53 protein-coding genes, 3 pseudogenes and 1 riboswitch (1 of these 57 running past the window's edge) are annotated in these 56,495 nt (G+C 67.2%); of the genes and pseudogenes, 31 read left to right on the top strand and 25 right to left on the bottom strand.

Features of this window, described 5'->3' with window-relative positions; genetic code table 11:
- The 7 genes from gyrA to dnaA all read right to left on the bottom strand — a co-directional run.
- Positions 1-387 carry the 5' end (the start) of a DNA gyrase subunit A gene (gyrA, locus tag AB8M85_RS14745; protein ID WP_372699585.1) on the bottom strand. 2,304 nt of this gene lie to the left of the window's left edge, so only the first 387 of its 2,691 coding nucleotides appear in the window; it begins with the start codon at positions 385-387; its stop codon lies off the left edge, out of view.
- 51 nt (positions 388-438) lie between these two features.
- A complete protein-coding gene (gene gyrB / locus AB8M85_RS14740) occupies positions 439-2,481 on the bottom strand; it encodes a DNA topoisomerase (ATP-hydrolyzing) subunit B (protein WP_372699668.1) in 2,043 nt (680 codons plus the stop codon).
- A 443-nt stretch (positions 2,482-2,924) separates the two neighbouring features.
- Positions 2,925-3,422: a DUF721 domain-containing protein gene (locus AB8M85_RS14735; RefSeq protein ID WP_372699667.1), complete on the bottom strand. Its 498-nt coding sequence runs from the start codon at positions 3,420-3,422 to the stop codon at positions 2,925-2,927.
- Between the two features lie 56 nt (positions 3,423-3,478).
- Positions 3,479-4,672: a DNA replication/repair protein RecF gene (gene recF, locus AB8M85_RS14730; RefSeq protein WP_372699666.1), complete on the bottom strand. Its 1,194-nt coding sequence runs from the start codon at positions 4,670-4,672 to the stop codon at positions 3,479-3,481.
- A 16-nt stretch (positions 4,673-4,688) separates the two neighbouring features.
- The gene (gene gnd / locus AB8M85_RS14725) at positions 4,689-5,576 is read right to left on the bottom strand and encodes a phosphogluconate dehydrogenase (NAD(+)-dependent, decarboxylating) (RefSeq protein WP_372699584.1); all 888 of its coding nucleotides are present in this window, start codon (positions 5,574-5,576) and stop codon (positions 4,689-4,691) included.
- A 44-nt stretch (positions 5,577-5,620) separates the two neighbouring features.
- A complete protein-coding gene (gene dnaN, locus AB8M85_RS14720) occupies positions 5,621-6,742 on the bottom strand; it encodes a DNA polymerase III subunit beta (protein ID WP_372699583.1) in 1,122 nt (373 codons plus the stop codon).
- Between the two features lie 408 nt (positions 6,743-7,150).
- Entirely contained in the window at positions 7,151-8,566 is a 1,416-nt protein-coding gene (gene dnaA, locus AB8M85_RS14715) for a chromosomal replication initiator protein DnaA (RefSeq protein WP_372699582.1), read from the bottom strand.
- Positions 8,567-9,082: 516 nt separating this feature from the next.
- Here dnaA and rpmH point away from each other — a divergent pair.
- The 8 genes from rpmH to AB8M85_RS14675 all read left to right on the top strand — a co-directional run bounded on the left by rpmH (position 9,083) and on the right by AB8M85_RS14675 (position 14,946).
- Positions 9,083-9,220, top strand: a complete 138-nt coding sequence (rpmH, locus tag AB8M85_RS14710) for a 50S ribosomal protein L34 (protein WP_372699581.1) — start codon at positions 9,083-9,085, stop codon at positions 9,218-9,220.
- 70 nt (positions 9,221-9,290) lie between these two features.
- Positions 9,291-9,686, top strand: a complete 396-nt coding sequence (rnpA, locus tag AB8M85_RS14705; protein WP_372699580.1) for a ribonuclease P protein component — start codon at positions 9,291-9,293, stop codon at positions 9,684-9,686.
- Positions 9,679-10,056: a membrane protein insertion efficiency factor YidD gene (gene yidD, locus AB8M85_RS14700; protein ID WP_372699579.1), complete on the top strand. Its 378-nt coding sequence runs from the start codon at positions 9,679-9,681 to the stop codon at positions 10,054-10,056. Before rnpA ends, yidD begins: the two co-directional genes overlap by 8 nt.
- A complete protein-coding gene (yidC, locus tag AB8M85_RS14695; RefSeq protein WP_372699578.1) occupies positions 10,056-11,015 on the top strand; it encodes a membrane protein insertase YidC in 960 nt (319 codons plus the stop codon). The genes yidD and yidC overlap by 1 nt, the downstream gene beginning before the upstream one ends.
- Positions 11,016-11,048: 33 nt before the next feature.
- A complete protein-coding gene (locus tag AB8M85_RS14690; RefSeq protein WP_372699665.1) occupies positions 11,049-11,591 on the top strand; it encodes a protein jag in 543 nt (180 codons plus the stop codon).
- A gap of 40 nt (positions 11,592-11,631) precedes the next feature.
- Positions 11,632-12,282 (top strand): 16S rRNA (guanine(527)-N(7))-methyltransferase RsmG, encoded by a 651-nt coding sequence (gene rsmG, locus AB8M85_RS14685; RefSeq protein ID WP_372699577.1) that lies wholly within the window; start codon positions 11,632-11,634, stop codon positions 12,280-12,282.
- A 261-nt stretch (positions 12,283-12,543) separates the two neighbouring features.
- On the top strand, positions 12,544-13,431 hold the full coding sequence (locus AB8M85_RS14680) for a ParA family protein (protein ID WP_372699664.1): 888 nt from the start codon (positions 12,544-12,546) through the stop codon (positions 13,429-13,431).
- A gap of 93 nt (positions 13,432-13,524) precedes the next feature.
- Entirely contained in the window at positions 13,525-14,946 is a 1,422-nt protein-coding gene (locus AB8M85_RS14675) for a ParB/RepB/Spo0J family partition protein (protein ID WP_372699576.1), read from the top strand.
- A gap of 1,815 nt (positions 14,947-16,761) precedes the next feature.
- Here AB8M85_RS14675 and trxA read toward each other — a convergent pair.
- The 5 genes from trxA to AB8M85_RS14650 form a co-directional block, all read right to left on the bottom strand.
- The gene (gene trxA, locus AB8M85_RS14670) at positions 16,762-17,085 is read right to left on the bottom strand and encodes a thioredoxin (RefSeq protein WP_372699575.1); all 324 of its coding nucleotides are present in this window, start codon (positions 17,083-17,085) and stop codon (positions 16,762-16,764) included.
- A gap of 24 nt (positions 17,086-17,109) precedes the next feature.
- Complete coding sequence (gene trxB, locus AB8M85_RS14665; RefSeq protein ID WP_372699574.1) at positions 17,110-18,090, bottom strand: thioredoxin-disulfide reductase; 981 nt, start codon at positions 18,088-18,090, stop codon at positions 17,110-17,112.
- A 113-nt stretch (positions 18,091-18,203) separates the two neighbouring features.
- Positions 18,204-19,853: an ABC transporter substrate-binding protein gene (locus AB8M85_RS14660; RefSeq protein ID WP_372699573.1), complete on the bottom strand. Its 1,650-nt coding sequence runs from the start codon at positions 19,851-19,853 to the stop codon at positions 18,204-18,206.
- A gap of 98 nt (positions 19,854-19,951) precedes the next feature.
- The gene (gene murJ / locus AB8M85_RS14655) at positions 19,952-21,673 is read right to left on the bottom strand and encodes a murein biosynthesis integral membrane protein MurJ (RefSeq protein ID WP_372699572.1); all 1,722 of its coding nucleotides are present in this window, start codon (positions 21,671-21,673) and stop codon (positions 19,952-19,954) included.
- The gene (locus tag AB8M85_RS14650) at positions 21,645-22,172 is read right to left on the bottom strand and encodes an NUDIX hydrolase (RefSeq protein WP_372699571.1); all 528 of its coding nucleotides are present in this window, start codon (positions 22,170-22,172) and stop codon (positions 21,645-21,647) included. Before AB8M85_RS14650 ends, murJ begins: the two co-directional genes overlap by 29 nt.
- 98 nt (positions 22,173-22,270) lie before the next feature.
- Between AB8M85_RS14650 and AB8M85_RS14645 the strand changes: the two genes are divergently transcribed.
- From AB8M85_RS14645 to AB8M85_RS14630, 4 genes are all read left to right on the top strand, one after another.
- On the top strand, positions 22,271-23,773 hold the full coding sequence (locus AB8M85_RS14645; RefSeq protein ID WP_372699570.1) for a CCA tRNA nucleotidyltransferase: 1,503 nt from the start codon (positions 22,271-22,273) through the stop codon (positions 23,771-23,773).
- Positions 23,766-24,356: a histidine phosphatase family protein gene (locus AB8M85_RS14640; RefSeq protein WP_372699569.1), complete on the top strand. Its 591-nt coding sequence runs from the start codon at positions 23,766-23,768 to the stop codon at positions 24,354-24,356. The genes AB8M85_RS14645 and AB8M85_RS14640 overlap by 8 nt, the downstream gene beginning before the upstream one ends.
- Positions 24,357-24,720: 364 nt before the next feature.
- On the top strand, positions 24,721-24,873 hold the full coding sequence (locus tag AB8M85_RS14635) for a hypothetical protein (RefSeq protein WP_372699568.1): 153 nt from the start codon (positions 24,721-24,723) through the stop codon (positions 24,871-24,873).
- A 401-nt stretch (positions 24,874-25,274) separates the two neighbouring features.
- A complete protein-coding gene (locus AB8M85_RS14630; RefSeq protein ID WP_372699663.1) occupies positions 25,275-26,936 on the top strand; it encodes a formate--tetrahydrofolate ligase in 1,662 nt (553 codons plus the stop codon).
- Positions 26,937-26,996: 60 nt separating this feature from the next.
- Here the strand turns inward: AB8M85_RS14630 and AB8M85_RS14625 are convergent, their stop codons facing one another.
- From AB8M85_RS14625 to AB8M85_RS14595, 7 genes are all read right to left on the bottom strand, one after another.
- The gene (locus AB8M85_RS14625; RefSeq protein ID WP_372699567.1) at positions 26,997-28,082 is read right to left on the bottom strand and encodes an inositol-3-phosphate synthase; all 1,086 of its coding nucleotides are present in this window, start codon (positions 28,080-28,082) and stop codon (positions 26,997-26,999) included.
- Between the two features lie 111 nt (positions 28,083-28,193).
- A complete protein-coding gene (locus AB8M85_RS14620) occupies positions 28,194-29,504 on the bottom strand; it encodes a DUF6716 putative glycosyltransferase (RefSeq protein WP_372699566.1) in 1,311 nt (436 codons plus the stop codon).
- Positions 29,501-30,547: a hypothetical protein gene (locus AB8M85_RS14615; protein WP_372699565.1), complete on the bottom strand. Its 1,047-nt coding sequence runs from the start codon at positions 30,545-30,547 to the stop codon at positions 29,501-29,503. Before AB8M85_RS14615 ends, AB8M85_RS14620 begins: the two co-directional genes overlap by 4 nt.
- Complete coding sequence (locus AB8M85_RS14610) at positions 30,544-31,971, bottom strand: polysialyltransferase family glycosyltransferase (RefSeq protein WP_372699564.1); 1,428 nt, start codon at positions 31,969-31,971, stop codon at positions 30,544-30,546. The genes AB8M85_RS14615 and AB8M85_RS14610 overlap by 4 nt, the downstream gene beginning before the upstream one ends.
- Positions 31,968-33,011: a glycosyltransferase family 2 protein gene (locus tag AB8M85_RS14605; protein ID WP_372699563.1), complete on the bottom strand. Its 1,044-nt coding sequence runs from the start codon at positions 33,009-33,011 to the stop codon at positions 31,968-31,970. The genes AB8M85_RS14610 and AB8M85_RS14605 overlap by 4 nt, the downstream gene beginning before the upstream one ends.
- A 15-nt stretch (positions 33,012-33,026) precedes the next feature.
- Positions 33,027-33,923, bottom strand: coding sequence for an N-acetylneuraminate synthase family protein (locus AB8M85_RS14600; RefSeq protein WP_372699562.1), 897 nt, complete (start codon positions 33,921-33,923; stop codon positions 33,027-33,029).
- A gap of 27 nt (positions 33,924-33,950) precedes the next feature.
- The gene (locus AB8M85_RS14595) at positions 33,951-35,162 is read right to left on the bottom strand and encodes a cytidylyltransferase domain-containing protein (RefSeq protein WP_372699561.1); all 1,212 of its coding nucleotides are present in this window, start codon (positions 35,160-35,162) and stop codon (positions 33,951-33,953) included.
- A gap of 119 nt (positions 35,163-35,281) precedes the next feature.
- Here AB8M85_RS14595 and AB8M85_RS14590 point away from each other — a divergent pair, with 119 nt between their 5' ends.
- The 17 genes and pseudogenes from AB8M85_RS14590 (at position 35,282) to AB8M85_RS14510 (ending at position 49,384) form a co-directional block, all read left to right on the top strand.
- Positions 35,282-36,802, top strand: coding sequence for a glycosyltransferase family 87 protein (locus AB8M85_RS14590; RefSeq protein ID WP_372699560.1), 1,521 nt, complete (start codon positions 35,282-35,284; stop codon positions 36,800-36,802).
- Positions 36,803-36,863: 61 nt separating this feature from the next.
- On the top strand, positions 36,864-38,123 hold the full coding sequence (locus AB8M85_RS14585; protein WP_372699662.1) for a sensor histidine kinase: 1,260 nt from the start codon (positions 36,864-36,866) through the stop codon (positions 38,121-38,123).
- A complete protein-coding gene (locus tag AB8M85_RS14580; RefSeq protein WP_372699559.1) occupies positions 38,116-38,751 on the top strand; it encodes a response regulator in 636 nt (211 codons plus the stop codon). Before AB8M85_RS14585 ends, AB8M85_RS14580 begins: the two co-directional genes overlap by 8 nt.
- A gap of 107 nt (positions 38,752-38,858) precedes the next feature.
- Complete coding sequence (locus tag AB8M85_RS14575; RefSeq protein ID WP_372699558.1) at positions 38,859-39,812, top strand: ABC transporter ATP-binding protein; 954 nt, start codon at positions 38,859-38,861, stop codon at positions 39,810-39,812.
- Complete coding sequence (locus AB8M85_RS14570) at positions 39,809-40,669, top strand: ABC transporter permease (protein WP_372699557.1); 861 nt, start codon at positions 39,809-39,811, stop codon at positions 40,667-40,669. The genes AB8M85_RS14575 and AB8M85_RS14570 overlap by 4 nt, the downstream gene beginning before the upstream one ends.
- A 122-nt stretch (positions 40,670-40,791) precedes the next feature.
- On the top strand, positions 40,792-42,096 hold the full coding sequence (locus tag AB8M85_RS14565; RefSeq protein ID WP_372699556.1) for a sensor histidine kinase: 1,305 nt from the start codon (positions 40,792-40,794) through the stop codon (positions 42,094-42,096).
- Complete coding sequence (locus AB8M85_RS14560; protein ID WP_372699555.1) at positions 42,093-42,887, top strand: response regulator; 795 nt, start codon at positions 42,093-42,095, stop codon at positions 42,885-42,887. The genes AB8M85_RS14565 and AB8M85_RS14560 overlap by 4 nt, the downstream gene beginning before the upstream one ends.
- An 8-nt stretch (positions 42,888-42,895) precedes the next feature.
- Complete coding sequence (locus AB8M85_RS14555) at positions 42,896-43,081, top strand: hypothetical protein (RefSeq protein WP_372699554.1); 186 nt, start codon at positions 42,896-42,898, stop codon at positions 43,079-43,081.
- 33 nt (positions 43,082-43,114) lie between these two features.
- Positions 43,115-44,404, top strand: a complete 1,290-nt coding sequence (locus tag AB8M85_RS14550; protein WP_372699553.1) for a M18 family aminopeptidase — start codon at positions 43,115-43,117, stop codon at positions 44,402-44,404.
- Positions 44,405-44,503: 99 nt separating this feature from the next.
- Positions 44,504-45,142: pseudogene (locus tag AB8M85_RS14545) on the top strand (acyltransferase family protein); the annotation flags it as partial.
- 194 nt (positions 45,143-45,336) lie between these two features.
- A pseudogene (locus AB8M85_RS14540) lies at positions 45,337-45,549 on the top strand (hypothetical protein); the annotation flags it as partial.
- 105 nt (positions 45,550-45,654) lie between these two features.
- Positions 45,655-46,641 carry an SGNH hydrolase domain-containing protein gene (locus AB8M85_RS14535; protein ID WP_372699661.1) on the top strand — a complete coding sequence of 329 codons (987 nt, stop codon included), beginning with the start codon at positions 45,655-45,657 and terminating at the stop codon, positions 46,639-46,641.
- Between the two features lie 214 nt (positions 46,642-46,855).
- Positions 46,856-47,161 (top strand): 30S ribosomal protein S6, encoded by a 306-nt coding sequence (rpsF, locus tag AB8M85_RS14530; RefSeq protein ID WP_343903020.1) that lies wholly within the window; start codon positions 46,856-46,858, stop codon positions 47,159-47,161.
- Positions 47,162-47,203: 42 nt separating this feature from the next.
- Positions 47,204-47,779, top strand: a complete 576-nt coding sequence (locus tag AB8M85_RS14525) for a single-stranded DNA-binding protein (protein ID WP_372699552.1) — start codon at positions 47,204-47,206, stop codon at positions 47,777-47,779.
- Positions 47,780-47,847: 68 nt separating this feature from the next.
- Positions 47,848-48,087, top strand: coding sequence for a 30S ribosomal protein S18 (gene rpsR / locus AB8M85_RS14520; protein ID WP_007269381.1), 240 nt, complete (start codon positions 47,848-47,850; stop codon positions 48,085-48,087).
- 15 nt (positions 48,088-48,102) lie between these two features.
- On the top strand, positions 48,103-48,558 hold the full coding sequence (gene rplI, locus AB8M85_RS14515) for a 50S ribosomal protein L9 (RefSeq protein ID WP_372699551.1): 456 nt from the start codon (positions 48,103-48,105) through the stop codon (positions 48,556-48,558).
- Positions 48,559-48,710: 152 nt separating this feature from the next.
- Positions 48,711-48,826, top strand: a riboswitch (SAM riboswitch).
- 51 nt (positions 48,827-48,877) lie between these two features.
- Complete coding sequence (locus tag AB8M85_RS14510; protein WP_372699550.1) at positions 48,878-49,384, top strand: flavin reductase family protein; 507 nt, start codon at positions 48,878-48,880, stop codon at positions 49,382-49,384.
- A gap of 13 nt (positions 49,385-49,397) precedes the next feature.
- Here AB8M85_RS14510 and AB8M85_RS14505 read toward each other — a convergent pair whose 3' ends face one another.
- Positions 49,398-49,841, bottom strand: a complete 444-nt coding sequence (locus AB8M85_RS14505) for a hypothetical protein (RefSeq protein WP_372699549.1) — start codon at positions 49,839-49,841, stop codon at positions 49,398-49,400.
- Between the two features lie 86 nt (positions 49,842-49,927).
- A complete protein-coding gene (locus tag AB8M85_RS14500) occupies positions 49,928-50,350 on the bottom strand; it encodes a DUF1801 domain-containing protein (RefSeq protein ID WP_372699548.1) in 423 nt (140 codons plus the stop codon).
- A gap of 570 nt (positions 50,351-50,920) precedes the next feature.
- On the opposite strand from AB8M85_RS14500, the gene dnaB reads away from it, so the two are divergent.
- Positions 50,921-52,252, top strand: coding sequence for a replicative DNA helicase (gene dnaB, locus AB8M85_RS14495; RefSeq protein ID WP_372699547.1), 1,332 nt, complete (start codon positions 50,921-50,923; stop codon positions 52,250-52,252).
- Positions 52,253-52,386: 134 nt separating this feature from the next.
- Here dnaB and AB8M85_RS14490 read toward each other — a convergent pair whose 3' ends face one another.
- The 4 genes from AB8M85_RS14490 to AB8M85_RS14475 form a co-directional block, all read right to left on the bottom strand.
- Positions 52,387-53,418, bottom strand: coding sequence for a pirin family protein (locus AB8M85_RS14490; RefSeq protein WP_372699546.1), 1,032 nt, complete (start codon positions 53,416-53,418; stop codon positions 52,387-52,389).
- A gap of 9 nt (positions 53,419-53,427) precedes the next feature.
- Entirely contained in the window at positions 53,428-54,504 is a 1,077-nt protein-coding gene (locus AB8M85_RS14485) for a tellurite resistance/C4-dicarboxylate transporter family protein (protein WP_372699545.1), read from the bottom strand.
- Positions 54,505-54,599: 95 nt separating this feature from the next.
- Positions 54,600-54,887 (bottom strand): MoaD/ThiS family protein, encoded by a 288-nt coding sequence (locus AB8M85_RS14480; protein ID WP_372699660.1) that lies wholly within the window; start codon positions 54,885-54,887, stop codon positions 54,600-54,602.
- A 5-nt stretch (positions 54,888-54,892) separates the two neighbouring features.
- Positions 54,893-55,984 carry a WD40/YVTN/BNR-like repeat-containing protein gene (locus tag AB8M85_RS14475; RefSeq protein WP_372699544.1) on the bottom strand — a complete coding sequence of 364 codons (1,092 nt, stop codon included), beginning with the start codon at positions 55,982-55,984 and terminating at the stop codon, positions 54,893-54,895.
- A 207-nt stretch (positions 55,985-56,191) separates the two neighbouring features.
- Between AB8M85_RS14475 and AB8M85_RS14470 the strand changes: the two are divergent.
- A pseudogene (locus tag AB8M85_RS14470) lies at positions 56,192-56,495 on the top strand (pyruvate dehydrogenase (acetyl-transferring), homodimeric type); the annotation flags it as partial.

Below are 56,495 nucleotides of genomic sequence, written 5' to 3'. Positions count from 1 at the left end.
CCCCAGGGCGAGCGGGTAGCGCATCGTCCAATCCTGGATCAAGCGCACGAGGGCATCGTAGATGGCCGAATCGCCATGCGGGTGGTACTGGCCCATCACCTCGCCGACAACGCGGGCGCACTTGTTGTAGGACCGGTCGGGCCGGTACCCGCCGTCAAACATGGCGTAGAGGACCCGACGGTGCACGGGTTTGAGTCCGTCGCGCACATCGGGCAGTGCGCGGCCGACGATCACGGCCATGGCGTAGTCCAGGTAGGACCGCTGCATTTCCGTCTGCAGGTCGATCGGTTCGATTCTGTCCAGCGTGGCTGCAGCCACCGGCTGCTCCGGCAGCAGGTCCTCGCCGTTCTCCGGTTCCTGCGGGTTTTCGGGCGTCTCGTCGCTCATCGGGTTCTTCCTCTACTCAAAAGCTGCTGTGGAACGAAAGGGTGCTGCGCCTCAGATGTCGAGGAAACGCACGTCCTTGGCGTTCTGCTGGATGAAGTTGCGGCGGGATTCGACGTCCTCACCCATCAGCACCGCGAAGATCTGGTCTGCTGCGGCGGCGTCCTCCATGGTGATCTGGCGCAGGGTTCGGCGGTCCGGGTCCATGGTCGTGTCCCAGAGTTCCGAGTAGTCCATCTCGCCCAGGCCCTTGTAGCGCTGGATGCCGTTGTCCTTCGGCAGGCGCTTGTTCGCTGCTGCCCCGGCCGTCAGGGCTGCGTCGCGCTCGGCATCCGAGAAGACGTAGTCGTGGGCGGAGTTCGACCACTTGATCCGGTACAGGGGCGGCTGCGCGAGGTAGACATAGCCGTTTTCGATCAGTGGGCGCATGTAACGGAACAGCAGCGTCAGCAACAGGGTCGTGATGTGCTGGCCGTCGACGTCAGCATCGGCCATCAGGACGATCTTGTGATAGCGGAGCTTGGCCATGTCGAACTCCTCGCCGATGCCCGTTCCGAAGGCGGTGATCATCGACTGGACCTCGGCATTTCCCAGTGCACGGTCCAAACGGGCACGTTCGACGTTGAGGATCTTTCCCCGCAGCGGAAGGATCGCCTGTGTCCGCGGGTCACGACCCCGCTTGGCCGAACCGCCGGCGGAATCTCCCTCCACGATGTAGACCTCACACTCGGCGGGGTTCTTCGAAGAACAGTCGGAGAGCTTGCCCGGCATGCCGAATGATTCCAGCGGCGACTTACGCCGGGCGTTATCCCGCGCCTTGCGCGCTGCCAACCGGGCCTGGGCAGCGAAGAGCGACTTGCGGATGATGTCCTTGGCTGTCACCGGATTGCGTTCCAACCAGTCGCCGAGTTCGTCGTGGACAACGCCTTGGACAAAGCCCTTCGCCATGGAGTTTCCGAGCTTGGTCTTGGTTTGCCCCTCGAATTGCGGCTCGCCCAGTTTGATCGAGATAACGGCGGTGAGACCCTCGCGGATGTCGTCACCGGTCAGGTTGTCGTCTTTTTCCTTGAGGATCCCCTTGTCCTTGGCGTAGCGGTTGATGAGCGAAGTCATCGCCGCTCGGAAGCCCTCTTCGTGCGTACCGCCTTCGTGCGTGTTGATCGTGTTCGCGTAGGTGTGGACGGACTCGGAATAGGCGGTGGTCCACTGCATGGCGATCTCGACGGAGATCATGCGCTCGGGGTCCTCGCTCTCGAAGGCGATGACATCCGGATGGACGAGGTCGACCTTCTTGGAGGCGTTGAGGTACTTGACGTAGTCGAGCAGGCCATCGCGGTAGCAGTAGTCGACGAAGCGGTGCTTGGGCTCCTGCGCCTCGTCCGCCCGCTCCTCTTCGGAGTCCTCCGCGATCTCGTCGGCCGAGTCGTCGACGGTACGTTCATCGGTCAGGGTGATGCGCAGGCCCTTGTTCAAGAACGCCATCTGCTGAAAACGTGCCCGGAGGGTCTCGAAGTCGAACTCGACGATGTCGAAGATCTCGGGATCCGGATAGAAGGTTTGGGTTGTTCCGGTCTCTTCCGTTTCCTCGCCCTTGACCAGATCTGTTTGGGGCTTGCCTCCGTCGGCGAACGACATGCGATAGACGTTCCCCTTCTGGCGTATTTCGGTGTCCACCCGCTTGGAGAGCGCGTTGACGACCGAGATGCCCACACCGTGCAAACCGCCGGAAACGGCATAGGCGCCGCCGCCGAACTTGCCACCCGCATGCAGGATCGTCATCACGACCTCAACGGTCGGCTTGCCTTCCGCCGGATGCATGTCGACAGGGATTCCCCGGCCATTGTCCTGAACCCGGACCCCGCCGTCTGCTTGCAAGGCAACGCTGATGGTGTCGCAGTATCCGGCTAGTGCCTCGTCGACGGAGTTGTCGACGACCTCGTAGACGAGGTGGTGCAGGCCGCGCGGCCCCGTGGAACCGATGTACATTCCCGGCCGCTTGCGGACGGCTTCGAGCCCTTCCAAGACGGTGATGTCATCGGCACCGTAAGCGTGCTCGACGCGGTGGGGGTTCTCTTGCGGGTGCTGTTCCACGACCATTTCCGGGTCCACCGGCGCCGGTTCCTGAGCAGTTTCAGGCTCCTGCGTCGCTGCGGAATTCTCTTCCTCGGGGGCAGTGTTATCAGTATCCACAGGCGGTGCAGACTCCTTGTGCATTCTCGGCGGACACCGACCCGGAGGGCCGGCAATCCATGAACCGGTGTCCTAGCTCAGGCTATGCGGGCACCGTGTCTTCAATTCTACCGCCTCCAGACGAATCAGTGGCGTACATCCAGCGTCAATTGCCTCTCATTGGCAAAATAACGGCCCTAGGACGCCCTCCGGAGGCACCGGCTGAGGCCCTATGTGGTTGCGGGTGCCCCGAGGCGTCTGCAGCCGCTTCCTTGGTGGTAACTTCCCGCTGTCCAGCTTGATGCCTTTTGGGGCCGGCCGTGGCAATCTGCGCACGGCATGCCCGGCTACGCCGTTATCGCTCCCTGGTTCTACCCGTACGTGTCACGGGGTCCGCGGCCGGAGACCCTGCGCATTCCCTTCTTCCAGCTGGGTGCTGAGGGGCCGAGCACCTGGATGACCGTCACGACGCCGGGGCCGAGTTTATCGTCGAAGGTCTTAAGCAGGTTGTGGCTGAGCAACCGCAGTTGGGTAGCCCAGGCGGTGGAATCACAACGCACGAGCACGGTGGTGTCCTCGAAGCTCTCGGGCGTGCAGTGGGCGCTGATCTGCGGCCCCACCAACTCTGCCCAGCGCGACATGACAGATCCAACGGCAACTGGCGACGTCCAGCCACGATCGCGGACCATGCGCCCGAACACCGTTCCAATGCCTTGTGGATCGCGTCCATCGTCGTAGGCAACCCCTGAGGGCCCGCGTCGTCGGAGCTCGCGTGCCTGCGCGCTACGTTCACCGGCCCGTCGCGCCTTCGCCGCATCGATCCGGACTTCTCCTCGGGCAACCGCCGACTCGCGCATCCGATTCAACATCGTCCGGGCCGCATCGAACTCCGGCGACCGCGGTGCCGGCTTTCTCGGCTCGGAATTCACGCGGAGACCGTTCCTGGTCCCACGGTGAGGATCCTTCCGTGGAGCTCCTCGGGGACGTCATCGACCACTGCCGCGGTGACGATGACTTGTTCGGCGTCGGCCACAACTTGTGCCAACTTGCGGCGTCGGGAGACATCCAACTCGGCGAAGACATCGTCCAGAATCAGAATCGGCTTCGCCCCGGGCCGCGAATCGTCCTGGCAGAGCGCCCGATAAACGGCCAACCGGAGCGACAAGGCAAGCGACCATGTTTCCCCGTGCGAGGCGTACCCCTTAGCCGGAGCCGAACCGAGCCCCAGAACGAGATCGTCACGATGCGGGCCGACCAGCGTCAGTCCTCGGTCGAGTTCCCTCCCCCGTTGGGCAGCCAGGGCCTCCAAGAACAGCTCGTGCAGTTCCCCCTCGTCCAGACCGGACAGCGGCCTGGCTTCGGGCGTCGGGGCCGCGTCCGCACCCTGCGCTGTACCATCGTCGAGCTCGGCTCCTCCTGCGATGCTCGAGGTATACGTCGCGATGGCTGCCTTCGATCCGTCGGTCAAGCCCGCGTAGGCATCAGAGAGGTGACCTTGCAGGGCATCCAGGACATCCAGGCGGCCCCGGAGCAACTTGCTTCCCGCCGCAGCAAGGTGCTGGTCCCAGACCGAGAGCGTCGCCTCATGGGAGGAGGAAAGCCTCCCGGCGGAACGAGCTGACTTGAGCAATGCATTGCGTTGTTTCAGGACCCGGTCGTAATCGGATCTGGTGGCCGCCTGATGGGGCTGGAGTGCTACGAGGACGTCGTCGAGATATCGACGCCGTTCAGACGGATCGCCCTTCACCAGGGCGAGATCCTCCGGAGCGAACAACACCGTGCGTACGATGCCCATGATCTCGCGTGCGCGCACCGGGTTGGCCCGATTGATGCGGGCCCGGTTCGCCTTGCCTGCGGTGATCTCCAATTCGAGGCCGACCGCTTGCTGTGCCCGATGGATCCGGGCCCGCACGAGTGCCTGGTCGGCGCCGAAATGAATCAGGGGAGCATCGTTCGAAACGCGATGGGAAGACAACGACGCCAGATACCCCAAGGCCTCGGCAATATTGGTCTTCCCCACGCCATTAGGCCCCGCGAATACGGTCGTTCCCGGGCCCAACTCGAGATCCACCTGCCGATATGAGCGGAAGTTGGTCAGGGATACATGCGATACGTACAACTGTCGTTTGCTTTGGCTACTCGCCTGGCTGACGCACAGCATGCCCGCCGAATTGGTTCCGCAAGGCGGCCACCATCTTCATGGCCGGCGCATCGTCTTGCCGCGAGGCAAACCGGGCAAAAACCGACGCGGTGATGGCCGGAGCCGGTACTGCGTTTGCGATAGCTTCCTCGACGGTCCAGCGGCCCTCGCCCGAGTCCTCAACATAGCCTGCGACCTTGCTCAGCTGGGGGTCTTCGTGCAGTGCCTTCACGAGCAGATCCAGGAGCCACGAGCGAATCACGGTGCCCTTCTGCCAGGCACCGAAGGTTCCGGGCACGTCCCTGATGATGTCTTTGGCGGCCAGCAGCTCGTAGCCTTCGGCGTAGGCCTGCATGATGCCGTATTCGATTCCGTTGTGGACCATCTTGGCGTAATGCCCCGCCCCGATGTCGCCCACGTGGACGAAGCTTTCGGACCGTTCGCCTTCGGGGCGAAGCGCGTCGAAGACAGGCAGGAGGTCCTCGATATCGGAATCGGCACCGCCTGCCATGAGCCCGTAGCCATTCTCCAGGCCCCATACGCCGCCGGAAACACCGCAGTCCACGAATCGGACACCGGACTTGGCTAGGTCGTTTCCGTGGCGGATGTCATCGCTGAAGCGGGTATTGCCTCCATCGACGACCAGGTCACCGCGCTGCAACTTACCCGCTAGTTCGGACACCACGGCGTCTGTCACGGGACCAGCCGGGACCATGATCCAGATGATCTTGCGTTCCGGCAGGGAGGCCAACAGGTCGTCGACCGAAGCGACGTCGGCAACTTCCGGGTTGCGGTCATACCCGGTCACTTCGATGCCGCCCTGGCGCAATCGGGCGCGCATGTTGAACCCCATCTTGCCCAGGCCGATCAATCCGATGTGCATGGATTCCTCCTACGGTAGTAGCGTCCGCTGGCCAAGGGGGTACGTCAGTTCGGCAGACGTACCGGCATCACCAGGTAGCGGTAATCGTCCTCGTCGTTGCCGTCGAGGGCCTTCTGTGCTGTCATCATCGCCGGTTTCGGGGCAGTGGTGAAGGAAAAGCGGACAAAGTCGCTCGTAAAGGCATTCAGGCCCTCGGCCAGGTACGCCGGGTTGAAAGCCACGGTGATTTCCTCCCCGTCGAGCTGTGCCTCAATGGCTTCTTCTGCTTGGGCATCCTCACCGGTCCCTGCATCCAGCGCCAACTGGGACTCGGTGAAGGCGAGCCTCACCGGGGTGTTGCGTTCTGCGACCACGGCCACGCGTCGGACCGCCTCGACCAATTCGTGCGTTCGGACGGTGGCGTGGATGGGGGTGTTCTCGGGGAAGAGCGAGCGGATTTTCGGGTAGTCCCCATCGACAAGGAGCGATGTGGTGCGTCGGCTTCCGCTCTCGAATCCGATGAGGTCGCTGTTCTCACCCAGCGCGATGCGCAGCTCGCCGGCCCCACCCAAGGTCTTGGCCACCTCGTTGAGTGTTTTGGCCTTGACCAGAGCAGAGGTGGCGATGCCCGGGGTATTCGGCTTCCACCGCACTTCGCGCATGGCCAGACGATAGCGATCGGTGGCAAGGAAAGTGATCAGGTCGTCTTCGATCTCCATTTTCACGCCGGTCAGGATGGGCAGGGTGTCGTCCTTCGAAGCAGCGACGATGACTTGTGCCACGGCCTCTGAGAATGCCGCGCCATCGACAACGCCGGCCAACGGCGGGAGGACCGGCAAATCCGGGTAGTCGGCGACCGGCATCGTGGCCAGGTGGAACCGGCTCCTTCCGCAGGTAACGGTTACCTTCGTCCCGTCCGTTTCGATGGTGACAACGGATTGGGGCAAGCTGCGGCAGATCTCGGCCAGGAGCTTGCCGGAGACCAGCACGGTGCCTTGATCCCCTACCTCCGCGGCAATTTCGAGGTGCGCTGATATCTCGTAATCGAAGCCCGCGAAGGAGACAACGGAATCCCCTGCATGGATCAGGATGCCAGAGAGGACTGGTGATGGCGGGCGCTGTGATAGCGAACGGGCGGTCCAGGACACGGCATCCGCCAGGACGTCCCTTTCGACACTGAACTTCACGTAGTGATCCGCCTTTCACAGCTTCGGGTGACAACTTTCCGGTGCAAGCTTAGCCCGTGGGGGGAATCGCGGCCTACCAGAGCAGGATCGTTGTTCAGACTTCGATCGGGCAAGGATGCGGGGAGGGAACTTGTTATCTGGATTCTTCTAGAAATTGGGATTCGTAGTGTTAATAACTGCTGTGGATACTGTGGATAACTCGCGTGGGCGATCTGTTCTCGGGGTTTATGGGTGTTTACAACCTGTGGGCATGGGCCAGTCGCTTCCGGGTCTGGCAGTGGACAAGATTTCTTGTCCTTACGGGCATCCACAAGGGCCCCCGGAGTTATCCGCAGATCTGCCGACTCGTCCACTTAACAATCCACAGACTTATCCACAAGCGTGCAAAACCCCCGGTTTTCGGGGTTTTCAGCCATCTCGTTGTTGTTGCTTGATGCGGTTCGTGAGCTCGGTCACCTGATTGAAGATCGCCCTTCGTTCCGCCATCAACTCCCGGATTTTGCGATCGGCGTGGATCACGGTGGTGTGATCGCGCCCGCCGAGTTCGGCGCCAATCTTCGGAAGCGACATGTCCGTAAGCTCCCGCAGCAGATACATGGCGATCTGCCGGGCCGTCACGAGGGTTCGGGTCCGAGACTTGCTATTGAGCTCCTCGATGCTGAGGTTGAAGTAGTCAGCTGTCTGGGCAATGATCGCCGCCGGCGTGATCTCCTGTGCACCCTCGTCGGTGATCAGGTCCTTAAGGACCTGTTCAGCCAGCGGCAGGTCGACCGACTGGTTGTTCAGCGAGGCAAATGCGGTGACGCGGATCAGGGCACCCTCGAGCTCGCGGATATTCGTTGAGATCTTTGAAGCGATGTATTCCATGACATCCCCTGGGGCCGAGAGGCCTTCGGCCGTGGCCTTTTTCCGCAGGATGGCGATCCGTGTTTCCAATTCGGGAGGCTGAATATCGGTCAGCAGACCCCATTCAAAGCGTGAGCGCATGCGGTCCTCGAACCCTGCCAGCTGCTTGGGCGGAAGGTCCGAAGTGATGACCACTTGCTTGTTGTGGTTGTGCAAGGCGTTGAAGGTGTGGAAGAACTCTTCCTGTGTTGCGTCCTTGTTCGCCAGGAACTGGATGTCGTCGATCAGGAGAATGTCCACGTTGCGGTAAGTCTGTTTGAAGCTTGCGCCTTCGTCATCTCGAATGGAGTTGATGAAATCGTTGGTGAACTCCTCGGAGTTCACGTAGCGAACCCGGATGCCGTTATACAGGTGACGCGCGTAGTGGCCGATGGCGTGCAGCAAATGCGTTTTTCCCAGACCTGAGTCCCCGTATATGAATAGCGGGTTATATGCCTTTGCGGGCGCCTCCGCGACGGCGACTGCAGCGGCATGGGCAAACCTGTTGGACGATCCGATGACGAACGTATCGAAGATATATTTCGGGTTGAGGCGTCCGAACTCCTGGGAGTTGGAGGGAGGTGAGGGTTGCGGTCGGTTGTCGCTGATCCGCTCCTTGACGACGGGGGTCGGCTCGGGCTGCGCCGGTTCGGGTTCCGCATCGGGAACCAAGTCGGCATCGATACTGAAGGCACACAGGATGTCGTCCTGGAATACCTGGCGCAAAGACGCGTCGAGGGACTGCTTGAGCTGCGTCTGGAGTACTTCCCGGGTCAGTTCATTCGGAACCGCGAGCAGCAACGTCGTGCCGATCAACCCGAGGGGCCGCGCCAGCACCACGAAGCCGCGCTGGCGTGGTGTCACGCGATCGTCCTGCTCGAGGAGGCGGACTACCTGCCGCCATGCGCTGCCGACGCTATTGGATTCGTCTGTGCTCATTGACAAAGCCCCCTTCGAGGTCCGACCGTCCGGCGACAAGGTTCCGCTGGCCGTGCCGCACGGAAAAGACCAACGAGTATCGATTCTAGCGTTCATCCACAATGTTATTCACAGTCCGTGGATAACTTGCGGCCAATCTACGGCAACGAGCCCTGCCCTGAAGATCCCGGGAAATCCCGTGGTGAGCGCGATCGGGGCGGGACACGGCACACGAGGAAAAGGTCGGTTCCTTGCACGTTGTCCACAGCCGTGGATTAATGTGCATGGAGTTGTACACATCCCGGCCGCGGGTCGCGTGGGGCCCTATGTGCCATGCCGGTTTGACCGAGCGTCCGCGCGTCGCCTATCGTTGTTTAGTCCTGTGTGTGTACTTTGGAGCGCGCCATGGGGAATCGCTAGTTCTGATTCCGCCTGCCGAATGCCCGAAGTGCCGCATGAAATACGAGCGTCAGCCTGTTCTTCCCCCTTGTAGCAACGGGTTAAGGCGCATCCTTTGATCGTCTTGGAGTTACTACTGTGAGCAAGCGGACTTTTCAGCCGAATAACCGCCGTCGTGCCAAGAAGCACGGCTTCCGTCTTCGTATGCGCACCCGTGCGGGTCGCGCCATCCTGTCAGCACGCCGGTCCAAGGGCCGCGTCGAGCTGTCTGCATAGCATCGAGCCATCCCCGTGGAACGCGCGCTGCTGACGTGAACATGACTTCCGGCCACGCCGGGCGCTAAGCATGTTGCCGAAGGAGCATCGACTGCGTTCCGCTGCGGAATTTTCCGCCACCGTACGTTCCGGCGCCCGCTCTGGGCGCCGGAACGTCGTGCTATATGCGCACCTGCGCTCGGGCCGCGGCCTGGACGAACCATCACGATTTGGCTTTATCGTCTCCAAGGCCGTCGGGAACGCCGTGACCCGCAATCTCGTTAAACGGAGACTGCGGGCCGTGACGGCCGGGTCGCTGGCGGACGTCGGTGCAGGATACGACGTCGTTATGCGGGCACTGCCGCAGTCGGCCCGCGCCTCCTGGTCCGAGTTGGCTGCCGATGCGCGAACCGCACTCGGAACGGCGACGCGGACCGCGGCCGGAGGGCCCTCCAACGACAAGCGAAAGGTGAACCGGAATGGATAACGCCGATTCACCTCGCCAGCAATCCCCGATTCGCGTCGTGCTGGATCTGCCGCGGAACCTGTTGATCGGACTGATCATTGGATACCGGAAGATCGTTTCGCCCTTGTACGGCGACGTGTGCCGGTACTTCCCCAGCTGCTCGGCCTACGCCCTGGAAGCGGTCACCGCACACGGTGCCCTCAAGGGCACTGCGCTGGCCGCCTGGAGGGTCGCCCGGTGCAATCCCTGGAGCCATGGAGGCATTGACCACGTGCCGGAAGGGCATCGGATTTGGCCAGAAGGCAAGACCCCCAAGATCATGGTGTTGAACCACCCGCCGATTCCCATCGACGATGATGCCGCGGCGCGGCACGAGGAGCATAACCGGTAATGAACTTCCTAGACACAATCCTGTGGCCATTCACGCAGGTCGTCTCGTGGATCCTGCGGGCTTTCCACGCGGTCTTCACCTTCATCGGCATGGACCCGGATTCAGGGTGGACGTGGACACTGTCCATCATCTTCCTGGTCTTGCTCATCCGTACTGCCTTGATTCCGGTCTTCGTCAAGCAGATCAAGGCCCAGCGGGCCATGCAAGTCTTGCAGCCAGACCTTCGAAAGCTGCAAGCCAAGTACAAGGGCAAGAAGGACCAGCTTTCGCAGCAGGCGATGATCGCCGAGCAGCGCGAGCTCTTCAAGAAGCACAAGACGAACCCGCTGGCCTCTTGCCTTCCGATACTGGTCCAGATGCCGTTCTTCTTCGCACTGTTCCGTGTCCTCAACAACGCCTCGCGTGCCAGCGCCGAGGGCCATCCCGTAGGGGCATTGTCTGTTGAGCATGTGCGGAGCTTCGATGCATCGACGATCTTTGGTGCAGGGCTCTCCGAGACGTTCCTGGGCACCATCAACTCCGGGTCGCCGAAAATTGCCGTCATCATCACCGCCATAGTGATGATCGTGGCCATGTCCGCCAGCCAGTTCATTACTCAGCGCCAGATCATGACGAAGAACATGACCAAGGAGGCCCTGGAGGGCCCCTTCATGCAACAGCAGAAGATGATGATGTACATCCTTCCGCTGGTCTTCGGTATCGGCGGCATCAACTTCCCCATCGGTGTTCTCATCTACTGGACGGCCACCAATGTGTGGACCTTGGGACAGCAGTTCTACGTCATCCGCAACAACCCCACTCCGGGCTCCCAGGCCGAACGTGAGCTCAATGCGCGCCGTGCGGCGCGGGGGCTTCCGCCGGTGGGGCACAAGAAGAGCGAGGAACCGGCGGAGCCAGAGGCGATCGAGCCCAAGGGGCAGCGCGAGCAGCCGCAACGCAAGAACAGAAAGAGGAAGTAGACGATGAGTAGCTCAGACGCGGATCCTGTTGAGATGCAAGAATCACCTGCCGTTTCCTCCGAGGATCCGCAAGAGTCCTCCATCCCCCATGCCGCGGCCGCCAGCAGGGTCGAAGAAGAGGGCGATATCGCCGCGGACTATCTCGAGGAACTGCTCGACATTGCCGATCTCGACGGGGACATTGATATTGAAATCCGAAGCGGTCGGACCTACATTTCGATCGTCAACGAGGCCGGGGCCGAAGGTGCACTCGCCGATCTCATCGGACGGGACGGCGAAGGGCTTGAAGCCCTCCAGGAACTGTCTCGTCTGGCTGTACTTTCGGCAACCGGAAACCGGTCGCGCCTCGTCCTGGATATTTCCGGGTACAGGGAGGGCCGCGCGGGTGAACTGAAGGGCATCGCGGAAGAGGCTGCGCGGAAGGTGCGCGAATCGGGCGAACCGGTGTCTTTGGACGCGATGAGCGCCTACGAGCGGAAGCTCGTCCACGATACGGTGTCGGATCTGGGACTCCACAGCGAGTCCGAGGGCGAGGGTACCCGGCGGCACATCGTCGTTTCGAGCCCCTCCGCTTAGACGCATCCCCTTACCGGTGGCAACGAGAATCGAGAGCAGTGTGAGCCAGGAAGTGCAGCCGACGGACGACGAGAGCCGTGCGGCACGGAAGGTCTTTGGCAACCGCTTATCGGTCGCCGAACGCTACGTGCAGCACCTGGCGACATCGGGTATGGAACGTGGCCTCCTCGGTCCCCGGGAAGTACCTCGCTTGTGGAGCAGGCACGTACTCAACTGCGCCGTGGTGGCGGAGCTTATTTCCTCGGAGGCGAATGTTGTAGATGTCGGTAGCGGCGCGGGCCTACCCGGATTGACGTTCGCCATCGCAAGGCCTGACCTTGAACTGACTCTTGTGGAGCCCTTGGAAAGACGCTGCATCTGGTTGAGTGAGGTCGTGGACGATCTCGAGCTGGCCAACGTGACGATCCTTCGTTTGCGCGCGGAGCAAGCAGTCGAACTGCTCAACGCGGATGTGGTAACGGCAAGAGCGGTCTCGGCGCTGGGTAACCTTGCCCGGTTGACCATGCCTCTCCTCCATGGAGAAGGAGAGGTCCTTGCTATTAAGGGGCGGAGCGCCGCAGAGGAAGTTGAGAAGGCAGCGAAGGTATTGCGCAAACTCGGTGCCCGCGATACCGAAGTCATCACTGCCGGCAGCTCTGTCCTCTCCGAGCCCACTACTGTGGTTCGAATCAGCGTGGGCCAGCCGTCCTAAACGGTAGGCTGTATGGAGGTCACGGCAATACCGAATGAGCCAGGCGGACGTGAAAGCCCGGGGAGAACGGTAGCAACCGGTTTGGTTTGCAAAGCCAGTTTCTTGCCAAGGGTACGACCAGGAGCATTTCCCCGTTGTTTCACGTGAAACCAAGGTTTGGCTCTTGGGCCGTCACCGTAGTGGTGTTTGGATAGCCGTGGCCGGCTAGGGAATAGCAAAGAGTTTTTTACGTCGGAAGCGAAGGCACGGGTTCGGGACATGATGGACAGCATCGACGAGAGCACGCCATTGGCCAGCCAGCTGGCCGATGAGAACAAGCGCCGTGAAAGGCTCAGTGGTAAGTCGCTGCCCAGGCCTGAGAACACGCGGTTCCTGACGGTGAGCAACCAGAAGGGCGGCGTCGGGAAAACCACGACGACCGTGAACATCGCCGCCGCACTGGCCAAGGCAGGAATGAATGTTGTGGTCGTCGACATTGACCCCCAGGGCAATGCCTCGACGGCGTTGGGCATTGAACACCATGCTGAGGTCGAAAGCATCTACGACGTTCTCATCAACGATGTACCACTGGCAGATGTGCTCGCCCCATGCCCGGAATTTGGCAATATGCTCGTCGCGCCGGCAACCATCCACTTGGCCGGGGCAGAGATCGAGCTGGTTTCCCTCGTCGCCCGGGAACAGCGGCTACGTCGGGCGCTCGACGAGTATGCGAAGAGCCGGGAGGAGAAGGGCCTGGAGAGGATCGACTACGTCTTTATCGACTGCCCTCCAAGCTTGGGGCTCCTCACCGTGAACGCCTTTGTTGCAGCTCGTGAGGTCCTGATTCCCATCCAATGTGAGTACTACGCTTTGGAAGGCCTCAGTCAGCTTCTCAGCAACATTGAACTCATCCAAAAGCATTTGAATTCCGATCTCGTCGTATCCACCATTCTCTTGACCATGTATGACGGACGGACGAATCTTGCTTCACAGGTCGCGTCGGAGGTCCGCGAGCACTTTCCGAAACAGGTGCTTGGCGCGATGATCCCGCGCAGCGTGCGTATTTCCGAGGCTCCGAGCTACCAGCAGACTGTAGTGACGTATGACCCCAGCTCCACCGGGGCGCTCTCATATCTGGAAGCAGCGGCTGAAATTGCCGACCGCGGCTAACTAGTCGAGATTTTGGACTCGACCACCGAGTAGACTCTTAGGAGAGCGAAAGTCGCCCCCTGGCGACTCTGAGGGATACTGGGAGGACTTAGAATGGTCGAGAAGCGGCGTGGCTTGGGACGTGGTCTGGGCGCCCTCATTTCTAGCGCTCCTGCAGCGGAGGAAGACGCCGCGCCGGAAGAGCCACTCGCGCAGTCCAAGGACGATGGGCCGAACACGAATAGTGCGGATTCCACATATTCTCCCGACCTGCCTTCACGGGAAGCGGTTTCACGTGAAACACCCCCCGCAGAGTTGAAGGTGAACCGTACGGGCCGGGCACGGACGGCGTCTGGCGATCAAGAACCCACGGCTGGCAAGAAGACGTCGCGGACCAGGAACCAGGGCAACAAGAAGCCACGGCCTGTTGATATGTTCTTCTCCCCTGGAGGGGCAGAGGGAAGCGGATTGTCAGAGGGTCCTGCTTCGGCGGGACGGGCATCGGGCACGATGCGTGGTAGTCGTGCTGCCATGCCGGACGTGCTGGGACAGGTCCGGCAACGTCGGGACGGCGAGTCTCTGGACCAAACCGAGAAGGCCCCAAACATCGAGGGACTGGACGCGTCGGTTCGCTCCGACGACCACAAGGAACCGGCAGACCACGACGGCGGCCGTGTCGCGTCTGGCGAGGGTTCAGTTCCACGTGAAACGTTGGTGCGGGTACCGGGTGCTGAATTTGCGGAGATCGAAGTCGGCTCAATCCATCCAAACCGTAAGCAACCTCGGACGGTCTTCGATGAGGAAGATATGGCCGAGCTCGTTCACTCCATCAAGGAAGTCGGACTGCTTCAACCGATTGTTGTCCGTCCCTCGGACGAAGAAGGAGCCCAGCTCTACGAACTTGTAATGGGCGAACGCCGTTGGCGAGCAGTACAGATGGCCGGTTTGGCGACGATTCCCGCTATAGTCCGCCAAACGTCGGATACGGATCTCCTGCGCGATGCCCTGCTCGAGAACCTACATCGCTCGCAACTCAACCCCTTGGAAGAGGCCGCTGCCTATCAACAGCTGATGCAGGAGTTTGAGTGCACGCAGGAGGAGCTTTCTGACCGAATCGGGAGGTCGCGGCCGCAGATTTCGAATACGATCCGCCTCATGAAGCTGCCGGCGCTGGTGCAGCGTCGCGTTGCTGCCGGAGTTCTCTCAGCAGGTCACGCCCGCGCGCTCTTGGGCCTTTCTGATGCGGGCGAAATGGAGCGGTTGGCTCAGCGCATCGTCAACGAAGGCCTTTCGGTTCGCGCAACGGAGGAAATCGTTTCCCTGAACGACGGCCTTCGACGACCTGCACGGGAAAAGTCTAATCGGACTGCAGCCCGCCACGAACGCTTGGACTACTTGGCCAATTCGTTGTCCGATCACTTGGAGACCACGGTCAAGATCACGCTGGGTGCGAAAAAGGGACGAGTGAGTATCGAGTTTGGGAGCGTGGATGACCTGAACCGCATTATGGGAGTGATCGCTCCCCCCTCAGAGTAGGTCCCACGTCCCGCAAGGTTTCACGTGAAACGGGCCTGCTGATCGCCTTGGTGACTCTTCTGTTGATTGAGGAGCTTGTCATATTGTGCCTGTTCCTCTGGCGCCACCCATGCTCTGAAAAGCCTATGCGTGCTCGCCGTGCTGTTGTTCAGGGCGCTACGTAGCTTCTCAGGCAAGCTTCGATCCGCGTCATGTTCAAACGCCCTTCGAGGCGAGGACGGGTGTTGTGCGGCACTGTTTCACGTGGAACGGGCGGTGTCGTCTCTGCGCGTCCAATACAGTCGGGGCTCGTCCAGTCACTGCATGCGAGCGGATCGGCGTCCGAAGGGGCAGACAATGGTTCCGGCGTCGGGGCGGCTTGCTCGCTCTAATCACATAACGTCAGTCGGTGGTGAGCGCATCGTGCCCCATTTGGTCCGATTCTTCGCTTCACGCGACGAGTCGGAGCAAGGGATTCGCAGCGGGTGAGCGATGTCCCGCTCAGGACCGGATCGCAGACGCGGCACCAGTTCCACGTGAAACATTGACCTAAGGCGTCGTTGTCCAGTTCCGTCAACGAGGCTCATGACGGCTGTTAGGCCCGAAACCGCCGACCGAGGGCCGAGGATGTCCAGATCGCGAGAATCGTTTCAGTACGGGGCAATCTCATGGGGCCCCGGGATGCAGAGCGAACCGTCGAATAGTGCGCTGGTCCACGGGGAAGAAGGTGCATGGCACCGAGCACTTCGATGGCCCGGACTCGGTGGTTCGATGCTTTGAGTAGGATCGTCGCTGGTCTCCACGAGTTGTCATTTGCATGTCTGGGGATGACGGTTGCTACGGAATGCCGGCGCTTGCAGGAATAGGCACGTCCGCCTTGGCCTGGCAGCTGCATCGTGTCTAGCTCGGACTGCCCGGGCTCAAGCGGTAGCCGGCTATTTGGCGAATGAGAGCGAGATAAAAGGTGACTCGCCTGGCCGCAGCTGTGGAGGGCTTTCGCCCTTCCTGCCGCGTTGGGTGTTTGATAGGTGGACACGTGGGATTCCGTCGACTCGCCGACGGGCGGAGAGCAAACACGTGTACTGCGCCGCTAAGGAACCAGCCGCTGCGTGGATCGTCCCTCGACTGAGGCCCCCTGAGATTGGCCTGCTGGGGGGGCGGCGCAGGTGAACCTGCATGGGAACGCGCATGAGATCGTGAGGGGGCGTGCGCGGTAAGTGCCTTGTTGCTACTGATAGATGCGGGGGAGCTCTGCGCGCCCCCCTCAGAAGGGTGAAAATCAGCTGCTGGGCTTCACGGGAGTGCGACGACGTTGGGCGAACATGGTCAACCCGGTAGCGAAGGGGCGATGGGCGACTGGCGGGACCGTTTTGAGTTTCGGGTCTCAAATGGATCGGAAGCAGCTTCATTTGCTATTGGCCGATCGTAGGGCGATGACGGACAAAGAGGGGGACGGCTAGATCACGCGTTGTCTGTCCGGCCAGGCCACAATGTACGCCATAAGGAAAGGGATTCCGTTTGTTTTCATGGCCCATGCAACAAACGGACGTCCCGCTGCACAGTGGTGCTCGGTCGACTTGGCAACGTGGTGGAAGCCCGCTGATCGGCGATGGCCAGGCAGCAGTGGCCGACGACGGCTGGCATTCCTGGACCAGTGGCCACCGTGCAGCCGAGCACGTCGTCCAGCGGTACCCCACCCGTGCACATCAGTCCGGTGGCGCCGTCGAAGAGGCGCGCCAGCCACGACCGCCACCCGGCGTCGGACCGAAAAGAGCGGTCCACGACAATCAGCCGTGGACCGCTCACATCTGCCTCATGACAGCACGTATCTACATATCAGAGGTAGGCCGCGAACTCCTGTTCGAGGGCCTGCTTGGGCTTGGCGCCGATGGAAGTGGCAACATGGTCGCCCTTGTCGAAGACATACACGGCAGGGATGCTCGTGATGCCGTACTTGGCCGCGATCCCCGGGTTCTCGTCAACATTTACCTTCACGACGTCGATCTTCTCGGCGTGTTCAGCGGCTATCTGATCGAGGATCGGGGACAGCATTCGGCACGGTCCGCACCATTCTGCCCAGAAATCTACGATGACAGGCTTTGAAGCCTCAAGCACGTCCGCTTGGAACGAGCTATCCGTTACTTCTTTTGCTTCGCTCATGGCGTTCTCCCTTTCTCGGTGGGACTAGTTGGGTAAGGACGCGCTCTGACCAGCAAGGACTGGGAGCGTCGAAAGGTAGTGCTCTACATCCAGGGCGGCAACGCAGCCTGATCCCGCGGCCGTGACCGCCTGACGGTAGGTCGGATCGATGACGTCGCCGGCCGCGAACACCCCGGCAAGGTTGGTCTTGGAACTGCGCCCTTCAACGGCGATCGTTCCCTCCGGCGTCAGGTGCAGCTGGTCCTTCACGAGTTCAGTTCGGGGGTCGTTTCCGATGGCTACGAATACGCCAGTGACCTCGAGTTCAGATTCGTGGCCTCCGATGAGATCGCGCAGCTTCAGCGAGGAGACCTTGTCTTCGCCGACGACGTCGACCACCGCGGTGTTCCACACGAACTCGATCTTTGGATGGTCGAGCGCACGGTCCGCCATGATCTTGGATGCACGAAGTTCGCCACGACGATGGATGACGGTCACTTTGGAGGCGAACTTCGTGAGGAAGAGCGCTTCCTCCATGGCGGAGTCACCGCCTCCGATCACGGCGATTTCCTGTTCACGGAAGAAGAACCCGTCGCAGGTCGCGCACCACGACACTCCGTGGCCGGAGAGCCGCTTCTCATTGGGCAGGCCAAGTTCCCGGTAGGCAGAGCCGGTCGAAACGATTACGGACCGTGCGCGATATACCGTCCCGTCTCCTAGGACAACCGTTTTGACGTCGCCTGCCAGATCGACCGACGCAACGTCTTCATACTGGATTTCCGCGCCGAAACGTTCTGCCTGGGCCTGCATGTTGTCCATGAGGTCCGGTCCCAAGATGCCTTCGCGGAATCCGGGAAAGTTCTCGACGTCGGTAGTATTCATCAGTTCGCCACCGGCGGTGACGGAACCGGCGACCACCAGGGGCTCGAGGTTCGCCCGGGCCGTGTACACGGCGGCGGTGTACCCGGCGGGACCGGAACCGATAATGATGACATTGCGGATGGCATCAGCTGTTTCTGTGGCCACGCGGTGTGTACCTCCCAGTTGGACCGTGCCGGCGGCTCAATGCCGGTCACGGGTTTCGATCTTGTATTGCCCTGCACAACGGGCTGGCGGGTTTCTCTATTCCCCGCCAGCGGCTAGGAGACCTTGATTTCGGCCACCTGCAACCCATAGGGGCGGGAGCTGTTCGAGGTGGAGGCCAGCCGGGGAAGCTCGGTGACGTTGATGAAGACGTACTTTCCCGTCACCGGTTCGCCGCCATCACCCGAGATCGGCACGGTGACCGTCGGCCCGGTGAAGGAGCCCGACGCCACCTCTTGGGCAGCACCCAGGTCATCAGTGCCGCCCACATTGACCTGGAAGGAACCCCCCTTGCCATTCAGGCCGGTCAATTCCAGCTCGCTGACCTTGGCCTCCTCCTTGAGCTCGACGACGAAGACCATGTTCGAGGCGAAGCCGCCGAATTCAGGCGTGGTGTACGTATAGGTGCGGTAAATGCTGCCCTGGCTACCGTCGATGGCGCGGGTGAGTTTCGCATCGGTCTCGGAATTCAGCTTCTGGTTTCCCGGAACCAAACGCTCAATTCCCGCGATTTCCGGCTTCACGGCAGGGGCCGATGTCGGCGGCTCGGAGCTGGCGGAATCATCGGCTCCGGCATCCGAGGACTGCGCCTGGCTCGATGCCCCGGCCACCGGAGAGGAGTTGTCCTTGCCCAAGGTGTTGAAGGCAATCACCACACCGACGATGAGGACCGCAACGAGAAGGACACCGACGAGCACGCGGGTGAAGCGACCTCCGCCGGCCCGGTCGTCCGTGTCGTCCTCTGCATACTCTTCTTCGGGGTGTTCGGCCGAGAAGTCCCGCGCGCCTGCGGGAAAGACAGCGGCCGGGCGCTCGTAGCCGTCTTGCCCGGCGCCGACGGGCCTCTCCGGGGAAGCAGGACGCGCAGTCGCAGCAGCGGCGGCAGTTCCGGGGCTGACGACGTCGCCATTGGCGGTGTCCACGTCCTCCGGTGACGGGACATCCTCCCGGGCCGCTTCGTCGGCCGCTCCCCAATGGGAGACCCGCTCGGACGAACCGTTCTGGTCGGGCTGCGGCGCGGCCACGGGATGGGCTGCCGTCCTCGGCGTGCGGGGCGCCTCCTGGGGCCGCTGCGGAACGGCCGGGGCCGCGGCTGTGGGAGCGGTCCCCTCGCCGTCGTCGCCCTCCTGTTCCGGGGTCGCGTCCTCCTCGCGGAGGGTATCCGACGGGGTCTGGCCAGCTGCGCCGTCGTCGCCATCCTTCTTGCCTCGACCCAGCCGGTTGGTGAGGCCCGTGAGGCGCTTGGCCACGCGGCCGCCGACATTGCGCTCCTCGTTGGCCTGCAGCTCCTCCCAGTACTCGTCCTCGTCTTCGTAAACCTCGGGCTCGGCACTGCGCGTGACGCCGAAGATCTCAGAACCGAGGGTGTCGGTGTAGAAGGGCTCGACGAACGGCGCGTCGCGTTGGATCACCAGATCGAGGAGGTCGGCCGGACTGGCAGTATTCGTTATCAGGTAGGTGCTGCCGTCGGAGATGCCCAGGTCCAGGACCTGCATGGTCCCGTATCGTTCCCCCGTGGCGATCTCGCGCGCACTGGTGGCGACCTGGCTGGCGTTTTCCGGTGCGGCCACGAGGATGCTCACCGGGCGGTTCAATACCTGGTCCATCCCGCCCAGCACGGCGTCGCCGTCGGCGGAGGTCAAAACCAGTTCGGTGACCTGGTAGCGGCCTCCGAGAACGGTTCCGACATCGATGGGCTGCGACACTATTGACTCCCGGGATTGATGGTGGGCACCTGGGCACCCTCGTGCTTTGCTGTGACCATGCTACCGGTGACCGTGCCCGCGCCGTACGTCATCGGAACCTAGCGGCGCAACCTTCGGCCCACATCCGGGATGCGCCGGGCCACAGGGCCCATGAAATTTTCCAGTTCCGGTACGCGAGTGGCCTTGAGCAGCAGCAGGAAGACGACGGACATGACGCTGCCGACGACGGCGATGGTGACCAGTGCCGTGAAGATCGACTGCCAGGCGAATCCGTCCGTGAAGCCGCCCATCACCCAGAGGACGACGGCGCCGACGGCCCCGGAGAGGACCGAAAGCCACCCGATGCGGATGTAGGTATCCAGGACCTCGCGCGTGCCGTAGTCGCCGTACCGCCGTACGACCAGGACGTGGGCGATGATGGCCGAGACGATGTTGGTGACACCGAAGAGCAGGGCAATGCCCAGGGCGATGCGGGTTGCCGGCAACAGGGCAGCCAGCCCGTAGGCGAGCACGACGCCGACGACGGCGATCACCGTCTGGATCACCATCGGGGTCTTCGTGTCCTCCTCCGCGAAGAAGACGCGGATGAGGAAGAAATGGATGCTCTTGAAGGGAAGGCCCAGGGCCGTCAGCAGCAGCAGCTGGCCAATGGCCGCACCGGCAATCGCGGCGTGCGGTCCCGCACCGGCGAAAAGGCGACCAAATTGACCGGCCAGGACAATGAAGGCCACGGTGGCGAACACGACCGGGATCGCCGTCGTGCGCAGTCCCAGCGACAGGGTGGGGGCAACCTTCTCGGGCTGCTTGTCGGCAAAGGCGCGGGAGAGCTCATTGAACAGCACCGTCGCCAAGGACAAGGCGAAGATCGAGTGGGGCAGGACGGTGACCAATTGCATGGCGTTCAGCGCCTGCTCGCCGGGAACTGCGGCCGCCTCCGCCGCTGGCAGGGAATTGCGGGCACCGACGGTGCTCGAGACCAGCCGCGCATAGACCAGCGAGGCCACATTGCCGACCGTCATCGACACCAGCGTCCATGCGGCCAGCTTCCCCACATGGCGCAGGCCCATGCCGCGCCAGTTGAACTTCGGGCGGATGCGCAGACCCGAACGGGCCAACGGGGCGAACAACACGAGCGCCTGGATCACGATGCCCAGGGTCGACCCGCCGGCCAGCCAAGCCGTCTGCCCCGACGTCCAGTTCTCCACTTGGTGTGGATTGTCCTTGTTCGCACCGAACGCGACCATGAACAGGACGATGACCAGGATCTGCACCACGTTGTTGGCCACCGGCGCCCACATGTAGGAACCGAAGCGTCCATGGGCATTCAGCGCCTGTCCGACGACCGCGTAGACACCGTAGAAGAAGACCTGCGGGAGGCACCAGTAGGCGAACGCCGTGCCCAGCTCCAGTGCCGCCGGCGACCAGCCCTTGGTCAGCAAGTTGATGATCGGCCCGGCGCCCAGGGTCAGCAGGACGGTGAAGGCCCCCATCACCACGATGGTCAGCGTGATGAGCCGGCTGGTGTAGTCGGAGCCCTTGTCGGCGGCCCGCGAGGCCTTGATCAGCTGCGGTACGAGGACGACGTTGAAGATGCCCCCGGCCAGCAGCATGAAGATGATGTTGGGGATGACATTCGCTTTTTCGAAGATGTCCGCGACGTTGGCGTTCGAGCCAATGGCCACGGCCAGCAACGCGGTCCGCACGAAGCCCAGTACGCGGGACACGATGGTCCCCGAGGCCATGAGGGCGTAGGCCCTGGCATGGGAACCGCGCTTCTGCTCCGCCGGGGCGTCAGTGGCCATGGTGCGGGAGGACTTCACGGGCCAGTTCCGCGATCCGCCGCTCGTTGGGGAAGGACAACTTCCGGCCCAGCTCGGCGATGGGCACCCACGCGACGTCCACTGCCTCGTGGTCCGGATCGTTCTCGATCGTCAGTTCGCCGCCGGTGGCCTCGAGCAGGAAGTGGTGGACCGTCTTGTGGACCCGGTAGTTCGAGACCGTGAACCAGTAGTCGATGCTGCCCAACGGGGCGAGGATGCGGCCGGCGATGCCGGTTTCCTCGTCGACCTCGCGGACGGCGGCCTCCTCGTTGGTTTCCTCGCCTTCCGGATGCCCCTTGGGAAGGCACCACTCCAGGCGTCCACCGCGGTTGTACCGGGCGATGATGGCCACGGGCAGATCGGACGCCGAGGTATCGACGATGACGCCACCGGAGGAGATCTCCTCGACAGTCGGCAGTGAGTGGTGGCCCGGCTGCGCAGACGCCATGGAGGCGTTCAGCGGCGTGCGCTTCGGAGCGCGGGGTACTGGATGGGCCATGGAAACCACTCTATCCATTCTTTGGTGTGCCCGTGCGCCCGCAGCGCGGACGCCGCGCGTCGGGCGGCCGCGGAAAAATCTGACAAGCTTAAAGGACTATGCAGCAGCTACCCCCGCCAACCGCCCTCAGGACGCTTCTCCCCGCCGTCGTCTTCGAGCTCGCCGAACGATTCACGGCAGCAGGCCATGAGCTCTCCCTCGTCGGGGGCCCCGTGCGCGACCTGTTCCTGGGACGTTCGTCTCCCGACCTTGACTTCACCACCGACGCGGACCCGGACCAGACCCTGGCAGCGGTCTCCGGGTGGGCCGATGCCACCTGGGAAGTCGGCAGGGCCTTCGGCACGATTGCGCTGCGACGCGGAGAGCACACGATCGAGGTCACGACCTACCGGGCGGAGTCGTACGATCCCGACTCCCGCAAGCCGGCGGTCGCCTTCGGCACCTCCCTGCGCGAGGACCTCCGTCGCAGGGACTTCACGATGAACTCGATGGCGTTGCGGCTGCCCGACCTCGAACTGGTGGACCCCTACGGCGGATTCGCCGACTTGGAGCAGGGAATGATCCGCACCCCGGGCACCCCGGCGTCGTCCTTTTCCGACGATCCGCTGCGGATGATGCGCGCCGCCCGGTTTGCCTCCCAGCTCGGCGTCTCCGTCGCCCCGGAGGTCGAGGCGGCCATGGTGGACATGGCGGACCGCATCGGGATCATCTCCGCCGAGCGGGTCCGCGACGAGCTGGTCAAGCTGGTTCTGGGCCGCGCGCCGCGGGCCGGTGTGGACCTGCTGGTGTCCACCGGCCTGGCAGACCATGTGCTGCCCGAGGTGTCCGCGCTGCGTCTGGAGGTCGATGAACACCACCGGCACAAGGACGTCTACCAGCACTCGCTGCAGGTCCTCGAGCAGGCAGCCGCGCTGGAGACCGGCCCCGACGGGGAGGTCCCCGGACCCGATTTCGTGTTGCGCTTCGCCGCCCTCCTGCACGACATCGGAAAGCCCGCAACGCGGCGCTTCGAGGCCAACGGGGCCGTCAGCTTCCGCCACCACGACACCGTCGGCGCCAAACTGGCCAAGAAGCGGATGCGCGCCCTGCGGTTCGACAACGACACCATCAAGGCGGTGGCCCGGCTCGTGGAACTGCACATGCGCTTTTATGGCTACGGTGAGGCGGGGTGGACCGATTCCGCGGTCCGCCGCTACGTGACCGACGCCGGTGCGGTGCTGCCACGGCTGCTGCGGCTGACCCGCTCCGACGTGACCACCCGCAACCGGCGCAAGGCCGAGCACCTGGCCTTCGCCTGCGACGACCTGGAGCGGCGCATCGCCGAACTGGCCGAGCAGGAGGAAATGCAGGCCATGCGCCCGGACCTCGACGGCGGGCAGATCATGGAGCTGCTGGGCATCCGTCCCGGCCCGGCGGTCGGCCGGGCCTACAAGTTCCTGCTCGACCTGCGTCTGGACCAGGGGCCCTTGGGCGCCGAGGCTGCGTCGCAGGCCCTGCTGGACTGGTGGGCGGAGCAGGAACACGCGGCCGACCATGCGGCGGCCGGTTCGCGCGATGCCGCACGGACCGACCAGGAGGAGAAGGGGGACGGCAATGAATGAACTACCTCGATTGTGGCTGGTGCGCCACGGGGAGACGGAATGGTCGCGCAGCGGCCAGTACACCGGGCTGACCGATTTGCCGTTGACCCCACACGGCGAGGAGCAGGCACGACGGGCCGGCGAGACCCTTGAGGGGATCCGGGCCGACGGCACGCAATTCCAGCTGGCGATGACCAGTCCCTTGCAGCGCGCCCGCCATACCGCGGAACTGGCCGGATTCCCCGACGCCGAACCGGTCGAGGCCGCGCACGAGTGGGACTACGGCGACTACGAGGGGGTCCGTTCCGCCGACGTGCGCGCCCAGCACCCCGGCTACCTGATTTGGGACCAGGGGGTCCCCGGCGGTGAGACCATCGAGCAGGTCGGCGCCCGTGCCGGGCGCATCGTGCAGCGGGTGCGCACCGAGTTGGCGGATGGCGGGAACGCGGTCCTCTTCTCGCACGGGCACTTTAGCCGCATCCTGGCCGCCGTGTGGCTCGGCCTCGACGCACGCCAGGGCCGCCACTTCGTACTCGGAACCGCCCAGGTCTGCCGTCTCGGGTGGGACAAGAAGACCCCGGCCGTCGAGGCCTGGGGACTCTAGGAGAACGACGGCGAGACGGCGCGTCGGGCGCAACTCACCGGGCGGGCGAAGAATGTCGAAGAATTTTCCGGCCAGGGCTGGCGCCGATGCCTGGGGTAGGATAGTTTTAATCCTGTGATTGAGACATCTCAATGAGAACGTTTTGATCCGCGGACCCTATTGACCGCCGGCTGGCCGGCCTGTTCACCGAAGGAGGTGGGAATTGTGATGATCATCCAGAACACGAATGCAGTGGCTACCACTGCGCACGTTGGCGGATTCCGTGATCGTGCCTTTGTCCCCGCCTCCGGAACGGCGAACCGCTAGAAGCCAGCGCCGCTGTTCCAGGCCTCCCCCCCCGAGGTTTTCGAACGAAAGAACAGCGATGTCCGCGCAATCCAGCACCACCCGCTCCTCCGGCCTCCGTTCCGCCGAGCTCTTCTTCACCGGCCCCGACGTCTTGCGCGCCCGGCCCCTGGTGAACGAGCCGGCCGCCCGGTCGTCGTCCCGCCCCGATGTGCACCGGGGAGGTGAATGACATGCAAAAGAAGCGCAGCAAGCCCAACGGCCCACAGTGGTTGAGCACCCGCTACAACCCGCAGCCGAAGAACCGCTACGAATCCCAGCTCCCCCCGGAGATGCTCTTCCGCCTCCGGTGATCAGGTACGCCGCCGGTCCCACCGGCCAGATCAGCGACCGACCACCAGGAGGAAAACGATGATTGACATATCCGGTCCCACCGCAAAGCCCGCCGGCTTCACCGGCGGGCTTTGCCGCTTAAATTGGCGGTGGCGATGCCGGGACGACGACCGCCCATCGCTGGTAGCTTGGGGAAGAACGGCGTGACAACGTGGTTCGCCGGTGGCACAACGGCCGATGGCCGGAAAGATCCGTGGGCAGATGACCAACAGCAGTGGACAGCAGGATGACGTCGAGACCATGAACGACCTGGTCATTTCGCAACGCGCGACGTTGAAGCCCATCGAGGACATCGCCGCCCGGGTCGGCATCCCCGTGGACGCCTTGGAGCACTACGGCAAGTACAAGGCCAAGATCAACCTGGCGGAACTTCCCGGCGCGGCCCGGGAACCTGGACGGGTGGTACTGGTGAGCGGGATGTCGCCGACGCCCGCCGGGGAGGGGAAATCCACGGTGACGGTGGGCCTCGGCGATGCACTGGCGGCAACGGGTACCCGGACCATGATCGCCCTGCGGGAGCCATCGCTGGGGCCGATCTTCGGAATGAAGGGCGGCGCCGCCGGCGGCGGCTATTCCCAGGTCCTGCCGATGGAGGACATCAACACCCACTTCACCGGCGACTTCCACGCCATCACCAGCGCGAACAACCTTTTGATGGCCATGGTCGACAACCACATCCAGCAGGGCAACGAACTGGGCATCGACCCCCGGCGGATGACCTTCAAACGCGTCCTGGACATCAACGACCGGGCCCTGCGCAGCATCGTGATCGGGCTGGGCGGACCCAGCGAGGGCATGCCGCGCCAGGACGGCTTCGACATCACCGTCGCTTCCGAGGTCATGGCCGTGTTCTGCCTGGCCACGGACCTGCCCGACCTGCGGGACCGGCTGGGCCGCATGACCGTCGGATACACCTTCGACCACCGGCCGGTGACCGTCGCCGACCTCGAGGTCCAGGGCGCGCTGGCACTGCTGCTCAAGGACGCGATCAAACCGAACCTCGTCCAGACCATCGCCGGGACGCCCGCGTTGGTGCACGGCGGGCCGTTCGCGAACATCGCCCACGGCTGCAACTCGGCCATTGCCACGAACACCGGCCGGCGCCTGGCCGACGTCGTGGTCACCGAGGCGGGGTTCGGGGCCGACCTGGGGGCGGAGAAGTTCATGGACATCAAGGCGCGCTACGCGGACTGCCCGCCTTCCGCCGTCGTCCTCGTGGCCACCATCCGCGCGCTGAAGATGCACGGCGGGGTCGCCAAGGACGCGCTGGGCGCCGAGGACGTGGAGGCGGTGCGGGCGGGATTGCCGAACCTGGCCCGGCATGTGCGCAACGTCGGCAAGTTCGGGCTCTCGCCGGTCGTGGCCATCAACCGCTTCGGCGGGGACACGCAGGACGAGCTCGGCGCGGTGCTCGAATGGTGCGCCGCCGAGGGGGTCGAGGCCGCGGTGGCCGATGTGTGGGCACACGGCGGGGACGGCGCGACGGAGCTGGCGGCCAAGGTGCTCGAGGCGGTGGATCGGCCCTCCGGATTCCACCACCTGTACGACCTGGAGCTGCCGGTGGAGGAGAAGATCCGCACCATCGTGCGCGAGATCTACGGAGGCGCCGACGTGGAGTTCTCCGCCACCGCCCGCAAGCGCCTCGACGAGATCGCCGCCAACGGCTGGGACGACCTGCCGGTCTGCATGGCCAAGACCCAGTACTCGTTCTCCGACGACGCCAGCCTGCTCGGGGCCCCCGAGGGGTTCACCCTGCAGGTGCGCGACCTCATCCCGAAGACCGGCGCCGGTTTCATCGTGGCGCTGACCGGAGCCGTCATGACCATGCCCGGGCTCCCCAAGGTCCCGGCGGCGATGCGCATGGACGTGGACGCCGACGGGAACGCGGTCGGGCTCTTCTAGTCTTCCAGGCAGGACGGCGGCCCACCCCCGGGGCGGACCGCCGTCCAGCAGGTCTTGGGCTTAGCGCTCGAGGTCGCCGCGGATGAACGCCTCGACGCTCTCGTGGGCCGCCTCGTCGTTGAACTGCTGCGGCGGGGACTTCATGAAATAGGAGGATGCGGAGAGCAGCGGGCCGCCGATGCCGCGGTCCAAGGCGATCTTCGCTGCGCGGATGGCATCGATGATCACGCCCGCGGAGTTCGGGGAGTCCCAGACCTCGAGCTTGTACTCCAGCGAGACCGGCGCGTCGCCGAAGTTGCGCCCCTCGAGGCGGACGAACGCCCACTTGCGGTCATCGAGCCAGGACACGTAGTCCGACGGGCCGATGTGCACGTCGTCGGCACCGAGCTGTGCCGAGGTGTTGGAGGTGACGGCCTGGGTCTTGGAGACCTTCTTGGATTCGAGCCGGTCGCGTTCGAGCATGTTCTTGAAGTCCATGTTCCCGCCGACATTGAGCTGGTAGGTGCGATCCAGCGTGACGCCGCGGTCCTCGAACAGCTTGGCCATCACGCGGTGGGTGATCGTGGCACCGATCTGGCTCTTGATGTCGTCGCCGACGATCGGCACGCCCGCGGCGGTGAACTTGTCGGCCCACTCCTTGGTGCCGGCGATGAAGACGGGCAGCGCATTGACGAAGGCCACGCCGGCGTCGATGGCGCACTGGGCATAGAACTTCGCGGCATCCTCGGAACCGACGGGCAGGTAGCAGACCAGCACGTCGGCGCGGGTCTCCTTCAGGGCGGCGACCATGTCGACGGGCTCGGCGTCGGATTCGGTGATGGTCTCCCGGTAGTACTTGCCCAGGCCGTCCAGGGTGTGGCCGCGCTGGACGGTGATACCGGTGGTGGGGACGTCGGCGATCTTGATGGTGTTGTTTTCGCTGGCGGTGATGGCCTCGGCGAGGTCCAGGCCGACCTTCTTGGCGTCGACGTCGAAGGCCGCCACGAACTCGACGTCGTTGACGTGGTAGGGGCCGAACTCGACGTGCATCAGGCCGGGAATCTTGGTCTCCGCATCCGCATCCTTGTAGTACTCGACGCCCTGGATGAGCGACGTGGCGCAGTTTCCCACGCCGATGATTGCGACCCGAATGGGGTGTCCCGACACAGTGTCTCCTACAGCAGAAAGTTTCCTTGGGTGGCCGAAGGCCATAAAGAGTCTAAGTGACACACGGCCCGCGGTATTCCCAGCAGCCGTTCGGTGACGCCGACCGGCACCCTAGCGCCGCATGGCCCGGACCAGCCGCAGGGCGGGTGCCGGTAGCGCGGTGCGCAACCGGTTGCGCACCGCCAGGCGCCGCGCCGCCGCCACCGCATCGGCCGACGTGGACAGGCCGCCGGCCCGGGCGCGCCGGGCCAGCTCGAGCAAGGAGGCAGCCGGTTCCGGGCCGGGCGGGTGGAAGTAGTGGTCCCGCAGCCAGCCGGTCTCCGGATGCCGTCCGTCCAGCGCCTCGACGTCGGCCAGCCCGCCCACCAGGCCGCTGCCGGCGAAGACCTGGTTGTAGAGCGCCGGGCCGACCCCGAAGTCCCCGAGCACGATCGCCGGCAGCCCCCGGTCGACGGCCTCCAGCACGGCAGTGGACGAGACGCTCACCAGCAGGGTGCCCGGCCGCAGGACCGCATCCATCGGACCGGTCGCGAACCGGACCTCCCCGGCGCCGACGCGCCCGCGGGCGAGCAGGTCCTGCCATAACCGGTCGAAGGGGTGCGCCTCGCGATGGGTCTGCGGTCCGCCGGCCGTGGCCCGCAGCTTCACGATGACCTGCACGTGTGGGTTCGCCCGGCCGGTGCGGGCCAGCGCCTCCAGGACCTGCTCGCGCTCGATGCGTTCCACGGGGAACTTGGCCTGCGCCGCGAAGACGACCGAGCCCACCGTCGTCGTGTTGGGGACCGGCTGCCCGGCGGAGGCCAGGAACGGCAGCCGCGCCGTGAGGACTGCCTGGCGCTCGCCCAAGGCGGCGAGGACAGCGGTGAAGTCCCTGGCCTCGGCATGGCTGTGCGTGATGAACGCATCTCCCAGGGCGCGGAACCGCATCGCCTTCGCGGTGGCCGGGTAGGCGACGCCGGGCAGCGCCGAGACCAGGGCCGTGGACCGTCCGGTCCGGACCGGGGAGGACGACGCCGGAGGGCCGGTCACGCGGTGCCCTCGCCACAGCCGGCGGGCGGCCCGGCACACCCGGGCCAGTGGGTATGCCGTCGGGCGCAGGTGGCGTGCGGCGACCCGGTGGAAGACCTCCTGGACCACGGGACCGGTGGCGGCGGCCAGGACCACATCCGCCGACTCCAGCAGCGGGGCCAGGGCGCGGGTGGGCAACACCCGGACCGGTGCGGTGTCCTGCAGGAACGTCCCGGCCGTTGCGGCTGCCTGCTGGCCGGGGGTGGGCAGGATCGGCGTACGCACCAGCACCACCTGGCGGTCCCAGGCGGGCCCGAGCGCATCGAGGGTCGAGCACGCGAATTTGAAGTAGGAGTCGCTGTCGGCGACGGCCAGGATGCGCGGTCGGGTCGGGGGATCCAGGGGTTCCGTCACGGGGCCGGGACCTCCAGGGAACTGCTCAGGTGGGTCCGCAGGCCCGGGGATGCCGCGGCGGTCCACCAGGCCTCGGGGACGGGCTGGCCGGTGATGCGGACCCGGTTCGGTCCTAGCAGCAGGCGCAGGGAGGGCAGGACCGTGGAGGGCAATGCCCGCACCGTCTGGCCGTGGCGCAATCCGCGCAGCCGCATCTCCACGGGGATGGTATTCGGATGCACCGTCACCAGGGGGTGCGCCGCCAGTTCCGCCAGGAACCCGGGGTCCTCCCGGCGGTGTGGGAAATAGCCGACGGGTCCGTCCTCCGCCTGCTCGAGGACCCAGCGCAGGTACGGCGTGCGTTCGATCAGGCCGTCGGCGGCCAGGGCCGAACCGACGACGATGACCGGTTCGTGGAACTGCTCCGCCACGGGCTGGGTACCGAGCCACTCGAAGCGATGGTGCTCGAGGTGGCCGCCGAGGTCGCGGAAGGCCTCGTCGGCGCCCCGGCGGATGGGCAGGGCGGTCAGCGCCATGAGCCGGCCCTGCCGGGCCAGGGAACGCAGCCGGTACCAGGCGGCCAGGCCCAGCGCGGTCCGGGCGGCGCTGCGCGGTCCCCGCGGCCGCACCAGCGGCACGGGGCGGGCGCTGGTGAGCAGGTCCAGCAGTTTCACGGTGGCGAGGCCGTCGTCGACGACCACCACCTCGTCCGCGCGCACCGGGCCCAGCAGCTCCCGCTGGACGCGTCCGGAGAAGGCATCGCCGGTGACCCAGCGGTTGACGCCCCGGCTGCGGGCCGGCGGAACCTGCAGGCCCGCATCGCCGAACCGGACGCCCAGTGGTGCCTGGGCCATGAGCGTGCGCATGGTGGTGCCCATGCCCGCGGTGCCGCCCCGCGGATGGATCGTCGTGCGCCGGCCCAGCAGCCCGGCCCCGTGCGCCTCGATGGCGCTGAGGACCTGCAGGGGGGATTCGACCCACACCTGCGCGGTGCCGAAGCGCGGGCGTTGGACGTGGCGAACCAGCCGGGTGGTGCGGTCCCGGTGCGCTCGTGCGTGGGTCACGGGCTCCGGGGTCCTCCCCGTTCGGGGGCGCTGGGGCCGGCCGCCCGGGAGCCGAGGCGGGCCCGCGCGAAGCGCACGGCGTGCCGGGTCGCGGTGCGTCCGCGTCGGCGGACGGAGCGGCGCAGGCGGGCGGCGAAGCGCAGGTGGCCGTGCCGGTCCGGCAGGCCGCCGGGAAGCCCCAGTTTCGTGAGGCGGCGCCGCTTGAAGTACCGGCTCTCGCTGGCGTGGTGGGCGGCCAGGAAGGCAACGGCGGAGGCCCGCAGGTGCGGCAGGCGGTGGGATTGCATGCAGTAGGCGACCGCCTCCACCAGCTGTTGCAGGTTCCCGCTCCCGCTCCCGCTCCCGTCGTCGGTCCCGGGCTCGCGGCCCGTGGGCGGGGTGCCGCGAACGAACAGGGCATCGACGAGCGTGGCCGGGATCCGGTTGCTGTTCTCATACGGGGCCAGCCGTTCGAGCAGCAGGTCGGTGCCGACCGCCACGGCGGCGGTGCCGAACAGGTAGTGGATGCTCGCCAGCGCCGTGGAGAAGCAGCTGACCACCAGGTCGGGTTCGAGCAGCAGCGCGGTGGTTTCGGCCAGCAGGGGGTCATGGAGGACGTGGAAGTCCAGGCCAAGGGCGGCGGCCTCGGAGGCCAGCCGGAGTTCCGCGGACGGCCCGGCACTGGGGTGGGGCTTGAAGACCACCCGCGTCGCGCCCCGTCGTCGGGCCTCGAGCAGCATGTCGCGGTGCAACGCTGCCTCCTCCTCGGCGTCGATGAGCCGCAGGGAGGCCAGGTACTGGCCCAGCACCAAGGCCGTCGTCGCCCCGGTCCGGGACGGCAGGCCCGTCGGTCCCGCCGCGTCGGCCAGCTCGGTGATGACGTCCGCGAGGGCGGACAGGGGGACCGGAAGGTGCGCCGGCGCGGCCTCGCTGAGGAGCACGGGCTGCAAGCCGGGCACTAGGTCGAGGTAGGCGATGGCGTCCAGCCGCTGGCGCAACGCGGTGGGCAGCTGGTTCCGCGTGGGCCCGTAGGACATCAGGCCGTCGGAGTGCACGATGATCGACGCGTCGTGGAAGATCCGGCACAGGGCGAGGTTCGGGTTGACCTGGATGGATTCGACGACCAGTTGCAGCCGCTCGTCGCCGAGGTCCCAGTGGCTGCGCAGCAGCCGCTCGATGAGCGGGAGCTCGTCCTGGCGCGGGGTGAACTGGGCGGGCCGCCGCGGCCAGAGCAGTTCAGCGAGGTCGACGACCCGGTCGAACCGGGAGGCCAGGGCGTCGAACCCGCGGGCGTCCTGGATCCGTGTGGTCAGTTCGGGCTGTTGGGACCCGTTGGCCAGCACCAGCACGCGGCCGCCCGCGGCGGCGGGCAGCGCCCCGGCGTCGATCATGGCGGCCAGGGAGGCGACCTGGAAGACGGTCGAGGCGGAGAGCAGCTGGATCATGCCCCCACCACCCGGCTGGTTGGGACGCGGAACCGGGAGAGCAGGCCCCCGGCGGGCAGGTACGCGGTGTCGGGCCAGCCGGCCAGCGGAAGCAGGGCGTTGCGCCGGGGGCCATCAAGCAGCATCAGCGAATCCCACCGGACCTGGGCCGGCAGCGCGTCCAGCGCGGTGGAAATCCCCTCCCGCAGCCGGGCGCGCAGCCGCGGGTCCATCCCGGGGGAGCGCTTGAGGTGGTGGCTGGCGATGGCGTGGAACTGCCGGGCGGCCTTGGGCCAGAACCGGTCCGGATCGCCGGAGGCGGCGACCTGGCGAAAGATGTCGAGGTAGCAGGGGACGAAGTCGAGTTGCCGCGCGTCGTACACCTGGGTCAGGGAGGTGCCGACCCCGCGGCGGTAGAAGACCCCGGGCGCGTCGACGACGGCGTAGCTGCCGCCGGCCAGGTGCAGTTTCCACGTCCAGGCGCGGTCCTCCGCGGTGTGCATCCCGCCGGGGAACCACCCGTCGACGCGTTCCAGGAAGGACCGGCGGAACAATCCGGCCCACACGTAGCAGTAGTCCACCATCGAGGCCTCCTGCACGGGGTCGACGTCGTCACGGGGGTCCAGCGCGGTGTTCCGCCGCGCCTGGGGCGGGCGGTGGAGGGTGCGGTTGCCGTGCACCACGCGGATGTGGTCGCAGCGGACGAAGTCGACGTCCAGCTGCCGCAGGGCCGTTTGGAGCGCCGGCAGGTGCCCGGGGGCGTACCAGTCGTCGGGGTCCAGGAACCCGACCAGCGGTGCGGTGGCGGCGCGCAGGCCCTGGTTGCGGGCGTTGGCCACCCCGGTGGGGGTCTCGTTGCGCAGGATGCGCAGGCCGGGGAGCCGGCCGGCGAAGGCCGCGGCCAGCTCCCCGGTCCCGTCGGTGGACCCGTCGTCGACCAGCAGCACCTCGAGGTCCCGAGGATCCGCATGCTGCCGGGTTAACGAGGCGAGGGCATCGGCGATGAACGGCGCCTGGTCCTTCGCGGGAACGATGATGCTCACGTGGGGCTGGTGGTCCATGGTGGGGTGGTGCTCCTAGGCGTCGACGCGGCGCAGGCGGGACAGCGGGGCGAACTCGCCGGGGAAGACCTTCTTGACGCCGTCGCCCATGGCCTCCTGCAGGATGCGGATGTCGCGGATGAGCGCCTCGAAGCCCTTCGGCTCCAGCGAGGACGCCTGGTCCGATCCCCACATGGTCCGGTCCAGGGTGATGTGCCGCTCGACGGTGACGGCACCGAGGGCGACGGCGGCCAGCGAGATCTGCAGGCCGCGCTCGTGGCCGGAGTAGCCGACCGGGACGCCGTAGCGTTCCTGCAGCGTGGGGATCATGCGCAGGTTGGCCTCTTCAGGGGGCAGCGGGTAGGTGGACGTGGCGTGCATGAGGACCAGGTTCTCGGTCCCCAGGGTCTGGACGGCGGTGTCGATTTGCTCGATCGTGGACATGCCGGTGGAGAGGATGATCGGCTTGCCGGTCTCGCGCAGGGCACGCAGCAGCTCCAGGTCGGTGACGGAGGCGGAGGCGACCTTGTGCGCCAACGCGCCCTGCTCCTCCATGAACTCCACCGAGGGCGCGTCCCACGGGGAGGCAAAGGCGTCCAGGCCCCGGCTGCGCGCGTAGGAGATGATGTCGCGGTACTGCTCGGCGCCGAACTCGACCCGGTAGCGGTAGTCCAGGTACGTCATCTCGCCCCAGGGCGTCGAGCGCATCTTGTCCCGCATGTTCTGCGGCGTGGAGATCTCCGGGGTGCGCTTCTGGAACTTCACGGCGTTGGCGCCGGCGTCGGCTGAGATGTCGATGAGCTGTTTGGCCACATCGACATCGCCGTTGTGGTTGATGCCGATCTCGCCGATCACGTAGACGGGCCGGCCGGCTCCGATCTCGGAGTTTCCGACCAGGACGGGTGCTGCCTGACGGGTGGCTTCGATGGTCATGGTGGTTCCCTTTCGTTGGGGGTGGGTTCAGGGGGTGGTGGCCAGCAGCGCGGGCGGCGCCGACCGGGTCTGGGTGTCGAGGATGCGTTCGCACACCTCGCGGACGGCCCCGCGGCCGCCGGGCTTCCGCAGCACGACGCGTGCCGCGGCCAGCGCCTCGGGACGGGCATCGGCCACGGCAATCGGCCAGCCGACCGAGCCCATCGCCGCGACGTCGTTCACGTCGTTGCCGACATAGGCGACGCGGGCCGGGTCCAGGCCCCGCTCGGCCAGCCAGGCCGCGAGCCGGGCCGCCTTGTCGTCGACACCGTGGATGACCTCCACGCCCAGCTTGGCGGCACGGGCGGCGACCACGGGGTGGGTCTCCGTGGAGAGGATCAGCACCGGAACCCCGTCCCGGCGCAGCCGTGAAACGCCCATGCCATCGGAGCGCGAGACGGTGACGTACTCGCTGCCGTCCTGCGCCACCAGGGCCAGGTCGTTGGTGTGGACGCCGTCGAAATCGGTGACCAGCGCATCGACGTCGATGCCCGGGCCCGGCTCCGCGGCGGGGCCGGCCTCGCGGCGGGCGGCCTGGGTGCAGGCGAGGGCCAGGTCCTCGAACGAATCGACCTCGGGGGCGTCGGCCGGTGGCACCACCTGGAACGCCAGGGACCCGAAGAACCGGTGGCCGGCCTCCCGGAACCGGTCGGTGCGCAGGGCGTAGAAGGCGCCGGTCTCGCGGTACTGCGGCTCGCGGTCCTGCCGGCGGGGCCGGAAGGCGGCCTCGTGGCCGACCGCCTGCACCGCGCCGTCCGGCGCGGCCCAGAGGAAGGAATGGTCCTCGGTGACGCTGAAGCAGACGTCCGCGCCGCCGTCGAGCACGGTCCGGATGGCCGACTCCAGGTGGGCCGGGTCGATGAACGGCGAGGTGCACTGCAGCAGCACGACGACGGCTGGCTGGCTTTCCAGCGTGTCCAGCGCATGCAGCAGGGCCGATTCGCTGGTGGCCTGGTCGGAGGCCAGCGCCGCGGGCCGGTCGATCACCCGGGCGCCGTGGGCGTGGGCCTCGTTGCGGATCTGCGAGTGGTCGGTGCTCACGACGACGTCGGTCACCGACGGGGCCGCGTACGCCGCCTCGATGCCGCGGGCCAGCAGGGAGCGGCCGCCGACCGGACGCAGGTTCTTCAACGGGATGGCCTTCGAACCGCCGCGGGCGGGGATGACCACCAGCACGTTCTCGTTGCGTGTCGTCTTCATGGCTTCGACGCTAGGGACGGGACATGGCCGGCGGCCCACCCGCGGGTTAACGGCACGTGAGGGGCGCGGGACGATCCGGTGGCACGGGCCGGACCGGGTCGCCGGTTAGGCTGATTCCCATGAGCGAGCAGCGACGCCCCGGCCCGGATGCCGGCCCCCGGCGCGGCCCCCTGCGCATCACCGTGCCCAGCCGCAACGACCCGCTGCTGCGCCGGTTGACCGAGGTGGTCGGCGGCCCGCTGGGGCGCTTCACCGCCCCCGGGCGGATCGATCCCGGGTTCGCGAGGATCGAACGGGTGCTCGTGGCGCTGACGATCGTCTCGGCCGTGCTGGCCATTCTGGCCAAGAACATGTGCCGCACGCTGGGGTGGGGCGGTTCCAACGCCTACATCTGGGCCTGCTATTCGGACTGGTCGGCCCTCTTCCATGCCCGCGGGTTCGACGCCAACGCCTTCGCCCCGTTCGCCGACGGCGCCCGGTTCGAGTACCCGGTGCTGATGTCCGTGGTGGCCTCGTTCGCCGCGCTGCTGGTGGTTCCGGGCGACTACGACAGGACGCTGGCCTACTTCGACGTGAACCTGGTGCTGGTGGTCATCCTCTGGTTCGTCATCGTCATCGCCACCGCCCGCAGCGCCGGGCGGCGCCCCTGGGATGCGGCCATGGTGGCCCTGGCGCCGGGCATCATCCTGGCCTCCACCATCAACTGGGACATGTGGGCGGTGATGTTCCTGGCCCTGGCGCTGCTGGCGTTCGCCCGGGACCGGCCGCTGCTGGCCGGGGTCCTGATCGGCCTCGGCGCCTCGATGAAGGTGTATCCGATCCTGTTCCTGGGCGTGGTGCTGGTGCTGGCCCTGCGGACCGGGCGGTGGCGTCCGCTGCTGCTGGTCGGCGGGGGGACCGCCGGCGCGTGGCTGGTGGTGAACCTGCCCTTCATGGTGGCGAACTTCGCCTCGTGGAGCTACTTCCTGGAGTTCACCCGCGACCGGGGTGCCGGGTTGTCCTCGCTGTGGCACGCCTGGAACGTCACCGCGTCCGTGCTGCCCGGGGCGCCGCAATTCACCCCGGACGTCATCAACGCCGCCGGGTTCTGGCTCTTCGCCGCCAGCTGCGCGGGGATCTGCGTGCTGGGCCTGCTCGCCCCCCGTCGCCCCCGGGTGGCCTCGCTGCTCTTCCTGGTGGTGGCGGCCTTCATCCTGTTCAACAAGGTCTACTCCCCGCAATTCGTCGTCTGGCTCATCCCGCTGGCCGCGCTCGCCTGGCCGCGGTGGCGCGACTTCCTGGCCTGGCAGCTGGTCGAGGCGCTGCACTTCTGGGCGATCTGGATGTACCTCTATACGGGCAGCACCGACGTCAAGGCGCAGAACACCTTCCCCGAGGCCTTCTACGTGTTGGCGATCCTGGGGCACATGGCCGCCACCGCCTACCTCATGTACCGGGTGGCACGCAGCGTCTGGGATCCGGAGGCCGATCCGGTCCGCCGGGTCGGCCAGGAGGACCCGCAGGCCGGCCCCTACGCCGGCGCCGAGCGCGACCCGCTGCCGCACCTGCCGTGGATCGGCAGGCCGGCCGGCAGGCGACCCCGGCGCGACGCCGCGTCCCTCCACCAAACGGTGGATCCGCGGTCGTCCCCTGGACCCTAGGGTGGAGGACGTGGACGAAGTGGACAACGTGAACGCAACGACAGGGCCCCTCTCCGGCGGCATGGTGCTGCGCGTGCTCCGCGTGGCGCTGCACGTGGGCTTCGCGCTGCTGCTGGCCGTCGGGGCCGTCCGCGTGCTGGCCACCGACACGACCCCGGCCACCCGCGCCTGCTCGCTCGCTCTGGCCGCGGTGCTCGCCGCGGTCTACCTGCTGGGCACGCTCTGGGAGAACCGGCACGCCCGCGGCCTGGCGCCGGACCCCAGCCGCTACTCGCGCCGCTGGCTGGCCCTCGTCGTCGTGCTCTGGCTGGCGCTGATGGCCCTGCACCCCGATTTCAGCTGGCTGGCATTCCCGCTGTTCTTCCTGCAGCTGCACCTGCTGCGCACCCGCACGGCGCTGGTCGCCATCGCCGGGCTGACCGTGGTGGTCGTCGGCGCCCAGTGGGCCCATGCCGGTCAACCCACGCTGGCCGCGGCGATCGGGCCCGTGCTCGGGGCGGCGTTCGCGGTGGTCATGGGCTTCGCCTACCGGGCCCTCTACGAGGAGGGCGTGAACCAGCGCCGGGCCCTGGACGAACTGCGCCGCACCCGCACCGCGCTGGCCACCGAGCAGCACCGCGCCGGGGTGCTGGCCGAACGCGAACGACTCGCCCGCGACATCCACGACACGCTGGCCCAGGGCTTCTCCAGCATCGTGCTGGTCTCCCGCTCGGCCCGGGCCGCACTGGACGCCGGGGACACCGCGTTGGCCGCCGAGCGCCTGGAGACGGTGGCGGCCACCGCGTCGGAGAACCTCGGGGAGGCCCGGGACTTCGTGCGCGGCCTCTCCGCCGGCAACGCCGAGGCCGCCGCCGGTGCCCTGGCCGGGCGGTTCACCCGGTTGTGCGCGGCGACCGAACGCACGGCCCGCGCCGCCGGGACCCGGCTGGACTGCCGCTTCCGCGAGGACGGGGAGCCTCAGGCGCTGCCCACCGACGTCTCGTCGGCGCTGCTGCGCGCTGCCCAATCCTGCCTGGCCAACGTGCTGGCCCATGCCGGTGCCTCGCGGGCCGTTCTCAGCCTGGGGTACCTGGCCGGGGAGGTCACCCTGGACGTGTACGACGACGGTGCCGGCTTTGATCCCGCGGCGGTGCCCACCCGGCCCCGCGCCGATGGGACGGGGTTCGGGCTGGCCGGGCTCTCCGCTCGCGTCGGCGCCCTCGGCGGCAGCGTCGAGATCGAATCCGCCCCCGGGGAGGGCACGGTCGTCGCCGTGCGGATCCCCCTTTCCGCAGAGAACCTGCCCCCAGGGGACCTGCCCACGGAGGATGGACATGGATGAACTGAACCTGCTGCTCGTCGACGACCACCCGGTGGTCCGGGCTGGGCTGAAGGCGGTGCTGACCGAGCAGGCGGGCCTGCACGTGCTGGCCGAGGCCGCCGACGGGGCGGCGGCCATCGCCCAGCTGCAGCGGCTGCAGACCCTGGGCGAACGCATCGACGTGGTGCTGATGGACCTGCAGATGGACGGCATGGACGGCGTGGAGGCCACCGGGCGGATCCGCGCGGCCGGCGGCCCCCCGGTGCTCATCCTCACGACGTACGACTCCGACACCGACATCCGCGCTGCCCTGGACGCCGGGGCGGCCGGATACCTGCTCAAGGACGCGCCCCTGGATCGGCTCACCGCCGCCGTCGGCGATGCCGCCCGCGGCCGCCGCGTCCTCTCCGACGAGGTGGCCGCGCGCATCGACCCGGCGGGGCGCAACGCCGCCACCGAGTTGAGCCCCCGCGAGCTCGAGCTGCTGGGCCTGCTCGCCCGCGGTCTGGTCAACCGCCAGATCGCCCGGGAGCTGTTCATCTCCGAATCGACGGTGAAGACGCACCTGATCCACATCTACTCCAAGCTCGGCGTCGACACGCGCACGGCGGCCATCGACCGGGCCCGGGCGCTGCGGCTCATCCGCTAGGACACCTGCGGGGGCACCGCCGTCGTCCTGAAGTCGTACACCGGCGGCGGCGAAGATCATCCGCTGGGGCGGCGACGGGACCGGTGGCGATCCGTAGCGTGGAAGGCATGATCCAGGCAACCTCTCTCGCCAAGAACTATGGCCCCAAACGCGCGGTGGACGACGTGTCCTTCACCGTCCAACCCGGCAAGGTCACCGGGTTCCTGGGGCCCAACGGCGCCGGCAAATCCACCACCATGCGCATGATCATGGGGCTCGACCGCCCCAGCTCCGGGGCAGTCACCGTCAACGGCCGCCCCTACGCCGAGCACCGCGCCCCGATCCGCGAGGTCGGCGCCCTGCTGGAGGCCAAGGCCGTGCACAAGTCGCGCTCGGCCCGGAACCACCTGCGCGTGCTGGCCGCGACCCACGGCATCGGCAACCGCCGCGTCGACGAGGTCATCGAACTGACCGGCCTGGGCTCCGTCGCCCGCAAGCGCGTCGGCGGCTTCTCCCTGGGCATGGGCCAGCGCCTGGGCATCGCCGCGGCGCTGCTGGGTGACCCGCACACCCTGATCCTCGACGAACCGGTCAACGGGCTCGACCCCGAGGGCGTCCTGTGGGTGCGCAACATGGCCAAGGACCTCGCCGCCGAGGGCCGGACGGTCTTCCTCTCCTCGCACCTGATGAGCGAGATGTCGCTGACCGCAGACCACCTGATCGTCATCGGACGCGGCCGCCTGCTGGCGGATGCGCCGATGGACGACGTCCTCTCCGGCGCCGGCGCCGCCCGCACCCGCGTGCGCACCGACACCCCCGCGGAGCTGGCCAACGCCCTGGCTGCCCCGGAGGTCTCCGTCACCACGACGGGAGCGGACTCGCTCGAGATCCTGGGCGTCGCCCCGCGCGACATCGCCCAGCGGGCACTCGATGCCCGGCTGCTCGTCTTCGAGCTGACCCCGCTGCAGGCCTCCCTCGAGGACGCCTACATGGACATGACCCGTGACGAGGTCGAATACCACTCCGGCCCCGTGACCGGTCCCGAAGCACCCCGTGAACCCGGAAGGCGGGCCAGCAAATGAGCACCGACACCCAGACGGCGCAGGCGCCCCACCGGGCGCGCACCACGACCGGCAAGGGAACCTCCTTCGGGCGGGCCCTGGTCGCGGAGTACCGCAAGTTCTCCACCGTCCCCTCCTCGCTGGTCCTGCTGCTGACGACCCTGGCGGTGATGGTCGGCATCGGCGCCCTGGCGGCGTGGGGGATCGGGTCGATGACCGAGGCCATGGGCGATGACCCCGAGGCCGCTGCGGCCATGGGCGGGGATCCCGCCGGCATGGCCAACTCGATCGCCTCCTCCGGGATCATGCTTGCCCAGCTGATCGTCGGGTCCCTCGCCGTGCTGGTCATGAGTTCCGAATTCACCACCGGCATGGCGCGGGCGACCTTCGCGGCGCTCCCGAAGCGGTTCCCCGTGGTGCTGGCGAAGGCGACCCTGGTGGCCGTGATGGCCGTCGTCGTCACCGTCGTCTCCACGCTGGTCTCCGCCCTGGTGATCACCCCGATCCTGTCCAGCTACTCGATGGAGCAGGACCTCGCCTCCGAGGCGTTCCAGCGCAACCTGTGGTTCGGTGCCGCCTACGTGGCCGTCGTGGCGCTGCTGGGCATGGCGCTGGGCGGATTGCTGCGCAACTCCGCCGGCGCGATCGTCACGCTGGTCGGGATCATCTTCGTGCTGCCGATGGTGCTCAGCTTCTTCGCCAACGACTTCATCAGCGACGCCAAGCAGTTCCTGCCCGATGCCGCCTACGGCAACCTCATCACCACCGTCGCCCCGGAGGGCGGGCTGGAGCACTGGCAGGCGGGATTGACCCTGGGGCTGTGGGCGCTTATCCCGCTGCTGGCCACCCTGTTCGTCATCCAGCGACGCGACGTCTGAGCCCCGGCTCGGCACACCAGACCACCGCGGGTGGTGGCGGAACGAACGGCCGCCACCGCCCGCGGTTTGACCCGTCCGGCAGCCGCCCCGGCAGCCCCGTTCCCGAAAGCTAAGCTGGCACCATGAGCAGTGAACCGCAAGGGGACGGCCCGGAGGCACCGGGGCCGACCTTTGCCGAGCTCACCGAGAAACGCCGCGGCCCGGCCCGTCGGTTCATGCGGGCGCACCGCAGCCTCATGGACGTGCTGCTGGCCCTCGCCTATTTCCTGGTGACCGCCCCCGCGGGCCTGGAATCGGCGGCCAACGGGCGTTGGGCGCCCTGGCTGGGGGTCATCGGGATCACCGTGCTGCTCACCCTGCGCCGGCGCTGGCCCATGCCGGTGCTGGGGCTGGTCTTCCTGCTGGAGATCGGCATGCAGCTGGTCGACCCCTATTTCTCGGTCACCAGCCTCGCCGTCTGGCTGGTGCTGTATACGACCGCCACGCTATATTCCAGCAAACGCATGTTCTTGATGACCGGCCTGATCAGCGCCATGCAGGTGCTGGTGCAGTTTGCCGTCGTCCTTCCGGCCCTCCACGCCCCCGAAGCCGTCACCCGGTTCCTGCTCGACGGCGTTCCGGAGGTGGGCGTGTTCATCTGGATGATGGCCGCGCTGACGGTGCTCTCCAACCTCGCGGTCTTCGGCATCGGTGCCGCGGTCCGCAACAACCGCCTGCACGACGCCGAACTGGCCAATTGGGGCGCCCGCGTCCAGCGGCTGGCCCAGGTCGCCGAACGCAACCGGATCGCCCGGGAGATGCACGACGTCGTGGCCCATTCGCTCTCCGTGATGATCGCCCTGTCCGACGGGGCCCGGGTGGTCCTGCAACGCGATCCCGCCCGGGCCGCCGAGGTCCTGGGCGAACTGTCCTCCACCGGTCGCGGGGCCCTGGCCGACATGCGCCGAGTGATCGGGGTCCTGCGCGACGGCAGCAACGCGCCCCTGGCGCCCCAGCCGGCGTCGTCCTCCCTGGCCGACATGCTGGAGGGGTTCCGGGTGGCCGGGCTGCCCCTGCAGGTCACCCACACCGGGCCGGCCCTGCCCGGGGATGCTGCCTTCCAGCTGACGACCTACCGGATCGTCCAGGAATCGCTGACCAACGTGCTGCGCTACGGGCGCGGGGTGACCCGCGTGCTCGTGGAGGTCTCCCGCGACGGGGACACCGTGCGGATCAAGGTCGCCGACAACGGCCAGCTCGTCGAGGCGCACCGGGACGCGATCGGCAGCGGGCAGGGGCTCAAGGGCATGGGCGAACGCGCGGCCATCTACGACGGCTCCGTTTATGCAGGGCCCGGCCCGCGCGGCGGCTGGGTCGTCCACGCCATCCTCACCGTCCCGGAACAGGCAACACAGAACCAGAAACCCCAGGGGGAAACCGCACGATGAACGACACGACACCGGCGCCGGAGCGCGAACGCCAGCCCGGGGACCCGATCCGCCTGCTGCTCGTCGACGACCAGCCGCTGCTGCGCATGGGCTTCCGGCTCATCCTCGAGGGCGAGGAGGACCTCTCGATCGTCGGGGAGGCCTCCGACGGCGAGGAGGCGGTGGCCCTGGCCGCCGACACCAGACCCGACGTCGTGCTCATGGACGTGCGGATGCCCGTCATGGACGGCATCGAGGCCACCCGGCGCATCGCCGAGCTGGTCCCGTGCGCGAAGACCATCATCCTGACCACGTTCGACCTGGACGAGTACGCCTTCGCCGGGCTGCAGGCCGGCGCCTCGGCCTTCCTGCTCAAGGATGTCGCCCCGGCCGAGCTGGTCAACGCCGTGCGGCTGGTCGCCAGCGGCGACGCCGTCGTGGCCCCGCGCATCACCGCCCGCCTGCTGGAGACCTACGTGCGCCGCCCGGGGCCCGCTGCGCAGGGCACGGGAAGCGGCACCGGCAAGCGCGGCGCCGAAGCAGCGGCGGGGGCACCGCCGTCGTCCCCGGCGCCCCCCGAACGCGACCCGTTGCTGCAGGACCTGACCCCCCGTGAACTCGAGGTCCTCGGGGCGATCTCCGAGGGGCTCTCCAATGCCGAGATCGCCCACCGCTTCTTCCTCTCGGAGGCGACCGTGAAGACCCACGTGCGGCGCATCCTGACCAAGCTGCACCTGCGGGACCGCGTGCAGGCGGTGGTCTACGCGTACGAGACCGGGCTCGTGGTGCCCAGCCAGGGACTGGACTACTAGGGGCCGGCGTGAACATCGAATTGCTGCGCAGCCCCTGGTTCCTGCTCGCCGTGGTGCTCATCGCCTCCGGGGCGTTCCTGACCGCCCTGCTGCACCTGGTCCCAGCGGGTGTGGTGCTGCTGGGCCTGGGCGTGGCGGCGGTGGCATTTGCCGTTTACCGCCACGGCGGGTGGAATGGCAGAAGCCGCGGCTGAACCGCGGACCGCACACGCACCCCGAGGATGGACATGGCCACGCCCGAAGCACTCGAATACGTCAAGGACCTGGGCAGTTTCGTCGCCGCATCGCCCTCCAGCTTCCATGCCGCGGCCGAGGTCGCCCGGCGCCTGGACGCCGCGGGGTTCACCGCCCAGGCCGAGGCCGACGCCTGGGACGCGGCCCCCGGCGGGCACTACACGGTCCGCGACGGCGCGGTCATCGCCTGGCACGTGCCCGAGACGGCCACCGCCACCACCGGCTTCCACATCCTGGGGTCGCACACCGACTCGCCCGGCTTCAAGCTCAAGCCGAAGCCGACCACCGGCCGGGAGGGGTGGCTGCAGGCCGGCGTCGAGGTCTACGGCGGCCCGCTGCTGAACTCCTGGCTGGACCGCGAGCTGATCCTCGCCGGCCGGCTGGTCACCGCCGACGGTGCCGAGCACCTGGTGCGCACCGGCCCGCTGCTGCGCATCCCCCAGCTGGCGATCCACCTGGACCGTGCCGTCAACGACGGGTTCACCCTGGACAAGCAGGCCCACGCGAACCCGGTCTGGGGCCTGGGCAACCCCTCCGAGGCGGACCTGCTGGCCGTGCTGGCCGCGGACGCGGGGGTCGACCCGGAGACGATCAGCGGATACGACATCACCACCACCATCGCCCAGGCCCCGGAGGTCTTCGGCGCCGACGACGTGTTCCTGGCCTCCGCCCGGCTGGACAACCTCTCCTCCGTGCACGCCTCGCTGCGGGCACTGCTCGACCACGCCGGGTCCACCGGGGCCGCCACGGCCGGACACATCGCCGTGCTGGCGGCGTTCGACCACGAGGAGGTCGGCTCGGCCTCCCGCTCCGGCGCCTCCGGGCCGTTCCTGCAGGACGTGCTCGAACGCATCGTCGACGCCGCAGGCGGCGGGGTGCAGGAGCGCGCACGGGCCTTCGCCGGTTCGGTCTGCGTCTCCGCCGACGCCGGGCATGCCGTGCACCCGAACTACGCCGAACGCCACGACCCGGCCAACCGACCGGTCCTCGGCGGCGGCCCGCTGCTGAAGATCAATGCCAACCAGCGCTACACCACCGACGCCGTCGGCGCCGGGCTCTGGGCGCGGCTCTGCGCCGACGCGGACGTGCCGTACCAGGAATTCGTCTCCAGCAACGTCATGCCCTGCGGCTCGACCATCGGCCCGCTGACCGCGACCCGGCTGGGCATCCGCACCGTCGACGTCGGCATCGCCCTGCTGTCGATGCACTCCGCCCGGGAGATGTGCGCCGTGGAGGACCCGCTGCGCCTGGCCCGGGTCGCCGAGGGGTTCTTCACCGCCTGAGCCCGCCACGCGGTCCGGCGGTGGGTGCACTGCGGATCGCCGCACGACATCCACCCCTGCGTAACCGGCGATTCACCTGGGCGTGCTGTGCTCACGGGCATGAGTTCGCAGCACGCCCCGTCCCGCACGTTCCTGCCCGAAGTCCAGGCCCTGCGTGCCCTGGCCGTCTTGGTCGTCGTCGCCTACCACCTGGAGCCGCGCGTCGTGCCGGGGGGCTTCGTCGGGGTCGACGTGTTCTTCGTGATCTCGGGGTTCCTGATCACCGGCCACCTGGTCCGCGAGGCCCGCCGCGACGGCCGGATCGACCTGCCCGCGTTCTGGGCCGGACGCGTCCGGCGCATCCTGCCCGCCGCACTGGTGGTCATCGCCGCCGTCGTCGTCGGCACGCTGGCCCTCGCCCCAGTCACCCAGTGGGGGACCATCGGCTGGCAGGCCCTGGCCTCGGTCTTCTCCGTGCAGAACTGGGTGCTCGCCGCCGGTTCCGTGGACTACCTCGCCGCCGAGAACCCTCCGACCGCCCTGCAGCACTTCTGGTCGCTGGGCGTCGAGGAGCAGTTCTACCTGCTGTGGCCGCTGGTGGTGATCGCCGCCCTCGCCATGGTGCGCGTCCCGGTCCGGCCGGGCCGCCGCTGCGGGGCGCCGGACCTGCGCCGGCCGCTGCTGGCGCTCTGCGGGGGCGTCACGCTCGCCTCGCTGGCCTTCGGCGCCTGGCTGACCTCCACCGGTGATCCGGCGGCCTATTTCGTGACGCCGGCGCGCATGTGGGAACTCGGTGCCGGCGGGCTGCTGGCCCTGGCCCTGGCCGGCCGCGCCGACGGCACCGGGCCCCGTCTGCCGACGGCACCGGGCCCCGTCTGCCGACGGCCCTGGTCTCGCCCCTCGTCCGCTCGCTGCTGGCGCTGGCGGGACTGGCGGCCATCGGCCTCGCCGTCATGGGGTACGACGACCGAACCTCCTTCCCCGGCCTCGCCGCCGCCGTGCCGGTGCTCGGCACGATGGCGGTCATCCTGGCCGGCCGGACCTCGGGGCCGCTCAGCCTGCATCGTCTGGTGGACGTACCGGCGATCCAGTGGACCGGGGCCGTTTCCTATTCGCTCTATCTCTGGCACTGGCCGGTCCTGGCCTTTTTCATCCTCATCGGCGGCAACGAACCGGGCCCGCTGGAAAGCGTCGGGCTGTTGGGCCTGGGCCTGCTGGCGGCCTGGGGCAGCCACCGCTTCGTCGAAACCCCGGCCAGGCACTGGCGCCCCGTGGCGAACAGCACGCCGCGCGCACTCGCCGCCGGCGCCGTCGCCACCGTGCTGACCGCCGCCTTTGCCGTGGTGCCCACCGTGGGCCAACGGCAGGTCGCCGCGGCCCAGGAGAAGGCGGCCACTTCGCTGATTGCCGAACGGCCGGCGGGCTTCGGCGCCGCATCGATCGACACCGGCGCCGCGTTTGCCTCGGCCAACCGGCAGATCGTCCCATTGCCCGCGGAGGCGGCTGCGGACAAGCCGGAGCTGGGCCGCTGCGTCGGCGAACCCGCCGACGCCACGACCCCAGAATGCGAATTCGGCCCCGCAGGGGCACGGTTCACGATCGCCCTCGTCGGCGATTCCCACGCCGTGCAATGGTGGAAGGCGCTGGAGCCGGTGGCCGCGGACCACGGGTGGACGATCGTGACATACCTGAAGAACTCGTGCGCCTTCACCGCGGCGGTGCGCACCGGGCAGCAGGAAGGGAAAATCGACTGCGTCGGGGCGAACGAAGCCACGCTGGAGCGGCTGCTGCGGCGCGGGGACATTGATGCGGTGCTCACCGCCGGCTGGACCGGTGCCGCGTTCCACGACGATCCCGCCGCGGGAGTCGCCGCCTATTGGACCCGGCTGGAGGATGCCGGGATCCCGGTCTACGCGATCCGCGATACCCCCCGGCCGGGCAGGGACCAGCGAGCCCGCGACTGCGTGGCAGCCCACCCGCGGCAGCTGGACCGGTGCGGACAGGACCGCGCGAAGGCCTTCGAGGAGGATGCCTGGATCGCCGATGGGCAGCGGCTGGAGCCGCGGGTGGGCCTGCTCGACTTCAGCGACCGGTTCTGCACCGCCGATTTCTGTCCCGCGGTGGTGGGAAACGTGCTGGTCTACCGGGATGCGCACCACATCTCCGACACCTACATCTCTACCCTCGTCCCCGTCTTCGAACGCCGCTTGGCCGACGTGCTGCATGCGGACGGGTTCGATGACAAGGCGGGGGTGTAGCGGGGAGGCCCGTCGAGCTCCCGTCCGTCATCCACAGGGCGGTCCGCGCCCTGCCGGCCGCGGCGGCCACCGGTTAGGGTGGGGGAACCGGCATCGGGTAGGATGGCTCAGGCTGTTTGTGTCGTTTCTGATCCCTGAAACGGCCGCGGCCAACGCACAGAACCTCCTGTTACGGAAAGACCGTGACCGTTTAGCCCAAAGGAGGTGGGTTCACATGCGTGCATACGAACTGATGGTACTGATCGACCCCGAGGTCGACGAGCGTACCGTGGAACCGACTCTTGGCAAGTTCCTCGATGTCGTCCGCAACGATGGTGGCACCGTCGACAATGTTGATATCTGGGGCCGCCGCCGGCTGGCCTACGAGATCAAGAAGAAGGCAGAAGCCATCTACGCGGTGGTCACCTTCACCGCTACCCCGGCTACTTCCGCCGAGCTTGACCGCCAGCTCTCGCTCAACGAGACGATCCTGCGCACCAAGATCACCCGTCCGGAAGACCAGAAGGTCGCGGCAGAGTAATTCTGCCTGGACTATTCGTAGAAACCGACTCTAGGAGGCACCATGGCAGGCGAAACCGTCATCACGGTCATCGGAAATCTCACCGCTGATCCGGAACTGCGTTTCACCCCGTCGGGCTCGGCGGTGGCCAACTTCACCATCGCCTCGACCCCTCGGACCTTCGACCGCCAGACCAATGAGTGGAAGGACGGCGAAACGCTGTTCCTGCGCGCATCGGTGTGGCGTGAAGCTGCCGAAAATGTTGCCGAGACGCTGACCAAGGGCATGCGAGTCGTCGCCCAGGGCCGGCTGAAGTCGCGTTCCTTCGAAACCAAGGAAGGCGAAAAGCGCACCGTCATGGAGCTTGAGGTCGACGAGATCGGCCCCTCGCTGCGTTACGCCTCCGCCAAGGTCACCCGCACCCAGCGCAACAACGCAGGTGGCGGCGGCTTCGGTGGCGGCAATGCCGGAGGCAACTTCGGCGGCGGAAACCAGGGCGGCGGTGGATTCGGCGGGGGCAACTCCGGCGGAAACAACGGCGGCTGGAATGCGCCGGCGGACGATCCGTGGTCCTCTTCTTCCTCCTCCACCGGCGGGGGATGGGGCAACACCGGCGGATCCGACGAACCGCCTTTCTAAAGCACCACCATTTATTCACCATCCCGCAGAAGAATTCTGCGGGCTCCACTAGATAAAGGAGCTCCACGATGGCTAAGGCTGAACTCCGTAAGCCCAAACCAAAGTCCAACCCCTTGAAGGCCGCTGACATCACCGTCATCGACTACAAGGACGTCGCATTGCTGCGCAAGTTCATCTCCGACCGCGGGAAGATCCGTGCCCGTCGCGTGACCGGCGTCTCCGTCCAGGAGCAGCGCAAGATCGCCCAGGCCATCAAGAACGCGCGCGAAGTTGCCCTGCTGCCTTACTCCGGCGCTGGCCGCGGCTAAGGAAGGGATAACACCATGGCAAAGCTCATTCTGACCCACGAAGTAACCGGTCTCGGTACCGCTGGCGACGTCATCGAGGTGAAGGACGGTTACGCCCGTAACTACCTCCTGCCGCGCGGCTTCGCCCTGACCTGGACCAAGGGTGGCGAGAAGCAGGTCGAGTCGATCAAGGCTGCCCGCACCGCCCGCGCCGTTGCATCCCTCGAGGACGCACAGGCACTGGCCGCTTCCCTGTCCTCCCAGCCGGTCAAGATCACGGTCAAGGCCGGACAGGGCGGACGCCTCTTCGGCACCGTCAAGACCGACGACATCGCCAAGGCAGTCGAGGCCGCCGGCCTCGGTTCGATCGACAAGCGCACGGTGGAAATCCCCGAGCACATCAAGTCGACCGGCAACTACCAGGCCACGGTGCGTCTGCACGAGGACGTCTCCGCAACTGTCGACCTGCAGGTCGTCGCCGCGAAGAAGTAGCCGCCACGGAACGGTGGGCGACCACCGGCCGTGCACCAGAGGGGCCACGCGCTACGGCGCGGGGCCCCTCTGCTCGTGCGGCGTGCGACACCTTGCGAAATATTGCGTGGGCCTTTGACGGGCAGCTCCGGCCCCGCTTAGCGTAGCTAGTGAATCAAGAGCGTCAACATCCAAGCCCTGGCTCGTTGGCCGGCAACCCTCTCACGGTAGTGGGGTGCTCCAGGTGATGATTCGGCCGCCCGGATCCCCCGGACGGCAAGTACCGCACAACCATCGCGGCCGCGGCCCGGTGATGTGCCCTACGCCGGAGGTAGCACAGATGACACTGTCCACCGATCTCGAACCTGCAGCACTTCGCCAGGCCTTCGCACAGCACCCCTCGGGGATCGCCGCGCTGTGCACCATCATCGACGGGGAACCCCAGGGCATCGTCGCCTCCTCGTTCACCGTCGGGGTCTCCATGGACCCGCCGCTGGTGATGTTTGCCGTGCAGAACACCTCGCGCACCTGGCCGGTCGTCCGGCAGGCCGGCCGGATCGGCGTCTCGGTCCTGGGCGAGGGGCACGATGGCGTCTGCCGGCAGATCGCCTCGAAGTCCGGGGACCGCTTCGCGGGGCTGCGGTTGGACTCCACTGATGACGGTGCCCTGTTCCTGCACGAGGCCGCGCTGTGGCTCGACTGCAGCGTCGAACAGGAGATCCCGGCCGGGGACCACCAGGTCGTCTTGCTGCGGGTCCACGCCCACGCCACCCACGAGGGGGTCCACGCACCTCTGGTCTTCCATGGCTCGGCCTTCCGGACGCTGAAGTCCGAGGCCTTCGTCTAGGCCCGGTGCCCGGTCACCTGCCGCGCAGCGAATCCACGTACCGCTTGGCCTCGAGCAGGCCGATGCCCGTATCGTGCCGGATCTTCCTGACGGCGGCCACGGGATGTCCGTCGCGGACGAGCTGCAGCACCTTCTCGTAGTCGGGGTTGGACATCGCCCCCGGGCCCGGGGTGGCTCCGGGATGCCCGGTCGACGAGCTCTGGCCGGTGCGTCCGGGGGACCGCCTGGCCGCCTGCGCGGCCCGGGCGGTCGTTGCGGCCCTGAGCTTTTCGGCCTTCTGGGCATCGAGTTGCTGCTGGCGCGCCGCGGCGTCGTTGAGCCGGGCAATGTACTGCTCCGCCTCGCTCGCCCGCGCCGGTCGGGTCGTGAAGACCCAGGACAGGGCACCGAAGACGACGAGCAGGACCACGGCCGTGATGACGATGACGAGGATGACCTCGCCATTGACCTGGAACATGTCTCCTCCTGGGATCTCGGCCCGCCGTCGTGGTGCCGGGTCTCACCCCATCATGCCACCGGGCGGCAGGTGCCGGGGAGGACGGTTCACTGCCGGATGGACCCCGAGACCATGTAGCGGTACCCCCGGTCCATGAGCTCGCGCAGGACCGGCAGGTCGACGTCTCCGAGCTTGTTGACGTACAAGCAGGACGAGCCGACCTTGTGCTTGCCGAGCCGGGCCAGCAGTTCCGCGGAACCGGGATCCGCGGTGAGCCCGTAGAGCGACAGGGAGGCCTTGCGGGGGGAGAACCCGATGGCAGCGGCTTCTCCTTCATGCCCGCTGGCGTAGCCGTAGCGATAGGAACCGTAGCCGACAATCGTGGGCCCCCACATCACCGGAGGCTGGCCGGCGGCCTCCTGCATCATCTCCAGGAGCACGAGCCCGTCGGCCGGCCGGACGGGGTGGTCGAGGGCCTCGATGAACGCACGGGGATCCACGGCGGTCGGCAGGGTTTTCGGCGGTGGCATGGCGAAAGTATCGCAGGGGCCCCACGGGCCGGCAAGACGACGACTGGTCCCGGCGGGAAGCTGCCGGTGTCAATGCCGCGCGAAGGCGGCGGCGTGTCTGTGGACAAGATGTCCCCAGCTGTGGATAAACGTAGTGGACACATCCCCCTGCCGGAGCGCAACCTGCAAGTAGGGGGTGAATGTTGCGGGAAAAAGTTTTTCCACCCAATGTTATCCACATGGATAACGCCTAGTCAGACCGACTATTTGTTGTTCTTCCCGATGTAATCCACAGCCCTGTCCCCAGTCTGTGCACACAACACGCCGCGCAACCCACAGGTTGTCCACACGGCCTGTGGATAAGTCTCTTTGGTTCTGTCGTCGTTGGGCATAAGGTGACAGGGTCCCCGGGTCCATTCGGGCCACAACACCCGCTCGGCGACCACCCCTCCACCACCGTGCCGGTGGGCCGACATCACTGGGATACTGGAGGGACGCGGCGGTGCCCGCACCACCTGCACCGCGCCGAAAGGGAAGGAACCGGACGTGACGCTCACGCACACCGAATCAGGCTCGTCGAATTCATCGGACATGGGGCGCACGCCCCCCCAGGACCTGGTCGCGGAGCAGAGCGTTCTCGGGGGCATGATGCTCTCCAAGGATGCGATCGCCGATTGCGTGGAGGTCCTGCGCGGTGTCGACTTCTACCGCCCCGCCCACGAGTCCATCTTCGAGGCCGTCATCGACCTCTACGGTCGCGGCGAGCCCGCCGACGCGGTGACCGTCTCGGACCTGTTGACCAAGCGCGGGGAGATCTCCCGGGTGGGCGGCCCGGCCTACCTGCACACGTTGATCCAGTCGGTTCCCACTGCGGCCAACGCCGGCTTCTACGCCGAGATCGTCCGTGAACGCGCCGTCCTGCGGCGCCTGGTGGAGGCCGGCACCAAGATCGTGCAGATGGGCTACAGCCAGGACGGCGAAGTTGACGCGATCGTCAACGACGCCCAGGCCCAGATCTACGCCGTCGCGGAGCGCCGCTCCGCGGAGGACTACGTCCCCCTGCGCGACATCATCGAGGGCACCGTCGACGAGATCGAGTCGGCCGGCCAGCGCGGAGAGGGCATGATCGGGGTCCCCACCGGGCTGTACGAGCTCGACGAGCTCACCCAGGGCCTGCATGGCGGCCAGATGATCGTCGTCGCCGCGCGTCCTGCGGTCGGCAAGTCGGTCTTCTCCCTGGACATCGCCCGCTCCGCGGCGATCAAGAACAACATGACCACCGTGGTCTTCTCCCTGGAAATGGGCCGCAACGAGATCGCGATGCGCCTGCTCTCCGCCGAAGCCAGCATCGGCCTGCAGGACCTGCGCAAGGGCACCATCAAGGACGAGCAGTGGGGCAAGATCGCCACCACCATGGGGCGGCTGAACGAGGCTCCGCTGTTCATCGACGATTCGCCCAACATGTCGCTGATGGAAATCCGCGCGAAGTGCCGTCGGCTGAAGCAGCGCCACGACCTCAAGCTCGTGGTGCTGGACTACCTGCAGCTGATGAGTTCGGGCAAGCGCGTGGAATCACGCCAGCAGGAGGTCTCGGAGTTCTCCCGTGCCCTGAAGCTGCTGGCCAAGGAGCTCGATGTCCCCGTCGTCGCCCTGTCCCAGCTGAACCGTGGCTCGGAGCAGCGGACGGACAAGAAGCCGATGGTCTCGGACCTGCGTGAATCCGGTTCCATCGAGCAGGACGCCGACCTGGTCATCCTGCTGCACCGCGAGGACATCTACGACAAGGAATCGGCGCGGGCCGGCGAAGCGGACATCATCGTGGCCAAGAACCGCAACGGCCCCACCAAGACGATCGTCGTGGCCTTCCAGGGGCACTACCAGCGCTTCAACAACATGGCCACCGAAGGCGGCGGCGGGTTCTGACCCGGGCCGTCCGGCGGCCGGTCCCGTCACCGATCGGGCGGGGCGGTGGCTGCCTGTGCCTCGTGCACCGTGACGGCATGGGGATGGCGCCATTGCACCGCGGCGCGGGTTCCGCGGGCCGGCCCGTTGGAGTCTCAGCTGCGGGGCCGCATGCGGGCATTCGGCAGGGCCGGCGCGGGCAATGCGTCCGGCTCGCCGGGCGGGAACGGCCCGAAGTGCGGGACGTGGCGTCCCGGGGGCTGAACCCGCGTGGCGGCGGCCAGGGGATCGCTGCCGACCGGCGCCCCGATCTCCTCCTGCCAGGCCCTGCGGTACTCGACGATCTCCTCGTGCGAGCGTCCCACGAAGTTCCACCACATGACGATCTGCTCGCCCAGCGGCTCCCCGCCGATTAACAGCAGGCGGGCCCCGCCGTCGTGCCCCTCGAGGGTGATCCGGCCGGAATCGGGGGCCAGGTACGCGAGGTGGTCGACCGGGACGTCCTCGCCGTCCAGTCGCAGGGCGCCGGAATCGAGCAGGACCCCGTGCTCGAATCCCGGGTCCAGTTCAAGGGCGAGGGATGCGCCGTCGTCGAGCAGGATCTCGGCCCCGAGCAACGGGCTGTGCGTGGCCACGGGTGAGGTGCTGCCCAGCAGCGAGCCGAGGAAGACGCGGGCGGTCCAGTCGTCGCCGCAGACGGGGTCGGGGCGATGGTGCTCGAAGCCGGGGGAGGTGCCTCGTGCGGCCTCGGGCAGGGCGACCCAGAGCTGGGCGCCATGCAGGATGGTGGTGTCGGGGGTGGAGAACTCGGAATGGCTGATGCCGCTGCCGGCGGTCATGAGGTTCAATTCGCCGGGCCGGACCACGGCGTGCGCCCCGGTGGAGTCCCGGTGCTCGATCTCGCCGGTGAACAACCAGCTGACGGTCTGCAGCCCGGTGTGCGGGTGGCGGGGCACGTTCATGCCCGCCTGGCCGGTGAGGTCCTGGGGGCCGTAGTGGTCCAGGAAGCACCAGGCGCCGATGAGGCTGCGCCGACGCTGGGGAAGGGTCCGGCGGACGTTCATCGCCCGCGGGCCGCCGAGGGGGACGTCCCGGGGAACCAGCAGCTCACGCGGTGCCGGCCCGTCGGCCCCGGGCTGCTCGCCGTCGCACACCACTTCGGCGGGATCGGTCTCGAGGTTGCTCATGGGGACAGCCTAGGCCGTTGCCGCCCGGCCGTCAGCGGCCCCCGGGCGCATCCACCGGACAGCGGCCGCCACCATGAGGTACACGGCGATCGCCCAGGCCGGAACAGCGACCCACACGACCGCCTCCCCGATGGCCGCGACCTCCGGCATGCCCTGGACCCGGCCGAACACCATGGAGGAGGTGGCCAGCATGCCCAACGGGAAGACGATGGACCACAGTGCCGTCTCGTACCGCAGGTGGTAATGGTGGACGACGTGGCGCCAGATGCCGAAGACGACGAGCAGCGGCACCCACCACAGGCCGGTGGACCAGAGGACGAAGCTGGCCCCGGAGACGAAGCCGCGCATCCCGGCGATGGCCGGGAACGTGTCCGGCAGCCTCAGCAGGTTGCTGCCGGCCAGCACGGAGATGGCGGTGGCGCCCATGAAGATCCAGTAGGTGGGGCTCAGGCCTTCCGGCCGGTTGGGGTGGGTGATCAGGCGCAGGGTCACCATGGTGCCGATGAGCAGGTACAGCACCACCCCGATGCCCCAGAGGGCCGCGCCGGCGACGGCGAATCCGCCGCTGTCGTGCACCCTGGCGGCCGAGGATGCGGCCGTGGACATGGACTGGGTCGCCACGACCCAGAGGAACCAGCTGCCGTTCGCGTCGTCGAGCACCGGGCGGCTGTGCTCCCGCAGCAGGAGCACGGCCGGGATGAGGTACGTCAGTGCCAGCCAGGCCAGCAGCGCGACGCAGGCCAGCGCCAGGCCCGCAGCCGGTCGGCCGGTCATGTCGAAATGGAGCCCGACGACGTTCAGGCCGGCCACGAAGGTGAAGTTGCCGAAGTTCTTGACCGGCGACAGGGCATCGGCGGTGAATTCCCGGCGGAAGGCGACCGCCCGCCAGACGGTGGCCGCGAGCAGGATGACCAGGGCCGCCGCCGCGATCCAGAACAGGACCTCGGAGGGCACGGGGCGTCCGGATTGGCGCAACGCCGCCGAGACGATCCCGGTGGCCATCACGAAGGCAAAGCACGACGGCGGCAGCCCCGCCACGGCGGTGCGGAACCTGCCGCCGGTTCCCAGCGATGCCGTGCCGGACATGCCGGAACTATGCGAGGGTGGGGGCGAGGCGGGCATGGACGCGGCTCCTTCGGGTCGCTGCTACGTCAATCCAGCTTATCCCCGTCCCGCCCGCCTCAGCCCCCGGCGACGGATTGGATGATCATGACCGTCGACCCGTCCGGCACCACGGTGTCCAACCCGGCGGCCGAGCGGATGTCCTCGCCGTCGACATAGACGTTGACATAGCGGCGCACCGCGCCGGTCTCGTCGCGGATGCGCCGCGCAAAGCGGGGGTGCCCCTCGGCGGCCCGGTCCAGGAAGACCGCCATGGAGGCGCCGCCGTCGTAGTCGATCAGCGCACGACGGCGGTCCCCCCAGACCGGGGCCAGGGTCCCGGGGACCTCGAGGACGGCGCTGGCCATGGTGCTCAACCCACGGACGCTGCGCGGACACTGAGGACGTCGGGCAGCCGGTCGGCCACCTGGAGGAAGGTTGCGCCCTCGTCATTGCTGGCATACACTTCGCCGCCGCGGGTGCCGAAGTACAGCCCCGCGGTGTCCTCGGGGGCGGGGAGGTCGATGTCCGCAGCGTCGCGGAGGACGACGTTGAACTCGTTTTCCGGCAGGCCGGTGTGCTGCTCGGTCCAGGTCGCGCCGGCGTCGGTGGTGCGGTACAGGCTGAGCCGGCCATCGAGCGGGATGCGCTGGGAGTCTGCCTGGAGCGGGAGGGTCCAGGCGGTGTCCGCCATGCGCGGGTGCGCGAGGAACGTGAACCCGAAGTCCGCGGGCAGGCCGCCGCCGATGTCGACCCAGCGGTCCCCGCCGTCGTCGCTCCGGTAGACGCCCCCGTGGTTTTGCGCGTACAGCCGCTCGGGATTGCCCGCGTCCGCGGTGATGCGGTGGACACATTGGCCAAACTCCGGCTCCTCGCCCGGCAGGAAGCCTGCCGAGATGCCGCGGTTGGTGGCCTCCCACGTCGTGCCGCCGTCGCGCGTCCGGTACACCCCTCCGGTGCTCATGGCGACGTGCACTGTCCGGTCGTCGACGGGATTCGGCAGGATCGTGTGCGCCGCGGCACCCCCGAATCCCTCGCCCCATTCGGGGCGATGGGGGTGGTCCCAGAGGCCGCGGTTCAGCTCGAAGCTCTCCCCGCCGTCGGTCGACTTCCAGACGGAGATCGGTTCACATCCCGCCCAGACGACGCCGGGGCGATCGGCGGTGTCCGGGTGCAGGTGCCATACCCGGCCCAGCGCGGCTCCGGTGTCCTCGGGGAACTTGATGGCCCCTTGCTCCGGTTCGGACCAAGTGGCACCGAGGTCGTCGGAATAGACGACGGTGGGCCCCCAATGCCAGTCGTTGATGCCGGCGAGGAGGCGCGGGGCGGCGCCACGGGTATCGATGGCGACCGCGGGTACTTCCAGGTTCAGGAAGTGGGGCTCGCTCAGGGTGTAGGTGCGGCGGTCCTGGCTCGTGGCAAGCCAGAGGCCCTTCTTCGTTCCGATGGCGATGACGGTGGTCATGGGAACCAGTGCAGCACCCCGGCTCCCGCTGGACAAGGGTTGTTCGAAAAATACCTGAAGGAGCCGGACCGGGCTGTCGTGTCGTTGACAACGCGCCCAACACGACGTTCACTGTATATTGCCATACGAAAACTTTCTTCCATATCGTGGTAGTTTCTGAACGTTGACCCTGGGGCGCGCCCGTCCCTGCGCTGCAGAAAGGCATGCATGAGCATCATCGACGAATCCCCCCTCCTGGCCGGATCGGACCCCGAGGAGGCCGCCGAATGGCTGGAGTCTTTTGACGGCCTGGTCCACCACCGCGGCACGCGGCAGGCCGGGCAGATCATGCGGAGCCTCTGGGAGCGTGCCTCCACCCGCAGCGTCGACGTCCCGCGGGCGCAGACCACGGACTACGTGAATACGATTCCGGTGGACCAGGAACCGGAGTTCCCGGGCAACGAGGAGATCGAGCGCCGCTACCGGGCGTGGATGCGCTGGAACGCGGCGATCATGGTCCACCGCGGCCAGC

Source organism: Arthrobacter sp. JSM 101049 (genome assembly GCF_041679245.1).
In the GTDB taxonomy this organism is placed as follows: Bacteria; Actinomycetota; Actinomycetes; order Actinomycetales; family Micrococcaceae; genus Arthrobacter_H.
The sequence above is the reverse complement of the archived record's forward strand: the minus strand, read 5'-3'. Positions and strand labels throughout refer to the sequence as shown.

Bases quoted from the DNA above. Each gene is read 5' to 3' on its own strand.
- gyrB (WP_372699668.1), bottom strand. From the start codon at position 2,481: ATGGTCGTGGAACAGCACCCGCAAGAGAACCCCCACCGCGTCGAGCAC.
- AB8M85_RS14735 (WP_372699667.1), bottom strand. From the start codon at position 3,422: ATGTTGAATCGGATGCGCGAGTCGGCGGTTGCCCGAGGAGAAGTCCGG.
- gnd (WP_372699584.1), bottom strand. From the start codon at position 5,576: ATGCACATCGGATTGATCGGCCTGGGCAAGATGGGGTTCAACATGCGC.
- dnaA (WP_372699582.1), bottom strand. From the start codon at position 8,566: ATGAGCACAGACGAATCCAATAGCGTCGGCAGCGCATGGCGGCAGGTA.
- rnpA (WP_372699580.1), top strand. From the start codon at position 9,291: ATGTTGCCGAAGGAGCATCGACTGCGTTCCGCTGCGGAATTTTCCGCC.
- yidD (WP_372699579.1), top strand. From the start codon at position 9,679: ATGGATAACGCCGATTCACCTCGCCAGCAATCCCCGATTCGCGTCGTG.
- yidC (WP_372699578.1), top strand. From the start codon at position 10,056: ATGAACTTCCTAGACACAATCCTGTGGCCATTCACGCAGGTCGTCTCG.
- AB8M85_RS14690 (WP_372699665.1), top strand. From the start codon at position 11,049: ATGCAAGAATCACCTGCCGTTTCCTCCGAGGATCCGCAAGAGTCCTCC.
- AB8M85_RS14680 (WP_372699664.1), top strand. From the start codon at position 12,544: ATGGACAGCATCGACGAGAGCACGCCATTGGCCAGCCAGCTGGCCGAT.
- AB8M85_RS14675 (WP_372699576.1), top strand. From the start codon at position 13,525: ATGGTCGAGAAGCGGCGTGGCTTGGGACGTGGTCTGGGCGCCCTCATT.
- trxA (WP_372699575.1), bottom strand. From the start codon at position 17,085: ATGAGCGAAGCAAAAGAAGTAACGGATAGCTCGTTCCAAGCGGACGTG.
- AB8M85_RS14650 (WP_372699571.1), bottom strand. From the start codon at position 22,172: ATGGCCCATCCAGTACCCCGCGCTCCGAAGCGCACGCCGCTGAACGCC.
- AB8M85_RS14645 (WP_372699570.1), top strand. From the start codon at position 22,271: ATGCAGCAGCTACCCCCGCCAACCGCCCTCAGGACGCTTCTCCCCGCC.
- AB8M85_RS14640 (WP_372699569.1), top strand. From the start codon at position 23,766: ATGAATGAACTACCTCGATTGTGGCTGGTGCGCCACGGGGAGACGGAA.
- AB8M85_RS14635 (WP_372699568.1), top strand. From the start codon at position 24,721: ATGTCCGCGCAATCCAGCACCACCCGCTCCTCCGGCCTCCGTTCCGCC.
- AB8M85_RS14630 (WP_372699663.1), top strand. From the start codon at position 25,275: ATGAACGACCTGGTCATTTCGCAACGCGCGACGTTGAAGCCCATCGAG.
- AB8M85_RS14610 (WP_372699564.1), bottom strand. From the start codon at position 31,971: ATGATCCAGCTGCTCTCCGCCTCGACCGTCTTCCAGGTCGCCTCCCTG.
- AB8M85_RS14605 (WP_372699563.1), bottom strand. From the start codon at position 33,011: ATGGACCACCAGCCCCACGTGAGCATCATCGTTCCCGCGAAGGACCAG.
- AB8M85_RS14600 (WP_372699562.1), bottom strand. From the start codon at position 33,923: ATGACCATCGAAGCCACCCGTCAGGCAGCACCCGTCCTGGTCGGAAAC.
- AB8M85_RS14595 (WP_372699561.1), bottom strand. From the start codon at position 35,162: ATGAAGACGACACGCAACGAGAACGTGCTGGTGGTCATCCCCGCCCGC.
- AB8M85_RS14590 (WP_372699560.1), top strand. From the start codon at position 35,282: ATGAGCGAGCAGCGACGCCCCGGCCCGGATGCCGGCCCCCGGCGCGGC.
- AB8M85_RS14585 (WP_372699662.1), top strand. From the start codon at position 36,864: ATGGTGCTGCGCGTGCTCCGCGTGGCGCTGCACGTGGGCTTCGCGCTG.
- AB8M85_RS14580 (WP_372699559.1), top strand. From the start codon at position 38,116: ATGGATGAACTGAACCTGCTGCTCGTCGACGACCACCCGGTGGTCCGG.
- AB8M85_RS14575 (WP_372699558.1), top strand. From the start codon at position 38,859: ATGATCCAGGCAACCTCTCTCGCCAAGAACTATGGCCCCAAACGCGCG.
- AB8M85_RS14570 (WP_372699557.1), top strand. From the start codon at position 39,809: ATGAGCACCGACACCCAGACGGCGCAGGCGCCCCACCGGGCGCGCACC.
- AB8M85_RS14565 (WP_372699556.1), top strand. From the start codon at position 40,792: ATGAGCAGTGAACCGCAAGGGGACGGCCCGGAGGCACCGGGGCCGACC.
- AB8M85_RS14560 (WP_372699555.1), top strand. From the start codon at position 42,093: ATGAACGACACGACACCGGCGCCGGAGCGCGAACGCCAGCCCGGGGAC.
- AB8M85_RS14550 (WP_372699553.1), top strand. From the start codon at position 43,115: ATGGCCACGCCCGAAGCACTCGAATACGTCAAGGACCTGGGCAGTTTC.
- rpsF (WP_343903020.1), top strand. From the start codon at position 46,856: ATGCGTGCATACGAACTGATGGTACTGATCGACCCCGAGGTCGACGAG.
- AB8M85_RS14525 (WP_372699552.1), top strand. From the start codon at position 47,204: ATGGCAGGCGAAACCGTCATCACGGTCATCGGAAATCTCACCGCTGAT.
- rpsR (WP_007269381.1), top strand. From the start codon at position 47,848: ATGGCTAAGGCTGAACTCCGTAAGCCCAAACCAAAGTCCAACCCCTTG.
- rplI (WP_372699551.1), top strand. From the start codon at position 48,103: ATGGCAAAGCTCATTCTGACCCACGAAGTAACCGGTCTCGGTACCGCT.
- AB8M85_RS14510 (WP_372699550.1), top strand. From the start codon at position 48,878: ATGACACTGTCCACCGATCTCGAACCTGCAGCACTTCGCCAGGCCTTC.
- AB8M85_RS14505 (WP_372699549.1), bottom strand. From the start codon at position 49,841: ATGTTCCAGGTCAATGGCGAGGTCATCCTCGTCATCGTCATCACGGCC.
- AB8M85_RS14500 (WP_372699548.1), bottom strand. From the start codon at position 50,350: ATGCCACCGCCGAAAACCCTGCCGACCGCCGTGGATCCCCGTGCGTTC.
- dnaB (WP_372699547.1), top strand. From the start codon at position 50,921: ATGGGGCGCACGCCCCCCCAGGACCTGGTCGCGGAGCAGAGCGTTCTC.
- AB8M85_RS14490 (WP_372699546.1), bottom strand. From the start codon at position 53,418: ATGAGCAACCTCGAGACCGATCCCGCCGAAGTGGTGTGCGACGGCGAG.
- AB8M85_RS14485 (WP_372699545.1), bottom strand. From the start codon at position 54,504: ATGTCCGGCACGGCATCGCTGGGAACCGGCGGCAGGTTCCGCACCGCC.
- AB8M85_RS14480 (WP_372699660.1), bottom strand. From the start codon at position 54,887: ATGGCCAGCGCCGTCCTCGAGGTCCCCGGGACCCTGGCCCCGGTCTGG.
- AB8M85_RS14475 (WP_372699544.1), bottom strand. From the start codon at position 55,984: ATGACCACCGTCATCGCCATCGGAACGAAGAAGGGCCTCTGGCTTGCC.